This is a genomic window from Marininema halotolerans (genome assembly GCF_900116235.1).
In the GTDB taxonomy this organism is placed as follows: Bacteria; Bacillota; Bacilli; order Thermoactinomycetales; family DSM-45169; genus Marininema; species Marininema halotolerans.
This window is the reverse complement of record NZ_FPAA01000001.1, coordinates 403700-461370: the sequence shown is the minus strand read 5'-3', so window position 1 is coordinate 461370 and position 57671 is coordinate 403700. Positions and strand designations below refer to the sequence as shown.

The 57671-nt window shown below is 45.1% G+C and carries 53 protein-coding genes and 2 pseudogenes (1 of these 55 cut by a window edge); 34 read left to right on the top strand and 21 right to left on the bottom strand.

Annotated elements, in window-relative coordinates:
* The 12 genes from CHX35_RS02285 to dnaB form a co-directional block, all read left to right on the top strand.
* Positions 1-819: the 3' portion of a YkvI family membrane protein gene (locus CHX35_RS02285; RefSeq protein ID WP_091833195.1), read on the top strand. The gene continues 234 nt to the left of window position 1, outside the view; 819 of the gene's 1053 nt are visible here — the last part of the coding sequence; its start codon lies beyond the left edge, outside the window; its stop codon occupies positions 817-819.
* A 132-nt stretch (positions 820-951) separates the two neighbouring features.
* Complete coding sequence (locus tag CHX35_RS02280; protein ID WP_091833192.1) at positions 952-1569, top strand: lysophospholipid acyltransferase family protein; 618 nt, start codon at positions 952-954, stop codon at positions 1567-1569.
* A gap of 51 nt (positions 1570-1620) precedes the next feature.
* Entirely contained in the window at positions 1621-1827 is a 207-nt protein-coding gene (locus CHX35_RS02275) for a DUF951 domain-containing protein (protein WP_091833474.1), read from the top strand.
* Between the two features lie 186 nt (positions 1828-2013).
* Positions 2014-3114, top strand: a complete 1101-nt coding sequence (gene ychF, locus CHX35_RS02270) for a redox-regulated ATPase YchF (RefSeq protein WP_091833190.1) — start codon at positions 2014-2016, stop codon at positions 3112-3114.
* A gap of 146 nt (positions 3115-3260) precedes the next feature.
* Positions 3261-3554, top strand: a complete 294-nt coding sequence (gene rpsF / locus CHX35_RS02265; protein WP_091833187.1) for a 30S ribosomal protein S6 — start codon at positions 3261-3263, stop codon at positions 3552-3554.
* Positions 3555-3648: 94 nt separating this feature from the next.
* On the top strand, positions 3649-4128 hold the full coding sequence (ssb, locus tag CHX35_RS02260; RefSeq protein WP_091833184.1) for a single-stranded DNA-binding protein: 480 nt from the start codon (positions 3649-3651) through the stop codon (positions 4126-4128).
* Positions 4129-4166: 38 nt separating this feature from the next.
* Positions 4167-4394 (top strand): 30S ribosomal protein S18, encoded by a 228-nt coding sequence (gene rpsR / locus CHX35_RS02255; protein WP_091833182.1) that lies wholly within the window; start codon positions 4167-4169, stop codon positions 4392-4394.
* A gap of 149 nt (positions 4395-4543) precedes the next feature.
* Positions 4544-4855, top strand: a complete 312-nt coding sequence (locus CHX35_RS02250; protein ID WP_091833179.1) for a MazG-like family protein — start codon at positions 4544-4546, stop codon at positions 4853-4855.
* A gap of 7 nt (positions 4856-4862) precedes the next feature.
* The gene (locus tag CHX35_RS02245; RefSeq protein WP_091833176.1) at positions 4863-5780 is read left to right on the top strand and encodes a DUF2232 domain-containing protein; all 918 of its coding nucleotides are present in this window, start codon (positions 4863-4865) and stop codon (positions 5778-5780) included.
* Between the two features lie 91 nt (positions 5781-5871).
* Positions 5872-7830 carry a DHH family phosphoesterase gene (locus tag CHX35_RS02240; protein WP_091833172.1) on the top strand — a complete coding sequence of 653 codons (1959 nt, stop codon included), beginning with the start codon at positions 5872-5874 and terminating at the stop codon, positions 7828-7830.
* Positions 7827-8276, top strand: a complete 450-nt coding sequence (gene rplI, locus CHX35_RS02235; RefSeq protein WP_091833169.1) for a 50S ribosomal protein L9 — start codon at positions 7827-7829, stop codon at positions 8274-8276. The genes CHX35_RS02240 and rplI overlap by 4 nt, the downstream gene beginning before the upstream one ends.
* A 70-nt stretch (positions 8277-8346) precedes the next feature.
* On the top strand, positions 8347-9699 hold the full coding sequence (gene dnaB, locus CHX35_RS02230; RefSeq protein WP_091833166.1) for a replicative DNA helicase: 1353 nt from the start codon (positions 8347-8349) through the stop codon (positions 9697-9699).
* A gap of 240 nt (positions 9700-9939) precedes the next feature.
* On the opposite strand, the gene CHX35_RS02225 is transcribed toward dnaB, so the two are convergent.
* A complete protein-coding gene (locus CHX35_RS02225) occupies positions 9940-11631 on the bottom strand; it encodes a SulP family inorganic anion transporter (RefSeq protein WP_091833163.1) in 1692 nt (563 codons plus the stop codon).
* A gap of 556 nt (positions 11632-12187) precedes the next feature.
* Here CHX35_RS02225 and CHX35_RS02220 point away from each other — a divergent pair.
* On the top strand, positions 12188-13474 hold the full coding sequence (locus CHX35_RS02220; RefSeq protein WP_091833160.1) for an adenylosuccinate synthase: 1287 nt from the start codon (positions 12188-12190) through the stop codon (positions 13472-13474).
* A 213-nt stretch (positions 13475-13687) separates the two neighbouring features.
* Here the strand turns inward: CHX35_RS02220 and CHX35_RS02215 are convergent, their stop codons facing one another.
* The 5 genes from CHX35_RS02215 to CHX35_RS02195 all read right to left on the bottom strand — a co-directional run bounded on the left by CHX35_RS02215 (position 13688) and on the right by CHX35_RS02195 (position 19415).
* Positions 13688-15277 (bottom strand): FG-GAP-like repeat-containing protein, encoded by a 1590-nt coding sequence (locus CHX35_RS02215; RefSeq protein ID WP_091833157.1) that lies wholly within the window; start codon positions 15275-15277, stop codon positions 13688-13690.
* A gap of 216 nt (positions 15278-15493) precedes the next feature.
* Positions 15494-15973: a 23S rRNA (pseudouridine(1915)-N(3))-methyltransferase RlmH gene (gene rlmH / locus CHX35_RS02210; RefSeq protein WP_091833154.1), complete on the bottom strand. Its 480-nt coding sequence runs from the start codon at positions 15971-15973 to the stop codon at positions 15494-15496.
* A gap of 51 nt (positions 15974-16024) precedes the next feature.
* Positions 16025-16234 carry a CxxH/CxxC protein gene (locus CHX35_RS02205; protein WP_176391831.1) on the bottom strand — a complete coding sequence of 70 codons (210 nt, stop codon included), beginning with the start codon at positions 16232-16234 and terminating at the stop codon, positions 16025-16027.
* A 110-nt stretch (positions 16235-16344) separates the two neighbouring features.
* On the bottom strand, positions 16345-18084 hold the full coding sequence (locus CHX35_RS02200) for a sulfatase-like hydrolase/transferase (protein ID WP_091833148.1): 1740 nt from the start codon (positions 18082-18084) through the stop codon (positions 16345-16347).
* Positions 18085-18251: 167 nt separating this feature from the next.
* Complete coding sequence (locus CHX35_RS02195; protein ID WP_091833145.1) at positions 18252-19415, bottom strand: S1C family serine protease; 1164 nt, start codon at positions 19413-19415, stop codon at positions 18252-18254.
* Positions 19416-19617: 202 nt separating this feature from the next.
* Here CHX35_RS02195 and CHX35_RS02190 point away from each other — a divergent pair, with 202 nt between their 5' ends.
* Entirely contained in the window at positions 19618-19809 is a 192-nt protein-coding gene (locus CHX35_RS02190) for a hypothetical protein (protein ID WP_091833142.1), read from the top strand.
* Positions 19810-20010: 201 nt separating this feature from the next.
* On the opposite strand, the gene CHX35_RS02185 is transcribed toward CHX35_RS02190, so the two are convergent.
* The 7 genes and pseudogenes from CHX35_RS02185 to CHX35_RS02160 form a co-directional block, all read right to left on the bottom strand.
* A complete protein-coding gene (locus CHX35_RS02185; RefSeq protein ID WP_091833140.1) occupies positions 20011-20811 on the bottom strand; it encodes an MBL fold metallo-hydrolase in 801 nt (266 codons plus the stop codon).
* 23 nt (positions 20812-20834) lie between these two features.
* On the bottom strand, positions 20835-21581 hold the full coding sequence (yycI, locus tag CHX35_RS02180; protein ID WP_091833137.1) for a two-component system regulatory protein YycI: 747 nt from the start codon (positions 21579-21581) through the stop codon (positions 20835-20837).
* A gap of 6 nt (positions 21582-21587) precedes the next feature.
* The gene (gene yycH, locus CHX35_RS02175; protein ID WP_176391830.1) at positions 21588-22931 is read right to left on the bottom strand and encodes a two-component system activity regulator YycH; all 1344 of its coding nucleotides are present in this window, start codon (positions 22929-22931) and stop codon (positions 21588-21590) included.
* Positions 22928-23275: pseudogene (locus tag CHX35_RS18130) on the bottom strand (sensor histidine kinase); the annotation flags it as partial. The pseudogene CHX35_RS18130 and the gene yycH, both read right to left, overlap by 4 nt.
* 162 nt (positions 23276-23437) lie before the next feature.
* Positions 23438-24460 (bottom strand): annotated as a pseudogene (locus tag CHX35_RS18125) (histidine kinase dimerization/phospho-acceptor domain-containing protein); the annotation flags it as partial.
* A gap of 293 nt (positions 24461-24753) precedes the next feature.
* Entirely contained in the window at positions 24754-25467 is a 714-nt protein-coding gene (gene yycF / locus CHX35_RS02165) for a response regulator YycF (RefSeq protein WP_091833128.1), read from the bottom strand.
* A 25-nt stretch (positions 25468-25492) separates the two neighbouring features.
* Positions 25493-26368 carry a gluzincin family metallopeptidase gene (locus CHX35_RS02160; protein ID WP_091833125.1) on the bottom strand — a complete coding sequence of 292 codons (876 nt, stop codon included), beginning with the start codon at positions 26366-26368 and terminating at the stop codon, positions 25493-25495.
* Between the two features lie 202 nt (positions 26369-26570).
* On the opposite strand from CHX35_RS02160, the gene CHX35_RS02155 reads away from it, so the two are divergent.
* Positions 26571-27317 carry a YheC/YheD family protein gene (locus CHX35_RS02155; RefSeq protein ID WP_176391829.1) on the top strand — a complete coding sequence of 249 codons (747 nt, stop codon included), beginning with the start codon at positions 26571-26573 and terminating at the stop codon, positions 27315-27317.
* Positions 27318-27537: 220 nt separating this feature from the next.
* Entirely contained in the window at positions 27538-28143 is a 606-nt protein-coding gene (locus tag CHX35_RS02150) for a hypothetical protein (protein WP_091833119.1), read from the top strand.
* Positions 28144-28237: 94 nt separating this feature from the next.
* Here CHX35_RS02150 and murQ read toward each other — a convergent pair whose 3' ends face one another.
* Positions 28238-29140: an N-acetylmuramic acid 6-phosphate etherase gene (gene murQ, locus CHX35_RS02145; RefSeq protein ID WP_091833116.1), complete on the bottom strand. Its 903-nt coding sequence runs from the start codon at positions 29138-29140 to the stop codon at positions 28238-28240.
* A gap of 50 nt (positions 29141-29190) precedes the next feature.
* Positions 29191-30633 (bottom strand): PTS transporter subunit EIIC, encoded by a 1443-nt coding sequence (locus CHX35_RS02140; protein WP_091833114.1) that lies wholly within the window; start codon positions 30631-30633, stop codon positions 29191-29193.
* A gap of 391 nt (positions 30634-31024) precedes the next feature.
* On the opposite strand from CHX35_RS02140, the gene CHX35_RS02135 reads away from it, so the two are divergent.
* The 3 genes from CHX35_RS02135 (at position 31025) to CHX35_RS02125 (ending at position 33800) form a co-directional block, all read left to right on the top strand.
* The gene (locus CHX35_RS02135; protein WP_091833111.1) at positions 31025-32794 is read left to right on the top strand and encodes an ATP-binding protein; all 1770 of its coding nucleotides are present in this window, start codon (positions 31025-31027) and stop codon (positions 32792-32794) included.
* A 70-nt stretch (positions 32795-32864) separates the two neighbouring features.
* Positions 32865-33377, top strand: a complete 513-nt coding sequence (locus CHX35_RS02130) for a YwhD family protein (RefSeq protein ID WP_091833108.1) — start codon at positions 32865-32867, stop codon at positions 33375-33377.
* A gap of 189 nt (positions 33378-33566) precedes the next feature.
* Complete coding sequence (locus CHX35_RS02125; protein ID WP_091833105.1) at positions 33567-33800, top strand: hypothetical protein; 234 nt, start codon at positions 33567-33569, stop codon at positions 33798-33800.
* A 27-nt stretch (positions 33801-33827) separates the two neighbouring features.
* Here the strand turns inward: CHX35_RS02125 and CHX35_RS02120 are convergent, their stop codons facing one another.
* On the bottom strand, positions 33828-35876 hold the full coding sequence (locus CHX35_RS02120) for a transglycosylase domain-containing protein (RefSeq protein WP_091833102.1): 2049 nt from the start codon (positions 35874-35876) through the stop codon (positions 33828-33830).
* A 286-nt stretch (positions 35877-36162) separates the two neighbouring features.
* Between CHX35_RS02120 and speE the strand changes: the two genes are divergently transcribed.
* The 5 genes from speE (at position 36163) to CHX35_RS02095 (ending at position 40293) form a co-directional block, all read left to right on the top strand.
* Positions 36163-36999 carry a polyamine aminopropyltransferase gene (gene speE / locus CHX35_RS02115; protein ID WP_091833472.1) on the top strand — a complete coding sequence of 279 codons (837 nt, stop codon included), beginning with the start codon at positions 36163-36165 and terminating at the stop codon, positions 36997-36999.
* A gap of 2 nt (positions 37000-37001) precedes the next feature.
* Positions 37002-37874: an agmatinase gene (speB, locus tag CHX35_RS02110; protein ID WP_091833098.1), complete on the top strand. Its 873-nt coding sequence runs from the start codon at positions 37002-37004 to the stop codon at positions 37872-37874.
* 53 nt (positions 37875-37927) lie between these two features.
* Positions 37928-38353: a YwiB family protein gene (locus CHX35_RS02105; protein WP_176391828.1), complete on the top strand. Its 426-nt coding sequence runs from the start codon at positions 37928-37930 to the stop codon at positions 38351-38353.
* Between the two features lie 4 nt (positions 38354-38357).
* Positions 38358-40028, top strand: a complete 1671-nt coding sequence (gene argS / locus CHX35_RS02100) for an arginine--tRNA ligase (RefSeq protein WP_091833092.1) — start codon at positions 38358-38360, stop codon at positions 40026-40028.
* 67 nt (positions 40029-40095) lie between these two features.
* Positions 40096-40293 carry a XapX domain-containing protein gene (locus CHX35_RS02095; RefSeq protein ID WP_091833469.1) on the top strand — a complete coding sequence of 66 codons (198 nt, stop codon included), beginning with the start codon at positions 40096-40098 and terminating at the stop codon, positions 40291-40293.
* Between the two features lie 80 nt (positions 40294-40373).
* Here the strand turns inward: CHX35_RS02095 and CHX35_RS02090 are convergent, their stop codons facing one another.
* Complete coding sequence (locus CHX35_RS02090; protein WP_091833089.1) at positions 40374-41186, bottom strand: ABC transporter permease; 813 nt, start codon at positions 41184-41186, stop codon at positions 40374-40376.
* On the bottom strand, positions 41183-42178 hold the full coding sequence (locus CHX35_RS02085; protein ID WP_091833086.1) for an ATP-binding cassette domain-containing protein: 996 nt from the start codon (positions 42176-42178) through the stop codon (positions 41183-41185). The genes CHX35_RS02090 and CHX35_RS02085 overlap by 4 nt, the downstream gene beginning before the upstream one ends.
* Before the next feature lie 338 nt (positions 42179-42516).
* Between CHX35_RS02085 and CHX35_RS02080 the strand changes: the two genes are divergently transcribed.
* The 4 genes from CHX35_RS02080 to CHX35_RS02065 all read left to right on the top strand — a co-directional run bounded on the left by CHX35_RS02080 (position 42517) and on the right by CHX35_RS02065 (position 46714).
* Positions 42517-43236 carry a hypothetical protein gene (locus CHX35_RS02080; protein WP_091833083.1) on the top strand — a complete coding sequence of 240 codons (720 nt, stop codon included), beginning with the start codon at positions 42517-42519 and terminating at the stop codon, positions 43234-43236.
* A 174-nt stretch (positions 43237-43410) separates the two neighbouring features.
* Positions 43411-44382, top strand: a complete 972-nt coding sequence (locus tag CHX35_RS02075; RefSeq protein ID WP_091833080.1) for an AAA family ATPase — start codon at positions 43411-43413, stop codon at positions 44380-44382.
* Positions 44379-45497 carry a DUF58 domain-containing protein gene (locus CHX35_RS02070; RefSeq protein ID WP_091833077.1) on the top strand — a complete coding sequence of 373 codons (1119 nt, stop codon included), beginning with the start codon at positions 44379-44381 and terminating at the stop codon, positions 45495-45497. Before CHX35_RS02075 ends, CHX35_RS02070 begins: the two co-directional genes overlap by 4 nt.
* Positions 45494-46714 (top strand): DUF4129 domain-containing protein, encoded by a 1221-nt coding sequence (locus tag CHX35_RS02065; protein WP_091833075.1) that lies wholly within the window; start codon positions 45494-45496, stop codon positions 46712-46714. Before CHX35_RS02070 ends, CHX35_RS02065 begins: the two co-directional genes overlap by 4 nt.
* Before the next feature lie 326 nt (positions 46715-47040).
* On the opposite strand, the gene CHX35_RS02060 is transcribed toward CHX35_RS02065, so the two are convergent.
* A complete protein-coding gene (locus tag CHX35_RS02060; RefSeq protein WP_091833071.1) occupies positions 47041-48717 on the bottom strand; it encodes a hypothetical protein in 1677 nt (558 codons plus the stop codon).
* 253 nt (positions 48718-48970) lie between these two features.
* On the opposite strand from CHX35_RS02060, the gene CHX35_RS02055 reads away from it, so the two are divergent.
* Positions 48971-50278 (top strand): M14 family metallopeptidase, encoded by a 1308-nt coding sequence (locus CHX35_RS02055; RefSeq protein ID WP_091833067.1) that lies wholly within the window; start codon positions 48971-48973, stop codon positions 50276-50278.
* A gap of 109 nt (positions 50279-50387) precedes the next feature.
* Here the strand turns inward: CHX35_RS02055 and CHX35_RS02050 are convergent, their stop codons facing one another.
* Both CHX35_RS02050 and CHX35_RS02045 read right to left on the bottom strand, forming a co-directional pair.
* Positions 50388-51236 (bottom strand): hypothetical protein, encoded by an 849-nt coding sequence (locus CHX35_RS02050; RefSeq protein ID WP_091833064.1) that lies wholly within the window; start codon positions 51234-51236, stop codon positions 50388-50390.
* A gap of 76 nt (positions 51237-51312) precedes the next feature.
* Entirely contained in the window at positions 51313-51843 is a 531-nt protein-coding gene (locus CHX35_RS02045) for a hypothetical protein (RefSeq protein WP_091833060.1), read from the bottom strand.
* 461 nt (positions 51844-52304) lie between these two features.
* Here CHX35_RS02045 and CHX35_RS02040 point away from each other — a divergent pair, with 461 nt between their 5' ends.
* From CHX35_RS02040 to CHX35_RS02020, 5 genes are all read left to right on the top strand, one after another.
* A complete protein-coding gene (locus CHX35_RS02040) occupies positions 52305-53570 on the top strand; it encodes an MFS transporter (protein ID WP_091833057.1) in 1266 nt (421 codons plus the stop codon).
* Between the two features lie 268 nt (positions 53571-53838).
* Positions 53839-54507: a YknW family membrane protein gene (gene yknW, locus CHX35_RS02035; protein ID WP_245838584.1), complete on the top strand. Its 669-nt coding sequence runs from the start codon at positions 53839-53841 to the stop codon at positions 54505-54507.
* A 19-nt stretch (positions 54508-54526) separates the two neighbouring features.
* Entirely contained in the window at positions 54527-55642 is a 1116-nt protein-coding gene (locus tag CHX35_RS02030; RefSeq protein WP_091833051.1) for an efflux RND transporter periplasmic adaptor subunit, read from the top strand.
* The gene (locus CHX35_RS02025; RefSeq protein WP_091833048.1) at positions 55639-56325 is read left to right on the top strand and encodes an ABC transporter ATP-binding protein; all 687 of its coding nucleotides are present in this window, start codon (positions 55639-55641) and stop codon (positions 56323-56325) included. The genes CHX35_RS02030 and CHX35_RS02025 overlap by 4 nt, the downstream gene beginning before the upstream one ends.
* On the top strand, positions 56325-57521 hold the full coding sequence (locus tag CHX35_RS02020; RefSeq protein ID WP_091833045.1) for an ABC transporter permease: 1197 nt from the start codon (positions 56325-56327) through the stop codon (positions 57519-57521). Before CHX35_RS02025 ends, CHX35_RS02020 begins: the two co-directional genes overlap by 1 nt.
* Positions 57522-57671 lie beyond the last annotated feature (150 nt).

The window sequence follows — 57671 nt, the reverse complement described above, 5'->3', positions numbered from 1 at the left end:
TTCCCCGAGCGCATTGCTCTATTCTTCGATGTACTCGTACTTGTCTTTCTTCTCTCGAGTACATTGGTAATGGTGGCGGGGAGTGGTGCTACTTTTCAGCAATGGAACGGTTCCTTCAATATCGGGGTACTGGTGATGGTTGTGGCAGTGCTTGTAATTTTATTTTTTGATGTGCGGGGATTAATGTCGATGAATTTAGTGTTAATTCCAGTGATGACAACGGTCTTGATCTTTGTATGTTTTCATTTTCTCCATATTAGTGGTTGGAGTGCATCATGGTCGGAAACACCGCCTACCTCCCTTCCAGTATGGCCCTCCGCGATAACCTATGCCGCATTTAACATGTTATCATTACTGGCTGTTTTATCGACGATCGGTAAAGAGGTTCGTCATCAAGGAGAGATATGGCTTGCCGGGGCAATTAGTTGTGGAGCGTTAGGAATGATTGCTTATTTGTACAATTATTCACTACTCAAAGTGAAGGACCTAATTTCCCAATATGAGATTCCGTTATTTGCCTTGGTCAGGGACTATTCTCCAGTGTGGGTATTTGCGATTTCCTTTGTTTTATGGCTCGCGATTTACACGACAGCGGTGAGCAATATTCACGGGCTTGCTTCTCGGTTATCCGATTGGGTTCGGTTGCCTCACTGGCTTGTAGGTGGAACGGTGTTGTTGTTGTTACTTCCTTTGACTCAATTAGGATTTGCCACTTTGGTAACCTATCTGTATCCGTTGTATGGTGTATTGAATTTGTTTATCCTGACGATGATTATGCTTTATCCCTTCTCAAGTCGAAGTAAGAAAAAAAGCTTATAAAGAACCACCCATCCGTGCCATATGGCACGGATGATTCATGGAAAAATTGGATAGAAAACGCTTTTTATCCCCTTTTCCAGTGAATTCATTTTATAATAGGAGAAAAGAGAGTGATGATGGAGGTGAGATGTTATGTGGTACACCATTGCGAAAAACCTAGTCGCTTTTGTCCTTCGTTTTTATCATCGCGTGGAGGTAACAGGCGCTTCTAATATTCCGAAGACTGGACCGCTTATTCTTGTCGGCAATCATGTCAGTTATATTGATCCTTTTTATATCGGGGGGTCCTTTCCTCGTAAAGTACATTATATGGCCAAAAAGGAATCCTTCAGCCATCCAGTACTGAATACCATTCTTACCAAGTTAGAATCCTTTCCAGTTCAAAGAGGGAAAACGGATCTACGTGCCATTCGTACTGCCTTTGCCTTTTTAAAGGAAGGAGAGGTCGTAGGGATGTTTCCTGAGGGAAGTCGTAGGGATGATCATCCGATGGAAGAGATTAAACAGGGTGCCGCTTATATCGCTTTAAAAAGCAAAGCACAACTATTGCCTGTCTATATTGAAGGAACTTCCCAGGCCCTTCCTCGCCATGCGAAATGGATTCGTCCTGCTCGAGTAACGATTCGATATGGTTCACCAATATCCGTCGACCCTTCAGGTGGACGTAGAGAACAAGAACGGTTGAGTAACGAATTGCTGCATGCATTGCATCAACTCGCGCAAGAAAAGAGGAACCAACGAGTGAGTTGAAATCCAATGGCGGTCTTTCTATAATGAAGGGAAGCGAGGCAGGTGAATTCCATGGATCGAAAAGCATTTCATTTGGGGGATGTTGTTGAAATGAAAAAGGGGCATCCCTGTGGAACCAATGCCTGGAAAGTGATTCGAATGGGAATGGATATTCGGATGAAGTGCACAGGTTGCGGTCATAGTGTTTTGTTGCCACGGTCTCGGTTTGAAAAACGGCTACGAAAAATTTTGATCCATGCGGATCCGCCTGATGAGTAAGATCATCTAATGATATGGATGCTGAAGATGGAAGAGTTCAAGGCACCGTCGTCAAGCGGTGCTTTCATTATGATGGAGGGTTTTGTTTTAACTGAAGCAAAATGATTAGTAATTAGATTCCCAATCACATAGAGAAGTTGCAACTTATTTTACGGGAGTAAGAAATACCCCAAGGAGATGACAACAATGGCACTTACGACAGGTATCGTCGGCCTGCCCAACGTTGGCAAGTCGACCCTTTTTAATGCAATTACGCGTGCGGGAGCAGAATCCGCAAACTACCCCTTTTGTACCATTGATCCCAATGTAGGTGTGGTAGATGTACGTGATGAACGCATGGATCAGTTAGCAGCGATGGTGAATCCGCAACGGGTGGTTCCCACTTCCTTTCAATTTACGGATATTGCCGGACTCGTAAAGGGAGCTAGTAAAGGGGAAGGACTTGGTAATCAGTTTCTCTCTCATATTCGTGAAGTGGATGCGATCATTCATGTGGTACGTTGCTTTGACGATGAGAACATTGTTCATGTATCCGGAGAAGTGAATCCACTAGAGGATATGGAAACCATTAATTTGGAGTTGGTTCTTTCGGATCTAGAGACGGTCGAACGTCGATTGGATCGAATTGCACGTCAAAAGAGAAGCGGGGATAAAGATGCAGCAGCAGAGCATGGAATCCTCGAGAAATTACATGGGGCATTAACTGAAGGGCACCCGGCCCGTTCGGTTGATTTGGATGAGGATGAGCGTAAGCGCGTCAGTTCCCTCAATCTTTTGACCTTGAAACGGATGCTTTACGCAGCAAATGTGTCAGAGGATGATGTAGCGGATGCCGATGCCAATCCTCATGTGATCGCCTTAAAGAAACAAGCCCAAGTTGAAGGAGCGGAAGTAGTCACCATCAGCGCTCAATTAGAAGCAGAGATTGTTGAATTGGAAGGGGAAGAACGTGAACTCTTTTTAGAAGAGTTGGGCCTTCAATCCTCAGGGCTGGATCGCCTAGTAGCAGCGGCTTATCGACTGCTGGGGTTGGCTACTTACTTTACAGCCGGGGAAAAGGAAGTGCGTGCCTGGACCATTCGGCAGGGGATGCGAGCGCCTCAAGCCGCTGGAGTCATTCATTCCGATTTTGAACGTGGATTTATCCGGGCAGAGGTTGTGGGATATAACGATTTGATGGAAGCAGGTTCCATGGCAGGTGCTCGGGAGAAAGGATTTCTCCGCTCAGAAGGAAAAGAGTATGTGGTCAATGATGGTGATGTCATCCTTTTCCGTTTTAATGTGTGACGATCAGTCGTCAAATCTTGTCAAATGGGGTTCACTCTGATAGAATAAAATATCGTGAATAGGGTACTTACATTTAGGCCGATATCGCCTAGCTATTCACTCCTTGCCCATTATGGGCCGCTTAGTCCAAAAGGAGGTGGAAAAACATGCACAACTATGAGCTAATGTACATTGTTCGTCCGGAATTGGACGAAGAAAAGCTGAACGCTAACCGTGACAAGGTACAAGGGATCATCACCCAGAACGAAGGGGAGATCGTTGAGCTAAAGCACTTCGGCAAACGCCGTCTCGCTTATGAGATCAATGACTACCGTGAAGGGATCTACACCGTCATCACGTTCAACGGAACGGAAGCGACTGTGAACGAACTCGATCGGTTACTCAAACTGAATGATGACGTTACCCGTCACATGGTTATTAATATTGATGATAAAAAATAAGGGCATGAAAAAAGAGAGTATCGGCCCAAAGGGACAGACAGTTCCCGTTGAACTGTCAAACTGACGGGCTGTAGCCCGAAAGGAGAGGTGCCCTATGTTGAATCGGGTCGTACTAATCGGTCGTCTGACGAAGGATCCCGAACTCCGGTATACCCAAAGTGGAGTGGCAGTTGCCAGCTTCCGCTTAGCGGTGGAGCGCCCTTTCACTAACCAACAAGGTGAAAAGGAAGCCGATTTCATTGATATCGTTGCCTGGCGTCAATTGGGTGAAACCGTGGCGAATTATATGAAAAAGGGTCGGCTTGTTGCCGTCGAAGGTAGACTACAAATTCGTAGTTATGAAAACCAGGAAGGCCGCCGAATTCGGATCTCGGAAGTCGTCGCAGATAATGTACGCTTCTTAGAATCGAGGGCCCAGGCCGCTGCATCGGATGCAGGTTCCTATAATCAAGACTATGGAAACAGTGGTGGAAATGGTGGAGGGAACTTTGGAGGGGGCCGTAGTCCTTCCAATGACCCCTTTGCTGATGACGGAAAACCGATCGATATCTCCGATGACGACTTGCCCTTCTGATATGGATTGGAGCATTCAAGTTGAGAGGAGGAAATCACATGGCACGCCGTCGTGGAAATAAGCGTCGTAAAGTATGTTTCTTTACGGTTAATAAAATCGAGTACATCGATTATAAAGATATCGACTTGCTTCGCAAGTTTGTGAGCGAACGTGGCAAAATCCTGCCTCGCCGTGTAACGGGTACTTCCTCAAAGTACCAACGGCAATTGACCCGGGCAATTAAACGGGCTCGGCAGATGGCTCTCTTGCCTTACGCTACCGATTGATGAAAAGAGAGAAGGGGTGTGGAAACGCCCTTTCTTTTTTTATATTATTTAATGGTAATACAAGTGTGGGAAGGGAAGGCTGAAAAGGAGGAATCTGTCTTTCTTTTGTCGAACAAGCTCCCATAGCCTGACAAAGGAGTGCGGAGCCAATGAGTCGGCCAGAGCGAAATGTCCACATTGCTAAAAGTGTGAAAGTGATCGAATGGCTAAAGACCGAACTGTTGGATCAAATTGCTAACCTATATAAAGGGCTTCATCAAGCCAATCAGTCTTTGATATCGGATAGTCTCGCAAGTTTAGTGATTGTCGTCTATGTTTTGGCTCGCCGAGTAGGGGTGCCCTATCGTGAACTCGATCAAAATGTGGCACGGAAGTTACGTGAACATACAAGAGAAGGGCATCAGCTAGAAGAATGGTACGGCGATCTCTCCCAATTGGAAGAATACATCAACAAGAGGTGACTGGAGTTTGTCCCGATTTGCAGACCTTCGGTTTGGATTGCTAACGTTTGGGTTATTTATTTTATTGATCGTTAGTTTCATGTTGCCGCCAATTTCCTTTGTAACGATTTGGTTTTTACCCCTTCCATTTTTCCTTCATGGTGCTCGTTTTGGGGGACGGTCGCTTGCATTTCCAGTGGCCCTATCTGGATTGTTCATTTTGCTTCTTTTTCCCCATATCTTGCTTTTTTCCTTGTTTGCCTTTGGCGTAGCGACGGGAGCGGCCATGGGATTACTATACCGGCGGGACCGTGTCGCAGGCACAGATGTTGTACTCGGTGGGGTCGTCACTGCTTGGATCAGTATGATTATACTGGTTATTTTAGCAGCATCCTTTACCCACTTGTTTTCCGAGTTAGCGACAAACTGGGATAAACAGTGGCATCTCATGGAACAACAAATGAAGTCGATGGGAACCGGGGAATCACTACCTGATCCAGCAGATCTTAGAAAAGTGCTTCCTGGCATGATGCTTCTTTTGCTTATTCCTTTTCCGATTTTTACCTTTTTGTTGGGACGACGTTTCCTCAGTCGTTCAGGTTTGCCAAGGAAAGAACTACTGCCCTTCCGTTCTTGGCGACTCCCACGCTCTTTCGTCTATTTTTATTTTGTAACACTCATCGGAATCCTCCTTCAATCCAGTTTTGATTGGGGTTCCTTCAACTTATTATTCAGCAATGCGGTTGCTCTTTTATATGTTTTGTTTATCTTCCAAGGGTGGTCATTGATAGCCTACCTTCTTTATGCACGAGGGAAAAGTGGAAGATGGATGATCATTGTGATAGCAATTTCGCTCATTCTTACCCCTGCTACAGTATTGATCCACTTGTTGGGGATCCTTGATTCTGGAACGCAGCTCCGTCACCGAATCAAGGAGAAGCGTTAGGGTCGATTTGCTATCAATTCCAGTGGAGCTAGGGTAAAATAGGCACATAAGCTCGGACTCTAAAGCTGATCCGGGGCGAGGGGTTGTCAACATGCCAAAGTTCATTACTAAGCGCTGGCACGGCTTCCATATGGTTTTTGCAATGGGTTTCATTTTAGTACTCGTAGCTCTTCTCTCGATCTATCGATGGGAATTTAGCTTATTTGGCTTGGCGGTTTTTTTCGTTTCAGGCGCCTTGTTGTTTCAAGCTGAGAGAGCCTTTCGTAAAGAGTTTATCGACTACGTGCAAACTCTTTCGCAACGGATTAAGGGAGCTAGCCAGGCGGCTGTTGATCATATGCCAGTAGGGATCCTCTTATATAATCGCAAAGGGGAAATCGATTGGCATAATCCATATATTCGGGAGATGACTAACCGGGAAGGCTTAGTAGGCCTACCTGTCAACGAAGTGTTTCCTCGTCTCAATAGTGGAGAAACCGAACCGAAGAAGTTTCACTTTGAGGATAGCACCTTTGAAGTGATTCATTATCCAGATGAGCGATTGTACTTCCTGCGGGATGTGACCCGATTAGAACGGTTAAAAGAACTTCATGAAAATGAACGGAATGTTATTGGGTTTCTTCATATGGATAACTTTGATGAAGCAGGCACGGGACTGGATGAACAGGAACGAACACTGTTGATGACCAACGTGACGGCGGCGATTACGCGTTGGGCTCAGGAACACGATATTAGCATGCGCCGGTTTGATTCCGAGAAATTCTTTATGGTGTTGCAACGCAAGTCCCTTGATCAGTTAACGAAAAACCGTTTTGATATATTGGATGTCGTGCGAGAATTAACACGACAAAATAAAATTCCAATCACCCTCTCCATCGGTCTTGCAGCGACAGGGACATCGATGGTGGATCAAACCCGCGCAGCGGAAGCGGCACTGGATATCGCCCTTGCTCGAGGAGGCGACCAGGCGGCTGTTCAAGACGGCGAACGGGTTGTTTTCTTCGGTGGAAAGACCAATGCAGTGGAGAAACGCACTCGTGTACGTGCACGGGTAATCTCCTATGCGTTATCCAATCTGATCCGGGATAGTGAACGGGTCTTGATCATGGGTCATGATCGCCCGGATATGGATGCTTTAGGTGCGGCTATCGGGGTATTAAAATCGGTTCATTACGCAGAGCGTGAGGGTTACATTGTGATGGCAGAATCCAACCCTTCTATCGATGGACTGATGGATGCTGTTGAAGAAGATGAACAGTTACGGGAATCCCTGGTGAATCCAGAACGCGCGTTACAGTTAGTAAATTCAGGGACCTTGCTAATCTTGGTCGACACCCATAAACCTTCCATTACAATCGAGCCTAAATTGGTAGATAAAGCAGATCGCGTGGTGGTCATTGATCATCATCGACGTGGTGAAGAATTCGTGAAAGATCCTGTTTTAGTTTACCTGGAACCTTATGCCTCTTCGACAAGTGAATTGGTGACAGAGCTTCTCCAATATCAGGACGAACGTTTAGAGATGGATACATTAGAGGCGACAGCGTTGCTCGCAGGCATTGTTGTCGATACAAAAAGCTTTGCCTTCCGCTCTGGATCGCGTACCTTCGAAGCGGCTTCCTTTCTACGACGTCATGGTGCTGACTTAGCCATGGTTCAGACTTTACTAAAGGAAGACTTGGATCGTTTTGTGAAGCGGGCTGAGATTGTCAAAAATACGGAAGTGGTATACGATAAAATTGCGATTGCTGTGGGAGAAGAGAAGGAAGTATATGATCAGTTGGTCATCGCCCAGGCAGCGGATACGTTGCTCACGATGAAAGGGGTTAGTGCTTCCTTTGTTATCGGCATGCGTAATGATGGGAAAACAGCCATCAGTGCCCGTTCTCTCGGAGACATCAATGTGCAATTGATCATGGAAGAATTGGGCGGTGGGGGTCATTTAACGAATGCCGCATGCCAATTTGAAGAATTTACACCAACCGAGGCAAGGGTGAGCTTGCTCTCGGTGTTAAGAGAGACCTTCGAGGAAGGGGATGACACCGGATGAAGGTGATTTTCCAACAAGATGTCAAAGGGCAAGGTAAAAAAGGGGAAGTGAAGAATGTATCCGAGGGGTACGCTCGAAACTTTTTATTCCCTCGTAATCTCGCGGTTGAGGCCTCGGCAGGAAATATGAATTCCCTCAAGGAACAAGAACGCCGCGATGAAGAACGGAAAATTGAAGAGATTAACCAAGCGAAAAAGCTTGCTGAGAAATTAGCAGAGACCGAGATTATCTTGCATTCAAAATCAGGTGAGGGTGGACGTCTATTTGGTTCGATCACTTCCAAGCAGATCAGCCAACACTTGAAAAAAGAATGTGGGATTGCTTTAGATAAGAAGAAGATTCAGTTGGACGAACCGATTCGTACCCTTGGGGTGACGAAGATTCCAGTGAAACTTCATCCGAAGGTAACGAGTACCCTATCGGTACAAGTGCTGGAAGAGAAGTGATGAATGAATTGATTTAGTGCTCCACCTGGAGTGGAGCACTTTTTTGTTGTCGTAGGAGGGGAGAGAGAAAATGAGCGAACTTTATGCAGATCGGATGCCTCCGCATAATCAAGAAGCGGAGCAGGCGGTGTTGGGCGCTGTCTTGATTGAGCCTTCAGTGTTGGTCACCGTGACAGAACGAATACAACCTGAGGATTTCTACCGTCAGGCCCACCAGCGCTTGCTCCAAGTGATTATGGATTTAGCAGAACAAGGGGAACCTGTGGATCTCGTAACGCTCACTTCCGAGTTATCAGACCGGAAGCTCCTGGACGAAGTCGGAGGCGTATCTTATCTGACTGAATTGGTTCAAACTGTTCCTACGGCAGCGAATGTGGATTACTATGCTCGGATTGTGGAAGAAAAGGCCGTTCTGCGTAGGCTCATTCGGACAGCAACGGAAATTGCTACGTCGGGTTATTCCGGTGAAGAAGAAATCGCGACAGTAATTGACTCAGCGGAGAAGAAGATTCTGGAGATCTCCCAACGAAGGATGCGCCGGGATGGATTTCTGCCGATCCGCGATGTATTGATGGAGACCTATGAACGGATTGAAAGCCTCCACTATAATCAAGGGCAGTTGACGGGGATTCCCTCAGGGTATGCCGATCTCGATCGGATGACCTCGGGTTTTCAACAGTCGGACCTTATCATTCTCGCGGCACGACCTGCGATGGGAAAAACCGCCTTCGCTCTCAATGTGGCACAAAATGTAGCGGTGCGTGCTGGAAAGCCCGTAGCCATCTTTAACCTTGAGATGTCAGCTCCCCAGTTGGTTCAACGGATGCTAGCAGCGGAGGGCAATATCGATGCCCAAGCTTTCCGTACTGGACAGATGGGGGAAGAAGATTGGGAGAAGCTTACGATGGCGATTAGTAGCCTGGCTGACGCACCGATCTTTATTGACGATACCCCTGGAATCAACATCTTCGATATCCGAGCGAAACTGCGCCGGTTACAGGCAGAACATGGGTTAGGAATGGTGATGATCGATTACCTCCAGTTGATCGAAGGGCGAGGGAAGGATAGTCGTCAGCAGGAGATCTCGGAGATCTCCCGCTCGTTAAAGCTGTTGGCACGGGAACTAAATTGTCCAGTCATCGCCCTTTCCCAGCTTTCACGTGCAGTAGAACAACGGCAGGATAAGCGTCCAATGCTTTCTGATCTGAGGGAATCCGGTTCGATTGAGCAGGATGCGGATATTGTCTCCTTCCTCTATCGGGATGACTACTATAACGAGGAATCAGAGAAAAAGAATATCACCGAAGTGATTTTGGCAAAACACCGAAACGGTCCCGTAGGGAAAGTGGAACTTCTCTTTCTGAAAAACTACAATAAATTCCTCAGCCTTGATTTACGACATGGTCAGGCGATGGGTGGATAATGACAATAAACCCGTCTGTTTTATCAATAACGATGATAAAACAGACGGGTTTATTTTTTGTCGAATCAAGCCAGAACTCAATCGTGATCTGCTTTTTCGGAAGTAAGTAGGCGGTGTGTCAGTAGGAAAAGAGGACTTTGACATTGACTTAGACGGAAGTCGAGCGTTTGAGGGACAAGAATCATTCTTCGAGATTGCTTCCTAAAGAAATGTTGCCCCTGCTCGTCGCTTAAATCGTAATTACTGTAGAGAATTTTTTATTTTTATAAGAGAAGATCGATATTTATCAGGAATATCATTCGTTTTATAGTTATTCAAGGATGAGAAAAGTAAATGGTCGCTGGATTCATCTTTTTCCCGTAACAAATCAATTGCCTCTTCAAAGGATGTTACAAAATAAAAGGGTGAAGGATCACTTGGTTTTATTTTTTTTATTAAATCGCTGACGGGGCCATCGGGAAGTATGATCATTAGTGGGACCTTATGCTTGTTTAATTTCGCTAAGGTTTCCTCAAGGGTATAAAGTCCAGATTGATCCATATAATTAACTTTACTCATATCGAAAATAACGGCCTGCAGTTTTTTTCCTTCCATAATCTTTACCCTTGCAATCATTTCTTCAAATCGGCTAGAGAAACCAAAGAAAAATGGTCCGACAAAACGTTTAACTAGAATATTTCCTCCCTTTCCCCATGGAATGGAGAATTGATTGGCCTGTGTATAGTTAGCAATAAGGTCACCCATCCTCTTGACGAATAAAATAGAGGCCAATACCATGCCGATTGCAACCGCTTGTAAAAGGTCAACAAAGACTGTAAGAACAAGTACCGTCAAAGTGACCATTACATCTGAACGAGGGATATGTCGGAAATCTTTAAATCCGCGGTAATCAATGATGTTAATACCTACTGTAATAAGAATCCCGGCCAGGACAGGCATTGGTATGAGACTGGCATAAGAACCAAGCGCCAATAAAATAATAAGCAACGTTAAAGAGTGAATGATACCGGATAAACGAGAGGTGCCACCCGCTTGGATATTGACTACGGTCCGCATGGTCGCCCCAGCCCCTGGGATCCCGCCTATTAACGCACTAACACTGTTTCCTATTCCTTGTCCAACCAGCTCTCGATTACTCTGATGCCTTTCCCCTGTCAATTTATCTGCAACTAAGGATGTTAACAGTGAATCCAGAGATCCTAATGCGGCAAGAGTTAACGAAGGTAAAAGAATGAGGTTGAATAACTCTGGTGAAAAAGAGGGGGGGTGCATGTCAGGTAACCCTTGAGGTATTTCTCCGATCAGAGGAACTTTCATCTCAAAGATTACACTAATTAATGTGCCTGTCAGCAAAGCAACTAAGGTAGATGGAATTTGCTTCGTTACTTTTGGAAATAAGTAGATGACTGCAATCGTGATGCTTGCTAGGCTAAGAGCTTGTATATTCAACTTGGATAGAGCTTGTGGGAATTGTAAAATCACCTCTAAGGCTTTGGACGAAGTAGGAAGACCTATTAATGGGTACAACTGCAGCAAAATGATAATCACGCCAATTCCACTCATAAAGCCAGATATCACTGAATATGGAATGAATTTAACATATTTGCCAACCCCCATAATACCAAATAACAATTGGAATAGCCCTGCTAGTAAAAAAATTGAAACAATAGTGCCCGTGTTATCTGAAAAAGAAGCAATTATTGTAGCGCTGACAACCGTCATTGGACCTGTGGGTCCACTAATTTGGGTTCGGGTACCACCTAACATCGAACCAAAAAAACCAAGTGCAATGGCTCCATATAAACCAGCTTGTGCCCCTAAGCCAGAAGAGACACCAAAAGCTAAAGCTAAAGGTAGCGCTACAATAGCAGCGGTAATACCTGCTAAAATATCCCTCTGTAAGGATGTCCGATCTAGTGGCAAGTTTTTCATGTCATCACCCCGAAATTTAGATGATATTATTAAAAAATTAATTTGTCAAACTCATGATATTATCAAGTATAGTCCAGGCGTGTTGATAAATCTGGACATAGTAACAGAGAGGAGACGTGTCCGAAGCGGATAGTGTTTTATTCTCTTCGTCAATGGCAAGGCTCTTGTGCACCGAGGCGATTTCTTGATAGCCAACTATGGATACAATACATATGGGGATAGCCGTTTTAGTTAATAAAAAAGACAGAAGGAACCCGTTGCGACAGGCTCCTCCTTTGGTCAAACAAGTATGTCATTAGTTACGATAATATCAAGAAGATGGAATCTAGTCAATGTTCCCACTACCAGGAATAAAAGTGTTGGTACACGTTTGGCACTATAGATGTGACCATATGAGATTTAGGGTGTTGGTATGACCAGAAATGATAGATAAAACACGAACATAAAATATTAATAGGATATAATTGTTCGTGTTTATCGTTGACATCCCTTCTTTTCCTCGATAGACTGTAAAAGGATAAAATTTCGTGACACCTCTTAAAAGGAGGAATGTAGTATGTCGACAGTCGTCGTCGTCGGAACCCAGTGGGGCGATGAGGGTAAAGGAAAAATTACGGATTACTTAGCTGAAAAAGCAGAGATGGTTTCCCGCTACCAAGGGGGGAATAACGCAGGGCATACCATTGAGTTTGGTGGGAAGCGATATAAATTGCACCTGATTCCTTCGGGGATTTTTTATCCTGAAAAGGTGTGTGTTCTAGGAAATGGGATGGTGCTTCATCCCCAAGCCATGGTGGAGGAACTGGAGTACCTTCGTACCCATGGATTTTCCACACAAAATCTTCGCATTTCAGATCGTGCCCATGTCATTATGCCGTATCATATCCGCTTAGATAAGGCGGAGGAGAATCGTAAAGGCGCATCCAAGATTGGAACCACAGGGAAAGGAATCGGCCCTGCATATATGGATAAAGCGGCTCGGACGGGCATCCGCGTTTCGGATCTATTGGACCGGGACCTTTTCGCAAAAAAACTAAAGAAGAACATTGAAGAGAAGAATCGGGTCTTGGAAAAATTATATGATGCTGAGGGTTTCACCTTTGAGGAGATCTATGAGCCCTATGTCGCTGTGGCGGATCAGTTGCGCCCCTATGTCACGGATACTTCGGTTGTGCTCAATGATGCAATCGATCAGGGGCATCGGGTTCTTTTCGAAGGAGCTCAGGGGGTCATGCTGGATATTGATCAGGGAACCTACCCCTTTGTTACTTCCTCCAACCCAGTAGCTGGTGGGGTCTGTATTGGCTCAGGAGTTGGTCCAACAAAGATTCATCAAGTGATTGGGGTAGCAAAGGCGTATACGACACGTGTAGGTGATGGTCCTTTCCCAACGGAATTGCACGATGAAGTGGGTGAGAAAATCCGGGAAATTGGTCGTGAGTATGGGACAACGACAGGTCGCCCTCGTCGTGTTGGTTGGTTTGACAGTGTGGTCGTTCGTCATGCCCGTCGAGTGAGTGGAATCACAGGACTCTCCCTCAACTCGATTGATGTGTTAACGGGACTGGAGACGGTGAAAATCTGTACGGCTTATCGTTATCGCGGACGCGTGATGGAAAACTATCCGGCAAACCTGGATGTATTGGCGGAGTGTGAACCGGTGTTTGAGGAATTACCGGGTTGGCAAGAAGATATTACCGGGGTTCGAAATCTCTCTGATCTCCCGTTAGCGGCGCAACACTATATCGAACGAATTACCCACCTCACAGGGATTCCCCTTACGATATTCTCGGTGGGGCCTGGCCGGGAGCAAACGATTCAAGTTCGTCCAGCATACGCTTAACACAAAGGGTTGGTAAAGGAAAGGGTCTACTCCCATCCTTACCAACCCTTTTCGTTTGGATCATCTGTAGAAATATCTGCTAAGGAATTGTAGTCTACTGAATGGATAAAACAGACGGTTCGTTGCTTCAAAACAGGCGAATCTTCTTATTTAACATCATATATCCGTATAGTTATTTGGGCATACTGCCCATTTATAGCATCACAGAGGGTATTACTCCTCTTCCATCTGGTTGACATCCACCTGGAAGGAACCCGTGGCCGTATTGCCGGATGAATCCGTCGCGGTGCAAATGACGGTGGTGATTCCTAGTGGAAAGAAGGAACCAGAAGGAGGACGACAGATAACTGTCGGGTTGGGGCAGTTATCTGTAACGGTTGGTGCCGGATAAGTAACAATGGTCCCAGCGGGGTTTACGGTTTCCACATCAATATCCTTTAGACCGGAAATAACAGGGGCCTCGGTATCCTTGACCGTGACGGTAAAGGTACAAGATTCAACATTGTTTTGTAACCCTACGGCTATGGCAGTGACGGATGTGGTTCCCACTGGAAAAAAAGAGCCACTAGGGGGAAAGTAGGAAATGCTCAATCCTGGACACTGGGTGACAACAGAGAAATCTACCGTTGCACCGCATTTGCCTGTGTCATTATCGACGAGCAAATCAGGGCAGGAAGTGAAAGCCACACAGTTATTAAAGTTGATGGTAACCGTTCCCTCGTCCTTGTTGGGAACCGCAACATCCTGGCGACCATCATTATTAAAATCGGCGCTAATGATCTCAAGCGAGCCGGTATCGTCCAGGGCGATATCGGATTGGGTAAAGGTTCCGTCACCATTACCCAGAAGAAATAAATTGGGTGTTCCTTCAACAGAGAGTGCAAGGTCGATGATTCCATCGCAGTTGACATCCGTGGTCGTGACAAATTGCACATTACTAATGGGGATGATACTGGAATTAGAAAACGTTCCATTTCCCCCACCTAAAAAAATGACAACGTTTCCGCTATTAATATTCGTCACTGCCAAATCCATATTGCCATCCAGGTTAAAGTCTCCAGATGCTAAAGAGAGGGGAGTAAAGCCGAGGGTGCTGAATAAAGAGAGCTGGGTAAAGGATCCATTGGTATATTTAAAAATGGAGATCGCTCCATCCGTTACCACGGAGTCGGTTTCCGATGCAAGCACCACTTCAGGGAGACCATCGCCATCGATGTCCGCTGCGATAATCGGTACGGGATTGTTTACCGGAACGGAATAGGGTGAACCCGTTGCTGCTACAAAGGTTCCATTTCCTTGCCCCAAAAAGACCGAAAAGTTATTGGAGACACTATGGGTGATTGCAAGATCAAGGTTCCCATCTCCATTAAAATCCGCAGCTACAATTCGAGGCCCCAAACGTGATGGGGAAGTTAACCCGATTCCCCCTGTACTAAAGGTATTGAGAAGCGTAAATCCTTGCCCGGCTTGATTAAGATAGATGGAGATCTCATCATTACCCGTGATTGCGTCAACAGTAGCAAGAGCAAGGTCGATGTAGGTATCGTGATTAAAATCCCCACTGGTAATCCCTTGGGCAATCTTATTGGTGGGAACCGTTAGTTGCGTGGGTGGAACCGTAAAGCCATTTTCATCTCGGTAAAAGACGGAGATGGAGGAGGGTACGCCGTTGGGGACGGCACCCTGATTTGAAACCGCAAGGTCGATGAAGCCATTATGATTAAAATCCCCATTTGTGAGGAATTGCGAATTTGTCTCACCCGTATCTAAGATGAGCGTGCTTGTATAGGCAGGACAGACCATTTAATTTCTCCCTCCTAGTCAATCATTCTGGGTATTGTATGAGCGCCTATTTTTTGGGGTGTCTAATTAAATGAAATGAATACTAGTACAGGGTGAAGATGAGGTCATTCAACTTGGGTGGTTGGGCTTAAAAATTGGATAGGGGGTTCCATATAAAAGAGGAACTTATCCATGACGGGTAAGTTCCTCTTTATCATTACGTTTGAATAGGGGGCCTTACTTATGATAGGTCTCCCCCCGATTGATCTTAAAGGATCGATAGACCTGTTCCAACAATAACATGCGCATTAATTGATGGGGGAACGTCATTTTGGAAAAGGAGAGGGTATAATCGGCTCGTTGCAGTACGGATTTAGTTAAGCCGTAGGAACCCCCAATGATAAAGGCAACTTTACTTCGTCCGTAAGTGGCCAGTTGATCCAGATGATTGGCTAAGGTTTCGGAGGAGAAGGCAACGCCTTGTATAGCAAGTGCGATGGTGTAGGTATCGGATGAGAGTGCACGCAAAATACGCTCCCCCTCTTTGGTGACAATCTGATCGATTTCCGCAGGAGAGAGAGGCTCTTGCCCCTTCTCTTCAGCGATCTCTGTTACCTCGACTTTTGCATAGGGGGTGATCCGTTGTATGTAATCCTCTACACCCATACGTAAATATTTTTCTTTCATTTTGCCGACGGCGATGATTTGAATTCTCATCTGATCCCTCCAACGATGCGTGTTCTTACAACCCGCTCTCGTTTTTTGCCATTATTCGTGATTGGTTTGAGCAGAAAGACGGTAGGAGGGCGTGCTACCACACCAGTGGCAGGTTGCTGTTCCTAGTTCCTCGGGTTCACAAGGAAAGAGGTCAGGAGCGGTTTCTGCTTCATCGACGAGTTGATCGAGTACAACTTCAATATGCTCATTGCAAGCATACCAAGTAATTGAATGGGGTTCAGTTTGATGGGTACCTGCCATGATAAGTCCTCCATTTTCGTCATTCTTTTTAGTGTAGCATGAAGCGGTAAGGGATGCATCCATTCATCCCTCAGTGGATTTGGGTTTAGGATGCTCTTTATTACGGGTCCTTAATGAGTATGGGGAGTCAAATGCTTTTGTTTGCGTTGAGACAGTAAAAGATGATTCAATGTCTGCCGAATCCTTTGCATGGTAGGGTTTGTTGATAAAGCGAGATTCGTCATTTCGAAGGGGTCGCGGGTGAGGTTATACATCTCCCATTGATCGGGTACGGGAACCCTTTTGATGGTGGTATAACATGAGACCTTATCCCAAGGGAAGGGGAAGACGGTTCGCCTATCTTCCTCATCGGGCTGACTCCAAAACTGGGGGTTATCATAATAACGAGAATACTTCCAGCGCTCTGATTGCCCGTTCAGGCCTGTATCGAGGTGGGTGATAATCGTCTCAATATGATTCGGTTGTACCACCGATGAATAAGGGATGCCTAAAATATCCCTTTGATTCGGTCCCCTTGTCACATCATCATCGGTCATGAAATAGATCGGTTCATTTTGAGCGGATTCCCCGTGCTTGTCGATGATAGTGGAAGATAAATCACGTCCCACAAACGATCGAACCTCAATGTGAGATCGCTTTAGCTGTTCAGCAATCGGCTTCGGATCAATCCCTGCCAATCCCAGTAGTGTGGGTAAGACATCCACATGGCTAGTAAGCTGATCTGTGGAAAAATACCCATTGAACAGAGTCGGGGAGTGAATGATGAGGGGAATATGAATGGATTCCTCATAGGCTTGATAAAACTTTTGAAAGATGCCTCCGTGAGAACCAAGTTGATCACCGTGATCTGAGGTGAAAATGACAATCGTATTGTCATAAAAGATGGAGTTTTTTAGTGTTTGAAAAACGTGATACATTTCTTGATCCACTTCTTGTTGGTAGGAATAATAAAGGCGACGATAATGAACTAAATCAAGGATTGGCTGAATAGCCAGGGGATAAAGCTTTTGATAGCTGTGTTGGGCCATGGGCTTCGTCGATAGGGATTCGTATGCACTGGGAGCGGGGGGGATGAAGGGAACGGCAGGGTGCACATCAAAGTTAAATCGTTGACTCGCCTGACTATATAGACCAAACAGCGAAATATCATGGGGATTTAAAAAGGAGGCGACCAGAAGCCAGGGTTGCTGCTCTTGAGGCTGGTTAGCTGCTTTGTATTGTGACTCGAGAGAACGAATCTGTTCAACCAACTCATACCGGTAGGCAATATCGCGGCCACTAACACCCTGGGCAGCAGAGGAAGCCGAATTATGTGGGGTATCCCCCACCGGTTCAGGACCTACCCAGTCGGAAAATCCAAAACTCTGTAAACGATTGGCAGCTAAGTAGATTTGTTCATCTTTGACGATCGGCACACCATCATTTGATTGATAACTGAGAAAGGATTGGCGTGAGGTGCCCGGTACCATGATATCTGCTTGGGAGATATGCCACTTTCCTTTATAAAGAGTTTGATAACCAGCATGACGGAAGTAATCTCCCATTGTAGGAACCGTATTGGCGTCCAACCAATACATATCGGAATCAAACCGATCTTTTGCAACACCTGGTGTCTGGGTGACATTGTGGAGGGAGGGGTATTGTCCTGTGTACAAGGAAGTTCTACTCGGGCAACATGCCGTGCTTGCTGTGTAGTGGTTCTTAAACTCAAATCCCTTTTGTTTAAGAAGTTGTTGGGTTTTTAAATAGGTTGTCCGCCATGTCCGAATCTCCTCGTTTTCATATACAGGGGGAAACCGCTCCTGATCCACCGTAAAAATAAGAATGTTGGGTCGTTGATGTGGTTTCATAAGATCACCTCCATAACAACCAATGGTTTCTTGGCCCAATACAACCAATCGCATAGGAAACCGATCTTTTTAAGGCTATTCGGTTGCAGAGGTGTCCATGAAGGTTGGTTCAATAAAACAAAGCACTCGCAAATGTCGCGAGTGCTTTGTTTTATAAAAGCGCCAGTTTAAGAGGCTGCTTGTAGTTTGACTTTTGTCGTTTGTTTCTTACCATCACGATAATAGGTAATGGTCATGGTGTCACCTACATTTTTATCTTTCCATAGGTAGGAGCGAAGGGCAGAGCCGTTTTTGATGGGTTTGCCGTCCAGTTCCGTAATGACATCCAGTCGTTTAAGTTTTGCCTGATCTGCACTACTGCCCCCTGTCACTTTAATGACGACGACGCCATTTTGAACCGAGTCAGGTAAATTGAGCTGATGACGGTCATTGGCGGTGATGGTATCCAGATCGCGTAATTGAATACCTAAGAACGGACGTTTTACTTCTCCATATTGAATCAAGTCATTAATCGTGGGCTTTGCATCATTGACAGGAATCGCAAAACCTAACCCTTCGACGCCCTGTTCAGCAATTTTTAGGCTGTTAATGCCAATCACCTGACCTGCTGAATTGATGAGGGCTCCACCCGAATTGCCGGGATTAATCGCGGCATCGGTTTGAATCGCATCCATTACCATCGTTTCTGAGACTTGAATTTGTCGATGGGGGGAGCTGATAACGCCTGCCGTGACCGATTGGGAAAATTCTAATCCAAGGGGATTCCCGATCGCAATCGCTGGTTCACCCGCCTTAAGGTTATCGGAGTTGCCGAATTTAGCGACACTCTTTACATACTTGGAAGGCATCTCTAACACCGCTAGGTCTGTTGGTTCATCTTCACCAATCACCTTCGCATTTACTTCTTTCCCTTGATCTTTGCCAGGGATGACAACGCTAACTTGATCAGCGCCAGCGACTACATGGTGATTGGTTACAACAAGGGCTTTGTCCCCTTCTTTTTTGAAGATGACGCCGGACCCAGTCCCTTGTTCAACGGGTTTTTGATCGAAGGAATTTCCCGATTTTTGCAGATTAACCACGCCGACAACTGCTGAACGTACTTTTTGTACAGCACTTGTGATATTGGTATGGACACTGATGGAATTCTCAGGGCCAGTTTCCTCCGAGAGAACGGGTCCTTGGGCAGAGGGCTGAGGAAGAATTCCGGATCGACTCAAAGCGGGTGACAAAGCAAGTACCAGTAAACCACCAATGATCGCTGAAATTAGAGCGACAAAGAATAGGCGAAGAGGACTACTTGAACCCTTTTGATTATTGTAATACCCCACGGTCAATTTCCTCCTTCATAGAACGAGAAATCGGACGAATTTCTCTTACATTATTTGATGGGTGTAGGATTATTATACTGAATCCCTATGGTGCTCTAAAAGGAGGGATTGCAAATGTTCAAAGAAATGTTTTTAATTTTCTGGCTCTAGGGTTTGCTAGCTCCCCTTTTCGCTCAAACTAGAGAGAAAGGGGGCAGGCATCGTGAGTTCAGAAAAAAAGGAAGATTTGACAGATCCATGGACATTGGTAAATTGGGGAGCACAGCTCGCCGATTTAAAAGAATCGGATAATCGGACTCGATTATGGATTGGGGCCATCCTGCAAGTATTGATTGATAAAGAAATGGTAACGATCCAGGAAATCGAAAAACGGATGGCCGAGTTAGAAGGATGAACCTCCTTAAAAAAGAACCCTGCGATCAGCGCAGGGCAGCGGATTCAACAGAGATGTAATGGTACCCGAAGAGATTGGCTGGGTAACCTCAATATGGCTCGCTGTTTAAGGAGGACACTTTTTATTATAACGGCTTTTCTAGCATGAATCATGAGAATCAGATTAGAATTGCCTGTGATTGGTCTTAGGAAAGGGGATGGATTAGATTCGTTTGTGAATGGTTCGTAGAGGAGTCGGTCGGTTGGGCCAGGTTTCGCGGAGGTGAATGTCCTTCCCAACATGTAACCCTTCCTCCTCCAGAATGTTGCGAACGGTAAGGTGTGCCAGCTCGGTTAAGTTGTTATCCTGACTTAAATGAGCGAGATGGATATCCTCTCCTTCTCCTTTGAGGATATCAAGGAGAGCCTCTGCAGCATCTTCGTTGGATAAATGGCCCACATCACTTAAAATGCGTCGCTTAATATTCCAAGGGTAAGATCCCATGCGAAGCATTTCAACATCGTGATTGGACTCAAAAATGAGGACGTTTGCACCACGTACCTTGTCTACAATTCGTTGATTAATATAGCCGGTATCGGTTACCAGCCCTAAAGAGACATCTTCGTTATGAAAGCAAAATCCCATCGGTTGTGCAGCGTCATGGGAAATCGGAAATGATTGCACAGTGATATCCTTTAATTGCAGGGTGGATAACACAGGGAAAATGCGTTGTTGATCAGGATGAATGGCGCCAACACTCGTCGGCAAACTTGTCCAGGTTGCTTCATTCATATAAATAGGCAGTTGATAGCGACGTGCAAAAACTCCAAGTCCCTTTACATGATCAATATGTTCATGAGTGACTAAGAGTGCATCGAGTTGAGTAGGGTCCGCACCGATTTCTTTTAATTTGGCTTCCAGCTGCTTACCCGATAGGCCCGCATCGATGAGAAGACGGATATGATCCGTCTCGATATAAAGAGAGTTTCCTGTACTGCCACTCGCCAAAATACTGTACTTCATGTAAATGATCTCCTCTGACTCAACTATTCATGAATCTTCTCATTGGGGGATGATTCGATGGCTCCATTAAAGGCATTGACATAAAAAGTATGCTTATTGGTTTGAATGCGCCACATGGGTTGTAGTACACGCACTTGATTATCATAGGATTGACTATGGTATCCCAACTGAATATCCACGACGGTCTCTTTTTTTTGAATTTGACCTTTTTCTATTAAGTTGATCAAGGTAGTGGTTGCAGAAACACCTGCTCGTTTGGCACTGTCTTGCGAACCAATGGTTAAACGAGATTGATGAAGAGAGACAAGATGGTTCTCATCTTTCCAGTTCGCTTCTAATTTACCATCAAAAATGAGACGTTTGCCATAGCGTTGATAATACACTTGATGCTTACTATTGGATTCATTGGGCTGAAAAGCATAACGATCAAGGTTGTCAACGTAACGTTCTAAGATTTTCTCCCGATCACCGCTGACCTTGATCGGTGGATCAAAGGTTTGTACCCATCTCCCCTCAGCATCGTGAACCCAGGGTTCTTTAAAAGAGACTACACTTCCTTGCAAAATGTTTACCTGAGGCGGATCCTCTGGTATTTTACCGAGGATCGTAATATCCGCCTCTGTAGCGATCTCGGTCAGCTCTTCCCGAGTATTCGTCGCTTGACCATCCCTGGATTGCTCTGTTCGTGCATGAAGGAGCTGACTGGCAAGGAAGATGTTTAAGGCAAGAAAAGCTACGATGAGTATGCTTTTCGCTTTACTCCACTCCATGGGGAATCACCTTCCTGTACCTCGTTTTTCTACGTAGCTTCTCGTCCCATCCCTTAATTGAATAATCCATGTGGGGATATATGTGACCGTATCTTTATTCACAGCAGCCCGATACCCCGGATGAATGCTGGCTACCTTTTTTTCTAACGTGATCCCTTTTCGGTCCAATTCGGCGAGGAGATCTTTTTTGTTAAGCAGAGTATCCACCTTGGTCATTTTTTTATTGGGTTGTAAGGTGGGATAGATCAGAGAACGATCATAGCTAGTGACGCCTTTCCCAATGGCAGAAAGCCGCATTAAAGCAGGAGTGATCTCTTCCTTTCCGTCCCAATAGACAGGAAGTCCATTAGAGTAAAGCCGAAACCGGTAGTACGGAGTTGATTGATTGGAATCGTTCTCCACCTCGTCAAGTAAGAAATTCCCAGTCCAACCCCCATGGCGTCGCATAAATTGGTAAATCAGATCCAATTGATCGGTGATACTCCCTTTTGTGATCGTAGTGGTATCGGGACGATTGTAGATCATTAGTTCCTTTGCTGTATTGTGTTGAAGGGTGCGTGTCGTATCGGTATACATCGTAGCATGGTCCAGGGTAAGTTTTTTTTCAATTAAATTTGAATCAGGAAATAGCGATAGTTTTAAGTCATTGATCGCGATTTTTTTAATTGGAAATTGCATTTGATCCATTGGTAACGGATCATTTGGGAGATAGAAGGGCAGAGGAACCTCCCGATTTTTTTTGGGTAAGGTAGCAGACAGGGAAGGGGAGTCGAATGTATTCGCTATTTTTAAGCAATCATCAAAGGAGTCCAGCCGTGTTTTGTATTGAATCGTTTCTCCGGTTTTATCGGAGATGAAGCGGGCCGCAAGGTTCCCGGATGAATTCTCGAATATCCATACGCGACTGACGGATGATAGATCCGGTTTGATAAAATCATTGGAAAAAAAGGATTGCGTTATATCAGGTGGGAGATTACGTGAAAAACGCAACTCGATCCCTTGCTTTTTCTTCATCAAGGACTCCCAATCTTTTTCGGAGGGCGTTACCTTTTGCGGTCGAGTGAATTCAGCAAGGGCCAACTTGGATAAGAAAGTCCGAAACGGCCCCTTTTCTAGGCTCTCAGAGAGTAGCTGATGCTTTCCATCTTGATGAATATAAATTTGACCGGGTGCCGTAATTTCATGGATTCCCTTTTTTTCAAAGGGTTGCTTTACGATCTTATGTGGATACGAATAATCGGGAGTTAGCACTTCTTCATAAGAGGGAGAGATATAAAGAAGAATTCCTGATTGCACCAAACTGGTTATCATGAGTACCGTCAGAAGGACGGATTTGATGTGTTCTTTCATCGAATGACCTCCGGTTCGCAGGGGGGCAAGGTAAAGCGAACGGTAGTGCCCCATCCGTAACGGCTATCCATCGTGATCGTGCCGCCGTGGGCTTCGACTATCTCTTTGGCGATGGCCAAACCGAGCCCAGTCCCTCCCATATTACGGGAGCGGGCTTTATCGACACGATAAAAGCGCTCAAAGATCATCTCAAGGTCTTTCTGGGGAATGCCGATCCCACGATCAGAGACCGCGACAACAACAAAACCATCCGAACGACGGCGGGCAGAGACGGTGATACTTCTTCCTTCTGGCGTGTATTTAACCGCATTGGAAATCAAATTGTCTAGCACTTGATCCAATTGATCTCGATCTCCATAGATCTTTGGTAATAAGTCATGTGAGCGGAAAGTGATATCAATATTTTTTTGTTCTGCAGGAATGGTAAAACGCTCTACCGCATCAGAGAGAATCGTTTCAACCATGAGTGGTTGGCGGTTAAACCGAACCTTTTTGGCGTCCAAACGTGATAATTGTAAGAGATCGTGAATGAGCCGGGTCATGCGTTCGGATTCTTGACGGGTCACCCGCAAAAAGCGTTTAGCTAATTCAGGATCCTCCATAGCGCCACCTTCATCTAAAGCCTCTAAATAGCTCTTGATCGTGGTAAGCGGTGTTCGTAATTCGTGGGAGACATTAGCGACAAAATCCTTTCGTTGTCGATCCAGTTTATTTTCTTCAGTGACATCTTGTAGCACTGCAAGCAGACCGACTGTCTCTTCAGAGCGGCGAATCGGTGTGAAGGTGATTTTCACCACAGTAGGGTCATCCTCATCCTCCCGATTCAATTCTAGATAGGTTTGCCTCTCCTCGACGAGAGGGAACGAAAGTGGCTCGGAGAGGGGAAGGGCTTGGGTAAGAGGGTCTCCTTTGGCAATCGGCCGTCCGAGGATATTGACGGCTCGGCGGTTCACCACGATGACACATCCACGATCATCGGTGGCGATGACCCCATCACTCATATTGGTCAAGACAGATTCTAACTTTCCTTTTTCCTCTTCATTTTGAGAGAGGGCTTCACGCAGGTGTTGTGCCAGGTGATTAAAGGCAGCGGCGAGTTGTCCAATTTCGTCGTTGCTTTTTACTGCCACTTGGCGATCAAAATCACCTTGTGCCATTTCTGAAGCTTGTTCCGTAATCTCTTTCACTGGGTTGGTAATTGTGCGAGCAAGGATGATGCCAAGAATAACGGTTCCCACTAAGGAGAAGAGAGAAATTTGTAGAAGTTTGTTGTTAATTGTTCGGATGGTTACGTAGGTACTGGTCATGGGTGCTTCGATATATATCGCACCAATTACCTGCTCATTCTCAGTGATGGCTTTGGTATATAGAATCAGCCGTTGATTGTTAGGGCCCCGGCGAAATTGTGTCACATTGGGTTTTACGCCCCGTAAAACAGAGCTGACACGGGGATTTTTTTGACCGATTTTTGATTTGTTTTCGGTTGTGGCGCTCAAAACGATCCCATCCTGGTCGGTGAGTTGGACCATTTGACCGGATCCTTTATCAAGGATATAAAGATTTTGTAATAATTGATCCAATCGCTTCCGCCTTTTATCAGAGTTGGGTTGGGGTTTAGCAAGTTCTTTTGCCATCCCTCCCGGCGAAATCAATAGATCTGCTTGACGTTGTAGACGATCCTCCAAGTCCCCAACATAAAAATCCTCTAACTCTTTAAAAAAATAAACGCCAATTAATTGAATGGCAATCAAGAGGAGAGAGAGGTATATCAACACCATTTTCCATTGAACACTATTAAATAGACGCAACCCCTTCAGAAATTTCATCGGTCTCCTTGGGGATCCCGCATGGTGTAGCCGATACCGCGCCGAGTGATAATATAAGTGGGCTGGCTAGGATCATCCTCAATTTTCTCTCGCAGTCGACGAATGGTGACATCAACTGTACGTACATCGCCAAAATAATCATATCCCCAGACGGATTGAAGCAGGTGTTCACGGGTAAGTACCTGATTCACATTTTTAGCCATATATAAAAGTAATTCAAATTCTCGGTGGGTTAATTCAATGGGGTTTTTCCCTTTAGAAACGAGGTAACTTCCTTGATCGATGGTCAGGGAGCCTACTTGAAGGAGCTGGGAAGACGATGCAGGCGAAGTCTTCTCCCCTTGGTCTCGAGTACGGCGCAAATTTGCCTTTACACGAGCAAGAAGTTCACGGTTGCTAAAGGGTTTGGTTACATAGTCATCCGCACCAATCTCAAGACCAAGTACTTTATCTACTTCCGAGTCCTTTGCGGTCACCATAATAATAGGCAGTTGATGGTGTTGTCTTACTTGACGACAAACTTCAATGCCATCTGCACCCGGTAACATTAAATCGAGAAGAACCAAGTCTGGCGGCTCGGCTAAAATGCGTTCAATGGCCTCTTGACCATCATAAATGCACGTTACTTCGTGTCCTTCCTTTGATAAGTTAAATTGCAGGATATCCGCGATGGGTCGTTCGTCTTCGACAACATAAATTTTTGCACACATAGGCTCTTCCACCCCGCAATAAAAGTTATAAATCAAATTGATGAAGCCATTTGCGGTAAGATTGTTTCGGCGATTCACCGTAGGTTTTTTGCCATGCTGTAGCAAAGGGGGTTCCCTTCGCGAGTCGATCTTGTAGTTGTTGATTATGCGGTTCTCCATATTTATGGATCATCCAACGGAGAAACAAGAAGGATTGTCGATAGGCAAGTGCTTGATTAGGAAGCTCATCAAATTGGTTATTGAGTTGATCGTAGGTATAGAGCGATTCCGTGGGAAGAGGTTCCGTAGGAGAGATCAGTTCAAAACCTAATTGGGTGTACTCTACCCATTGCGCAAAGGCCTCAGTATACCAGAGGGGATAGTTCCCTGCAGTTGTCCAATCCAAGTAATAATGGGTGATCTCGTGGGTGAGTGGTCCCTCTTCATGAAAGAGTTTTCCCCATTCTTTCGGTTGATCGATGGCAGAAGGGAAGTTGTTATTCCATGCTGCTGGGTTGAGTAGATAGACGGCTCCCGAAGTGTAAATCCCATTAGCTTTATGACTTTTAGTTGTTGCGAAATGATCGGCCATCGATGAACGATCTGGAAAAAGAAAAATCGGTAACGTGCGGTGTGGTTTAAAATCGTATCGCTTGGAAAAAAAACGGAGGACATGCTCTGCTTCCTTAGCGATAAGTTTTGCCTCGTTTTTTTGAGAAGAGGTGTAATAGATGATCGTATTTTCGCTTTTAATGGTGTTGGCGTGACGAAATCGCCAGGATTCGAACAGTAAATTTCCCTGATACAACATGGGTTGGGCCAGTGTCATGCCACGATGAGTAAGGCCGATGAAAAGTGCTAGCGCAAGGACCCATAACAAAAATAAAGACCTTCGGTTAAGGGAGGTTCTTTTCTTGTTCATTTTCGCACATTCCTTTGTATGGAACAACAATGCTCTATATTCATTTCCATTTTAACACATTGATAGGCAAAAACGGAGAAGATGAATGGGGTACAAAATGGAATATCGTTGTAGCACTGTCCCTAAGGTGGAATAGACTGGGGAAGTACACAAAATGGATCATGAATCCAGTATGGGTAAAGGTTATAAGGAGGAGTTATCCTTGCGGAACTATCGGCAAATTGCAAGTAAAGCGCTAAAAACTAAAGTGATGCAATCCCATGACCCCCTTGCTGTCTATATACCAGAGACTACCTGGTTAAATAAGGTGGAACTCAAAAAAATGCTGGATCGATATCCAATGGTATTTATTAAGCCTGATAAGGGGAATGGTGGACACGGAATTATACGAATTCGCCGCTATCAAGATTGGTGTGAAGTTCGCTGGCGTAAAGAGCGGCAGCTGATGAGAATGGAAGAACTTCCAAAGCGGTTAGTGCGATACCTCTCACCTTCCCGTCCATACATCATTCAACAGGGAATTGAGATGGCGAAAGTGGATGGACGGCCCTTTGATATTCGTTTAATGCTACAAAAACCGGATACGCGGTGGCTTCTTAGTGGGATGGTGGCTAAAGTGGCAGCGCGGGGCGAATTTATAACGAATCATTGTAAAGGGGGTCTTCCCATCACAGCAAAGGAGGCAATGGTCCGTTCCTTTGGTGAGGGAAATCCTTTGAACGAACTTCTATACAAACATTTATTATCACTTTCCAGTATGACTGCAGAAGTATTGGATGAACGGTTCCCAGGGATAAAGGAATTGGGTATTGATGTCGGTCCTGACCAAGAAGGCCATCCGTGGATTTTTGAAGTAAATACCCGTCCGGATTTGTTTGTGTTTCAACATTTAAAGCACCATGGAGCGCAATATCGTCGAATTCTAGCACGTCGAAAACGATTGGTATAGCAAAAAAGTAGAAAACGGGAGAACTTGTCTCAATTCGACAAAATCTTCTGTTGACGATAAGTAGTCAGCATTGATACTATATTTGGCAAAAGAAGGATTTGCATATGCATAATGAGAAAAAAATGCGGTGCTGACTTCTTTATTTTTCTCTTGTAGCTTAAGGGGGATTGGGCTACAAGGGGTTTGGACAAGTACCGACGAATCGAAAGGGGTTTTGAAAATGACGATCACAGTTGGTGTTTATTTGGGAAAAAAAGATCGGTTCCTGCGTAATTGGTATGATATCCTACCCCGGGGCCAGTTTCCTCTTCTGGTTAAATACTGTATTCAATCCTACTTAAAAGGGGTGTACTTTCCCTTAGATACGATTTGTGATCGTGGGACGTTCCGTGAACGGATGGGAGTGCTTCAGGAATTATCTCCAACACAACGAAATGTTACCTTTACTAAAGAAGATGGTCCGATATTTGATTGGGTAGACAGTGTCGATAATGGCTATCGTAGTGAAGAGATTAAAAGCATATTGAAAGAGACGATTATACATACCTTATTGGAAGAGCCAGAACGAGCGCCTCTTGCTCACCAAACCTATCGGCGTCGATATGGTCATTGGCAAGAGCGTGAGGGGGCAGCGGCGTTAGAGGGGCGTGAAGGTGCTCCTGAACGGAGTACTGCTTATATGAATTCAGATGGGCGTCAAGGTCCGATCCGTATTGAGGAATTGTATGGCGTCAAGGATCCCATGTCACATAAATCCGTCAATGATGTTTCGAATGTGGAGCAGGGTGAGGAACATCCTCCGTATTCACGTTGGGTGAATCGCTAATCAATTAGTACGGCTGGGAGGAAGACAAAAGACAACGGATATCCCGTTGTCTTTTTCTAAATATTTTGTGGGATTGATAGGGATAATGATCGTGCTACGATTGATGAAGGGCATCTCGTACGCGACCGTTGCTACGAATGAGTCGTTGTCGAGCCGTCTCTACATCGATGTTGGCTAAAAGCAGAACAATTGCCGTTTTCACTTCACCACCTGCTCGCTCAAGTGTGCTGGCTGCTTTTGATAGGGATACACCCGTGGCAAGAGAAACAATCTGACGAGACCGGTTTTGTAATTTCTTATTGGTAGGTTTTAAGTCAACCATCAGATTGCTATAGGTCTTTCCGAGGCGAATCATTAAGGTTGTACTTAGCATATTTAATACCATTTTTTGCGCAGTTCCTGCTTTGAGCCGGGTGGAACCTGTCAGGATCTCAGGTCCTGTGTTTGGCTCAATGGCGTAGGTAGCTAGTTGCCCCATGGGAGAGTCAGGGTTGCATGTGATCGAAGCGGTTTTTGCTCCGATGTGGGAAGCGTAGGCGAGTGCTCCCAAGACATAAGGAGTACGTCCACTGGCAGATAATCCGATAAGGAAGTCCGTGGCGGTAAAGTCGCGCGCTTGTAGATCCCTGACCCCTTGATCCTTCCTATCTTCAGCCCCCTCAATCGCATACTGCAGGGCCTTGACTCCACCTGCTATGATTCCTTGAACGGTGCTAGGGTCACTTGAGAATGTCGGAGGGCATTCCGAAGCGTCTAATACACCGAGCCGGCCACTGGTTCCGGCACCCATATAAAAGATGCGTCCCCCCTGTAAGATGGATTCCACCATCGCATCAACTGTATCAGCAATCGATGGGAGTACGTTCTTTACAGCATGGGGTACGAATTGGTCTTCTTGGTTCATCACGGTTAGGATTTCCGACGTTGTCATCTGATCTAACCGATGGGTAGTTTGAAGGCGTTCTTCTGTGATCCAGCGTTGATCATTATTGTCCATGTAACGCCCTCCATAGTAAGAAATCATGCCGCCCTTTCAAAAAGGCGGACTTACGACGAAGTAGGTGAATGGAGGGAATGGGTCTTTGGTGCCTCCTTTGCTGGCGAAGCGCTTTTTCCAGTGTAGGTGTGATCCATTTCACGAGTAAAGCCAAAGAGCCAAGTGAAGAGGAAGCCGGCTCCATAAGCGGCGACGAGCCCGACCATAAAGTGAAGAAGGTGTCCCTTTGCCAAGAGAAGAGCACCTGGGAGGCCGGAGACTCCGATGGCGACTGTGGCTGTCCCCAGTGCCCCTTGAATCGCCCCGCCCACAGCAGCACCTAGACAAGCCGTTATAAATGGACGTCCCAAGGGCAGGGTGACTCCATAGATGAGTGGTTCACCAATGCCTAGAATACCTACAGGCACCCCACCTTTAATGACGGTTTTTAAGGTTGTATTTTTCGTTTTGAGATAGATGGCCAAGGCAGCACCTACCTGGCCCGCCCCAGCCATACCAAGTATCGGCCAGAGAGGATCCAATCCGGTCTTGTTCAGTAGTTCCATATGAATGGGGATTAACCCTTGATGAAGTCCTGTCATGACCAGGGGTAAGAACGTACCTGCAAGTACGGCACCAGATAGAGTTGCGCCTAACATCCCGCCTGTTTCTAATAAGGCTTTGAGACCATCAGTAATTCCATCGGCAATCCATCCGCCGAGAGGCTGAAGCAGTGTATAAGTCGCAAAACCTGTGATCAATAAAGCAAGCGTCGGTGTAATGATGATATCGATTGTGTTGGGAATGAAACGGCGGATATAACGTTCAGTGATTGAAATAAACCAGGCTGCCAAGAGCACGCCAATTAACCCTCCACGTCCAGGAACGAGGGCTTCACCATATAACGAGACGTTTCCGATATCGGGGAAAATAATCAATCCACCAGCAACGCCACCGAGTGCAGGGGTTCCTCCAAATTCACGGGCGGTGTTGATCCCTACAAAGATGGCAAGATAGGTGAATACGACCTTGCTCATGGCAGATAACAACAAGATGATTGGACTTTCTGAAGTGATTCCGAGTAGATTGGCAAGCAACTGGGTGTGAAGAATGACATTGGTCAGACCTAATAACATCCCACTGGCAACGATCGCCGGAATTAATGGAACGAAAATATTGGCCAACCGCTGTAAAAACCGCCTCATCAGAGTCGAGTTTTGATGGGGAGTATCTGCCTTTTCATCCGGTACTTCCTCTGGGGTCATGCCTGTCTCTCCAGCCATATGGTGAGCAATTCTTGCCACTTTTCCCGGACCTAAAATAATTTGGTAGTGGTCGGCTGAATGGACGACCCCTAACACGTCAGAGAGTTCTTTCAACCCGTGAAGTTGAACCTTTGTAGGATCTTTGATTGTTACACGGAGTCGAGTCATGCAATGGGATAGGGAGACCAGGTTTTCCTGCCCGCCTAATAAATTAAGGATGGAGCGGCTTAATTCCTTTTCCTTTTCCAATCCATATTCCCCCTCTATGAATCAAGTTTTCATATTGGTATTGATACAAGGTACGAATGCAAATTTGTAAACATACCACATCGTCTAGTAGTAATTAAATGGGATTGAAGGCATTTTATCACATTGTATAGTAAAGACATAAATTCCGATGGACAAAATTTGAATCGGTTTTTGACAGCTTTTGTCGAAACAAAGATTTGGAGGAGGAAATTTGATGTCTCAGATGGAATCCTTACGTTAATTTTATAGAGATGATTCGGAGAAAAATGAATGTCTATCCATTCATTCTTTTCAAGTATTTCATAATACCAATCAGGTCATCTTTAAATAAATCGGGACTGCCGCCAACGGGGAATGTGTTCGACGGAGGGTGAAATGGGGGGTTAAACCGTTGACCGACTGGCTGATCGCCTTGGGAAAGTACGGTGAAGGGTTCTTAGGGGTTATAGAAGGAAGCTGGGAAGCAACAGGGATTCTATTTGCTCTGCTCTTAGTAATGGTGTTGATGCGACATCAGTGGGCATCTGCACTTCCGTATGGTCTCTATTCATTGCTGGTTCTTGGAGTACTCATGGTATTGGATGCGTTGACAGGTGATTTTCGTTTTATGTGGGTGTATCTTATTGTGTTTGGCTTTTTGCATGATCGGATGCCTATTCAAAGAACCTGGGTATTTGCCTTGTTGTTCTTTGTCGGTCATACAGGTATGAAATATGGATTCGATGTTTTACCCCATGTGGAATCCATTGGTACAGAAGTTGCTTTGTTTGTCTTTTTTGGGTGGGTAAGTGGATTAATGTATCGGAGTCATGCTCGAGCAGAGGAGATCCAACAGGAGAATCGGCACTTATTAGACAAGGTGGACAAGGCACACTCACGGTTGCATGAATACATCGATGAGCTAGAAGAAACTTCGCGCCGGGATTACCTTACAGGTTTATATAACTTTGGAGGCTTTCAGGAGCAGGTAACCAAAAGTTTGTCACGGTGTATGGCAACCGGTCATTGTTATCATGTGGTCTGTGTGGATCTCGTTGATTTTCAACAGGTAAATATGAGAGAAGGAATTGATGCGGGTGATCAATTGTTGGTACAGATTGCTCGTCAATTGAAAAAAAACCTCCCACCTTTAGCGCAAGTGGCACGGTATGATGGCGATCAATTTGTTGTTGGGTTGACGGGTGATGAATCAGCGTTGCGATTTTGCTTGGAAACGGTGGAGAATGTCATCGCAGGTTTAAGGGCAGAACGTTCCTTAGTCAATGTTTGCATTGGCACGGCGACCTATCCAGCGGAGGCCCAAAGTGCTTCAGAGCTGATTCGTTTGGCTGAACATCGCCTTTCGATCGAACAAAAGCGGATTCGCCATCAAGAAGAGGAACGTCGAAGGCATCTTGAAAAGCTATCCGCTGTAGGACAATTAGCCGCTGGACTTGCTCATGAAATTCGTAATCCACTTACCTCAATTCGGGGGTTTATTCAAATATCAGCGACAGAATCTCCTGAGGTGAAGAGGTGGGAGTCGATTATGTTACCAGAAATCGATCGCATCAATGATTTGTTAAAACAGTTCCTCCATTTAAGTGAGACACGTCCGGCTCGCCATACCTTGTTTAATTTGGATCGTTTAATTGATGATGTTCTCCAATTGCTCCATCCGAAGGCAATTTTAATGGGGCATGAGTTAACGCCCCAACCGCCTTCCTCACCGGTCATTATTGAAGCAGATGCAGAGCAATTGAAACAAGTCCTGATCAACTTGGTGCAAAATGGACTCGAAGCATTGGCGGATAAAGGTGTCGTTTGTGTTCGCTGGAAAGAGATGCGTGATCGGATCAGCATTCGTGTGCAGGATTCTGGGAGCGGAATTCCTCCGGAGTATATGTCGCGGATCTTTGATCCTTTCTTTACGACGAAGGGAGATGGGACAGGGATGGGCCTTTCCATCTGTCATCGCATTATTTCGGAACATGGGGGTCAGATTCATGTGACGAGTCAACCGGGAAGAGGGACGACCTTTAATATCCACCTTCCCATCCGGCAAGTAATGAAGAACGAAGATGAACAAGGGGAATCAGCAGGTGTTCCTCTAAAATCGACACCAACCAACCGCAGCGAGGTGGTTGATCGCCTGAATATGTTGAATGCTTCTCCTTCCTAAGTCACCTTTTTGCACCAGGTTCTGCTTCTAGGATACAATGATTCTAGGAGAAAGAAGGGGGCGAAGGGTTATGAGCAAGAAAAATTCGGGTTTTAATATTATTCGTGAGGATTCCACCACCCATGGTGGATATCACACGGGGACACTTAATATATCCAACTTATCCTCTATATTAATTGATGGGGATGAGGCGCGTATTGACCTTGGGCTAATTCATGCCAAAAGCAAGGTGGAACGTGGCATCAAGTTTAGTTCAGATCCTCAGGATGTTCCTGAGGAAGGGAACCCTATTCAATATTGGGTTGTTTGGGTCGCTGTGGACCGAAAAGAAGAGGGCCCTTACTATGCGGGTGTGACGACTTGCTCAATGATTGTTAATCGCGAAGCACGGCGTGGTTGGAAAAACCTCGCTGAACATGTGAATCGTATGGATGATGCGTTAAAGCGTCGGATTAAAGTAGCTGGGTTGCAAGAAAATGAGAAGGCGGCACTCCGCCAACTATTAATTGAAAATAATGCGGAGTGGTGGGAGAATGCTACTGATGAATTAAAGGTCGCGTTGGGATCGGAAGCTAAAAAGTGAACGGTCTGTGAACAAATTCCTACCCAACTTGTTCCTTTATTCTTCCGGGTGTACACTAAAGTCCAGGTTTCGGAATCGTATAGCTAGGACACTAAAAAAAGCGGGCGAACCCCCGCTTTTTTTTGGTTTCTTTTTTGGATGGGGAGCCCCCTTTTTTCGCAACCTATGAGAAAAGGGAGGCGATCCTGTATGACTAATCAATTTACGAGTGATGACCATTTCGCCCGCCATGGGGGTGTACACTTTTCCCCAAATGCCTCGGCTGAAGAAATTAATCAGTTTGTAAATGAAATGCCAGTCGATCAACGGGATAGTTTCTATGAAGTAATTAAGAGCTTATCTGATCAAGGGTTAATCACGTTACACAATGATGGCATTTTGGCAGATGGGGAAGGTCAGGTCGGGGGAAGTAATGATTGTTAGGTTGAAAGAGAAAAATGGTGGAACGGACTATCCGTTCCACCATTTTTTGATGCGTTCCCAGAGGGAATGGATCTTTTCACGAGAAGAACCCGAGGGGGTATGCGCTGAGCAAAGCTGAGTGGGCTCGCTTCCCTGAAGAAACCATACCTTCTCACGTTGCGGACAAGCTGAACTTGCTAAACTCCCAGTCATGGGGTCGACGATTGCAGAAGTAACGCCTTTTGGAGGTGAAAAATGGGTTACTGGTGTATGGGCAAGGGCCTCTTTCATGTAACTTCCCCAAAGGGAGTGGGTTATGCGGGAAGTGCCAGCAGGAATGCGTTTCCCTCGGTCATAACCCAGCCAAAGGGTGGTTTCTAGCTCAGGAGTATACCCTGAAAGCCAGGAATCCCATTCGGTACTGCCGGTTTTACCAAAGACGGGTCGAGCAATCATCCTTTGAACACTGTGTGCGGTTCCCCCTGGTTCAAAGACCTTTTTTAATAATTGAGTCATGACGAAGGATTCGGCTTTGGGAATGATGGGGGTGGCACGGTGGATGTGACGCCCGATGGTACGACCCTCTGCATCAATAATATGATCAATCCCATAAGGAGCGTTTTGAACCCCACTATTGGCTAAGGTTGCATAAACCTTGGCCATTTCCATGGGTTGTACAGGGCTGGTTCCCAGCGCGAGAGATGGGACGGCTTGCAAGGGACTTTGAATTCCCATTCGGCGACCCAGGGAGGTTGTTTGCTGGGCATCCGTTTCTAAGAGGGTATGGACGGCGTAGATGTTGTCTGAAGCTGCGATGGCTTCTAACATGGTAATGGGCCGATGGAAATAATGATTGTGATAATTGGTCGGTGCGTACGTTTCTCCATTAAATTGAAACGCCGTCGGCTGGCTGTTGAATCGGGTAAGGGGAGTATAACCTTGTTCCAAGGCTGCCAGGTATAAGAGAGGTTTAAAGGTGGATCCGGGTTGACGGTGGGCAAAGACACGATTGAATTGTGACTGATGATAATCGCTGCCCCCAACCATGGCTAAAATGGCTCCTGTTTTTGGATCCATGCTCACCAGGGCGCCTTCCATTCCTCTTGGTATATAACGAGCAAACGCTTTTTCTGCAGCATGTTGGCGGCGAGAATCTAGCGTCGTAAATATTTTCAATCCACCACTTCGCACTTGCGATTCACTAAGGCCATATTCTTTTATCGCAGAATGAATCACATAATCGCGAAACCAAGGCGCACGTGCAGGAGTGGGTTGAGGTGGCGGGCCATAGGTAAGGGAGGCCTGTTTTGCTTGGGTGGCTTGTTGGCGAGTGATGGCTCCTGTTGATACCATGCGATCCAATATCAATTCTTGCCGTTTTTTTGCACGTACTGGGTTACTAAGGGGAGAATAATAGCCTGGACCACGGGGAATCCCTGCTAACATGGCACTTTCCGCCAGTGTAAGGGATTGTGCCGGTTTATGGAAATATAGGTGGGAGGCCCGTTCAACGCCATAGGCCCCGTGACCATAGTAAATTTTGTTTAAATACATTTCCAAAATCGAAGGCTTTGTAAAGTGAAGTTCCAACTGGGTCGTAAGAATGGCTTCCTTCCATTTACGACTCCACGTCCGGTCATGGGTAAGATAGAGGTTACGGGCGAGTTGTTGCGTAATGGTGCTGGCCCCTTGAGCGACTCTTCCTTCTTTTAGATTCACAAGCGTTGCTCGAAAAATCCCACGAAGTGAGAAACCGCGATGCTCAAAGAAATGTTGGTCCTCTGCAGCAAGTGTCGCATTAACTAGTGACCGAGGAAGTTTACCAAGATGGACAAGATCCCGATGCTCCCCTGCATCCAACTGATCCAGTACGTCTCCCTCTCGATCAACGAGTTGGGTGGTGATACCAATAGGTGGGGGAGGAAGTGGACGCGATTTCAAATAGAGAAGGGTGACTAGGATGATCGCAGCTGAAGTAATAAGAGCGATACCAAGGAGCCGTAGTAGTTTACGTCCGAGGTTCCACCAGTGGGCTAAGGGAATCTCTTCCCATCCTGCGGGATCGGGTGGTAGTGTGCGGTTGATTTGATCTCCCATCGGTTCGGCCCCCTCTTTACTAAAGGATAGCGTGCGGGGTTCAAATTCCCCCTCACTTGGTAATCCTTGTTAGTATGAGAACGGATTTCTGATGTTATGCGGAAGAAGTTAAGGAATGATTCCAATTGACCAAGATCGAGAGAGAAAACCTTTGTTGATAAGGTTGCAAATTTCGTTAAGGAACATGATTGTCTGCTTGGTTGGATTGCTTTATTCTATAGGAAGGTTCTTATTGGGAGCGTGGCATCACGTTGGACCCACATGAAAAGGAGATAGGATCATGGACATGGAATTATGGTATACCGAAAAACAAACGCCAGATCACGGCATAACGAGTAAAATCTCACGTACGCTGCATCATGAACAAACGGATTTTCAAAGCATGGATGTAATCGAGACCAAAACCTTTGGTCGGATGTTGATCTTAGATGGAATGGTCATGACAACGGATAAGGATGAATTTGTTTATCATGAGATGCTAACCCATGTGGGAATGTCTACACATCCAAACCCAAAGAAAGTGCTAGTTGTCGGCGGTGGAGATGGTGGGGTTATCCGTGAAGTTTTAAAGCACCCTTCGGTGGAAAAAGCCGTTTTGTGTGAGATTGATGGGCGTGTAATCGAGGTATCACGCGAATATTTTCCTGCCATTGCCGGAGCGCTCTCTGATGAACGGGTCGATATCCAAGTCGCCGATGGCATTCAACATATTGAAGCTCATAAAGGAGAGTACGATGTGATTTTGGTGGATTCCACGGAGCCTGTTGGTCCCGCGGTGGGTCTATTCCAAAAACCCTTCTATCAAGGAATATATGAAGCATTGAAACCCGATGGCATCATGGTTGCCCAAACGGAGTCCCCATGGTTTAACCGAGAGTTGATCGCTCAAGTCTATCAAGATATTTCTGGGATCTTCCCAGTCGCTCGTCTCTATACAGCGAGCATTCCAACCTATCCAAGTGGTCTATGGAGCTTTACGTTGGGTTCCAAAGGAAAAGACCCTCTCGATGTTGAAATGTCCCAGCTCCCTGAGTTGGATACGAAGTACTTTCAACCCGACCTCTTCCATGCACTCTTTAAATTACCTCGCTTTGTTGAGGGGTTAACACAAGGGGAGAAGTGAGCATGCGTTTTGATGAAGCCTATTCAGGCAACGTGTTTATCGGGGCAAGCACCGATTTAGAGAAGGCGAGCACGGTGATATATGGTATGCCAATGGATTGGACGGTCAGTTTTCGTCCGGGGTCGCGGTTTGGACCTAAACGTGTGCGAGAGGTTTCCCTCGTGCTAGAAGAATACAGCCCGTATCTTCGCAGAGAATTGACGGATGGGACCTATTATGATGCAGGAGACATTCCCCTCGCTTTTGGAAATCCGGAGAAAAGTATTGCACAGATCGGTGAATTTGTTGCAAGGGTACTTGAGCAGAAGAAAATACCCTTGGGGATCGGTGGCGAGCACTTAGTAACTTGGCCAGTTGTGCGCGAAGTGTACAAGCAATACCCTGATCTAGCCATTATTCATTTGGATGCCCATGCGGATTTGCGTACGGACTATGAAGGCGAAGAGTACTCCCATGCAACCCCTCTTCGCAAAATTGCGGAGCTCATCGGTGAAGAGAATGTGTACCAGTTTGGGATTCGCTCGGGAACAAAAGAGGAGTTTGAATATGCCGAGCAGGGAGGCATTCATTTTCACCCTTTTGAGGTCCTTTCTCCATTACAAAAAGCCCTTCCACAATTGGCAGGGCGACGGGTCTATGTAACCGTGGATATTGATGTACTTGATCCGGCTTATGCCCCAGGGACAGGTACCCAAGAGCCTGGTGGAATTAGTTCACGTGAATTGATAGCATCGATTCATGCGATTGCAGGCTCGGATGTGCAAGTGGTCGGTGCTGATTTAGTCGAAGTGGCTCCAGCCTATGATCAAAGTGATCAAACAGCGATTGTGGCGGCGAAGGTGATCCGTGAAATGTTGATCGGATTTTTTCGATAATGAAGAGTGCACGGGGTAAATGATCGATTAAAGAAAGGAGTCGACGTGGAAAGGTGAAACCTGTACAATTAGCGATTCATTCCACAGTCCATTCCTCTGAAGAAGGGGACGGAGAAGTCATTGAGCAACAATTAGAAGGGTCCTTTGAAGAAAGAGACCGCTATTGGGTACTGAAATATAAAGAAGGATCCAAAGAGTCTTCTGATCAAGTACAAACGACAGTAAAAGCCGGTAGTGATGAGGCAATTGTTATTCGGCAAGGGGTAGTCAATTACCGTCAAACGTATCGTTTGGATCAAAAAACCTATAGTCGCATTGAAATTCCGGGTGGCGTTTCTGAAACGGAAGTAGAAACCCTTGAATATGATCGAGAAAAGGAAGACGATGGGGGAAACATTCGCTTATCCTTCCGTTTAGCGATGGGTGGCGAAGCGATGGGCTCATATCTACTTCATATTCAATGGAAGGAGGAGGCTTAATAAAATGAATATCTTGGAACAGATGAAAGAGAACTTAAAACAAGAGATTCGCCAGGCTGTGATCCGAGCAGGGTTGGCTGAGGAGAGTCAGTTACCTGATGTGGTACTCGAAGTTCCTCGTGAAAAGGCACATGGGGATTTAGCAACCAATATGGCTATGCAATTAACCCGAATCGCACGTAAAAACCCTCGTCAAATTGCTGAGGCGATTGTTGAGGGAATTGATCGACGAAAAGCTCACATTCGGGAAGTAGAGATTGCAGGTCCTGGTTTTATCAATTTCTTTGTGGACCGTTCTGTGTTGACAGAAGTGGTTACCGATGTGATAAAGCAAGCAAATGACTATGGAATATCCAGTGCTGGGCAAGGGCAAAAAGTGCTCGTGGAGTTTGTGAGTGCCAATCCTACGGGGAGTCTTCACCTTGGTCATGCCCGGGGAGCTGCCTTTGGGGATGTTCTCTGTCGAGTGATGGAGCGGGCCGGATTTGCTGTTACCCGTGAATATTACATCAATGATGCAGGTAACCAGATCCATAATATGACCCTCTCCCTGGAAGCGCGCTATCGGGAAGCCCTACAATTAGAGTCGGAGTTCCCTGAGGATGGTTACCGGGGGCGCGATATTATCGAGATGGCGGAGCAATTGGTTAAAGATGAAGGGGACCGCTTCATCCAGTTGGATGCGGAAGAACGGTATCAGATCTTTCGCAAGTATGGCCTTGAACGGTTGCTAGAGAAAATCAAAGAAGATCTTGCGAAGTTTCGGGTGCACTTTGATAGTTGGTTCTCTGAGACAGCGCTCCATCAATCCAAGGCGGTAGAGGAATCCCTCAACGAATTAGAGCGTCTAGGAAAAACCTATGAAAAAGATGGCGCCATATGGTTGAAATCGACGGACTATGGTGATGATAAGGATCGGGTGTTAGTCAAACAAGATGGTTCTTATACCTATATTACACCGGACATTGCTTATCATCGCGACAAGTATAATCGGGGATATGATCGGATCATCGATATCTTTGGTGCGGATCATCACGGCTATATTCCACGGATGAAAGCAGCGATGAGCGCCCTCGACTTTGACCCGGATAAACTGACCTTCCTAGTTACTCAGATGGTCAAGTTATACCAGGGTGGCGAATTGGTTAAAATGTCGAAACGGACGGGTAAAGCGATTACTCTGGTGGAATTGATGGAAGAGGTGGGGGTAGATGCTACCCGTTACATCTTCGCCTCCCGCAGTTCCGACTCGCATCTTGATTTTGATATGGATCTGGCAGTTACCCAATCCAATGAAAATCCTGTGTTTTATGTTCAATATGCCCATGCTCGAATCAACAGTGTTTTCCGCCAGGCAAAAGAGCGCGGATTGACTGTGCAATTTGATGAAGAAAGCCTCTCAGCTTTAATACTGGAACAAGAATATGATCTTTTGCAGAAGTTGGCTGAGTTTTCTAGTGAAGTGGGTACCGCTGCCGAGCAGATGGCTCCCCATCGCATCGTGCGCTATCTATTTGAACTTGCCGGTCAATTTCATAGCTATTACAATGCCCATCGAGTGATTCAAGAGGACGAAAAGGTAACGCGTGCCCGTCTTTCGTTATACCTTGCAACCGCTCAAGTATTGAAAAATGGGTTAAACCTCATCAGTGTGAACGCACCGGAAACAATGTAGTGTAGACATGAAGGAATGAAGGAGGAATACGAAGGGGAATCAGCGAGTTCTGTCCCCTTGAGAAATGATGAAAATTTATTTACTTTCGTTATTATCAGGTGGGATCGTCGGTGTACTCTTCGCGCTCCTTCGGCTCCCCATCCCTGCGCCACCAGCATTATCAGGGGTGTTAGGGATAATCGGTATTTACCTTGGATATCAATTGATCAGCTGGTTTGAGGGTGGAAAAGGCTTGATTCAATGGATTCAAGGATGGTTCACATAGACAAAAACCCGGATGAGGATTACCTCATTCGGGTTTTTTGCTGGATCATCGATTCGATTTGAGTGGGAATGGGGCAAGATTTATGTTCGGCGCATATAGGCGCGTACAGTGAGAGGGGCAAAGATCAGCACGATTACTGCCGACCCGATGAGAGAAATCATAAGATCCCAACCAATCACACCGGAGTTTGCTAATTCCCGAACCGCTGTCACAAGATGGGAGATGGGATTGATGTTGACAAACCATTGAAGCCAATCGGGCATGGTTTTGACGGGTACATACGCATTTGAGAGGAAAGTTAGTGGGAACAAAACCAACATGGAGATACCTTGAACACTGGATGCAGTACGCGCGATGACACCGAAAAAAGCAAAGATCCAACTAATAGCCCAAGAACAAAGGATTACGAGGAGACCTGCGATTGCCACATAGCCAATGCCCCCATCCGGTCGGTAACCCATGAGATATCCCATTGTGAAAGTGAGTACCGTTGCAATGGTGTATCGAATTGTGTCTGCTAGTAGTGCCCCAGCTAATGGGGAAATACGGGCGATAGGAAGCGATTTAAAGCGATCAAAAACTCCTTTATCCATATCTTCTCGTAACTGTACACCGGTTACGATGGATGTGGTAATGACGGTTTGCACGAGGATTCCGGGAATAATGACTGGCAAATAGTTATGCACATTTCCTGAGATCGCCCCACCAAAAATATAGGTGAACATGAGGGTGAAGATAATGGGTTGGAGGGTGACATCAAATAATTGTTCAGGAGTACGCCGGATCTTAAGAAGACCGCGATAGGCCATGGTTAAAGAGTGTCGAATCGTTTGTGTTACGCTTGTGTGGTTTTTTAGCTGATGGGTGGTCGGTGAAATGGTTGAACGACTCATGCGGACACCTCCTCTACATTCTTCGTTTTTTTAGATGATTCCTTTGATTGATCTTCACCGGTAATGGTTAAAAAGACTTCATCAAGTGTGGGTTTTTGCACACTCAACTCAGCGAGGTGGATGTTCGCCTCGCGAAGTGAAATTAATAGATCCGTCACGCGATCAGCATCTGTCATGGGTGCTGTAATTTTTCCATCGAGGGAAGACATCTTTGTTTGTACTTGAAGCACTTGTTCAATCCGCTGTCGGGCAACTGCCGTATCCTCTGGGTTTTTGATTTGCAAATGCAAGGTTGAATTCCCGATGGATGCCTTTAGTTCATCGGCTGTGCCTTCTGCAACCACTTGACCTTTATCAATCACAGCAATTCGATCCGCTAGTTCATCGGCTTCTTGTAAGTATTGCGTGGTTAAGAGAACAGTGGATCCCTGATCCACCAAGCGACGGATCGTCTCCCACATTTGATTCCGTGTGCGGGGATCAAGGCCAGTCGTTGGTTCATCTAAGAAGATCAGAGGGGGCTGTGCAATCAAGCTTGCTGCTAAATCCAATCGGCGTCGCATCCCCCCGGAAAAATGTTTTAATGGACGTCGTGCAGCTTCCGTTAATCCAAATTCCTCGAGCAAGTCCTTTGCCTTTTGCTTTGCTTCGGCACGTCCCAGTCCTAACAAGCGTGAAAAAATAATCAGATTTTCTGTCGCACTTAGTGATTCATCCACTGAGGCATACTGACCCGTCACGCCAATCAACTGCCTTACAATCTGCGGTTCCTTCACAACATCGTGTCCAAAAATTCGTGCCGATCCGGCATCGGGTTGTAGGAGGGTTGCTAGCATACGGATGGTAGTGGTTTTACCGGCACCATTTGGACCCAGTACACCATAGATGGATCCAGCGGGTACGGTAAGATCAACACCATTGACTGCGCGATTTTCACCAAAGGTTTTAACAAGTCCGTGAGCTTCTACTGCCCACTTATCATCGGTTTTCATAGGGTTCCTCCTCGAATCCTGTGTAAAAAAGTGGGATGCATAAGAGTAAGTAAACGCTCATTAAAGGGAGGTTCCCTTACTTATTTTCACTTCACTTTATTGTATGCCAATAGCGAACACTTCTTCCTTCCGCAGATTATTGTTAGTAGATAGGAACAATTTTCCTTAATTTGCGGGATGAACGAAATAGTAACATGGTAAATGAAGAAGTGGATTCAGTTTAGCATGAGGCTTAAGATCGCACATCCATCGAGAGGCGGAGTTTGGCTATAGCGAAGGGAGGAGCTTAGCTTGGATAATCGGTATAATTAGAATTAATTGAAGGAGAGTGAAAAGCGATGAGATATTTATTGATGGGTTTGATATTCATTATCCTCTGTGGATGTAGAGCAGAGGTTGATCAAGGCTTGCCCTATGAACTAGATGGAAGTGCAAGCTATGGTATGGACCAAGATAAAATTTATATTAATACTAATATTCTTAAGAATCGTCGCACTGTCAAAAATATAGATGGGATGTTTACCTTTCAGATAAATGGGCGCAGAATCGAAAAAAAAACGAAGAATCCCATAGTATATGATCAATTTGAGGGTAGTGAGATTGAACCAAAGCTCAAACGTCTACCTCCGGGGAAAAGTTATACGCTGTACATGACATTTCAAGGAGAGGCTAATGGAAAGAAGATTCGATTAAGGTCAAAGAAGATGATTCAAATACCTGGAATAAAAATAGATTATCAATGCAAGCCAGATAAAATCACGATTATTGCGAAATTAATTGGGATCGAACGCCAAAAGGGAAGTTGGGAATTAACAGTACATAATAAAAATGAAGACCCATATCCAGATGATCTAACCGATCCGACCATTGTTGATTTTTATCACAAAGAAGGCGTCGAGAGAACCGAACTAAGTGGAACACTAAAAAGACCGATCCGTGCTCCCTTCTATATCCAGGCATCCTTTTGGAAAGATGATGTTATGGTAGACTGGGTTTCGCCCTATGCCTATCGAAGGGTCGAGTTTGATAAAGACTGTAAGGAATTGTACCGATTTTAAATATTGGGTAAGTTTTATAATGGGAAAAATCATATGAAGAGCAAAGGTCGATTGCTATTAACTTGAGAAATATCTATACGGTGACACTTGCAAAACGAGCACTTTAGGTAAGAGTATAGTAAACTTAATAGATAATTATTTTAGTTTTATAAATTCAACAAGGGAGGATCATTAATGAATATTATTCAGGATTCAGCTAGAAAAATACAAGGCATTATGGAAAAGACGGTTATTGGACAAAAAGAAGTGATTGAAAAAATCTTAGCAGGACTTTTTGCTGGGGGACATATGTTGTTGGAGGATGTTCCGGGTGTCGGGAAGACCTTGTTAGCCAAATCGCTTGCAGTAGCAATTGGGGCGCCATTTTCCCGTATCCAGTGTACTCCGGATTTATTACCGAGTGATGTAACGGGCACCAATATCTTTGATCAACGGACGGGGGAATTTTCCTTTCGTCAAGGCCCTCTTTTTAACCCGTTAGTTTTGGTGGATGAAATCAATCGTGCGATTCCTCGTACCCAATCGGCTCTTTTGGAGGCGATGGCGGAGGGACAAGTCAGTATGGATGGAGAGACGCGAAAGCTTGCGACTCCATTTTTTATTATCGCCACACAAAACCCTGTAGAAACCCATGGTACCTTCCCATTGCCTGAAGCTCAACTGGATCGGTTTTTAATGAAGGTACAGTTGGGATACCCTGCTTTTGAAGAAGAACGCCAAATTTTTCGCCTTTCTCGTAAGGAAGTCGATCATGAAGCTTCCTTATCCGAGGTCGTTAACCTCGCTGATGTGATATCGGCTCAACAAGCGACAAAGAAGATACGCATCACCGCCGATGTAGAACGTTATTTGTTGGATCTTGTGCGAGCAACGCGGGAGCATGAAGAGATTCGTCTAGGGGTATCTCCTCGTGGTACAATTGCGCTTGGGTCGGCGGCACAGGCATTGGCAGGGATTCGCGGTCGCGATTATGTCATTCCGGATGATATTAAAACCTTAGCACCTTCAGTTCTTTCCCACCGTTTGGAGCTTACTTCATCCATTCGCTTAATTGAAAAGAGCAAGGAGGATTTGATTCAAGAAATTGTGGAACAACTGCCTGTACCTGTGGAGAATGACATTGCGGTGGAGACGACGAAGCGATGACCATTCTCTTATGGTTAGGAGGGATGATTGGTGTTTTTTATGGGTATGTGAAGCTTTGGGGTCGAGTGAGTAACAATGCTGTACAAGTAGAGTTACATATTCCACAGCAAAGGCTCTTAGAAGGGGACTTGTTAGAGATTCAGATCCGTTTAGTCAATCATTCTTGGCTTCCCATGCCCTATGTGGAGGTCAATCAACCTTTTCCACAGGGAATTGTAATGATAAGTGGTGAAGATCTTCTCGATCATCTTCGAATCTTGACCTACTTACTCCCCAAACAACAACTCATCCGAAAAATTACCTTGCAATGTTGCGAGAGGGGTCTTCATCGACTGGAAGGAACCGAGCTAAAAACGAGTGATGGTTTTGGTTTTAGCGAACAGCGCAATTTGGTTCACTCTAAAGGAAAAATTCTTGTACGTCCCCAACGGATTGTGCATCCAGGATGGAAGGTGATCTACCAAGAATTGATGGGGGAGAAGTCCATTCGTCGGTGGTATCAAGAAGATCCTTCACGGCTTGCAGGGGTGCGTCCCTATCACGTGGGAGATCCGTTGAAAAGAATTCATTGGTCTGCAACGGCGCGTACCGGTGAGATGATGGTGAAGCAATTTGAAACGACTTCTCAGAATCAGCTTTATCTTCTTTTAAATCAACAGTTTTTTAAATACCATCGTAGCGGTGCGATGAGTCGCCTTGTCGACTTTCAGTGCCGGCTTGCAGCGAGTGTGTTCGATTATGCTGAAGAAGATGGGCTTCATTATGGGTTGTATACCAATGGCAATTGGCAGGGGGTTCGGCCATTAAGGATCGCTCCTGGTAATAAGCCAGAACATTGGAACCGCGTCGAGGAAGCATTAGGGAGATTGCGGAATGGTGCCAACCTTCCCTTTGCAACCCTAATGGAGGAAGTGCGCCCACGAACACAACCCGGACTTGTGCAGGTGATTACGGCCTACTGGGATGACGATATCGCCAAGGCGTTAACCCGATGGAAAGAGGATGGTCATACCATCAACATTCTGTTTGTTATGGAAGAGGAGAGTGGCAAATTGCCTGTCACGGATAGGTTTAACATCACCCCCATCACGATCCCGAAGGAGGCATCCCCATGAATCGGCTACCCGATCGGATACAATTTCCATATCTGTTCAGTCAAGGGATAGTCGTTGTCCTAATATTTACGGAACTGATGGATGAGTCGATGCTTATCCTGTGTGGTGGGAGTTGGCTGTTCCTCTTTAGGAGTTGGTTGCAAAGGAAGGAGAGACATAGCTCTGCTGGGTGGGAATGGATCTTTGCCCTGGGAGGACTCCTCGCGGTATGGATGATGTTTGTATGGCGAGGTGAGGTTGAAGCGATCTCATTTTCAACCATTCTTTATGGTCTAGGTGGGGCCTGGCTATGGCGGCGTTTTGATGTGTTTTTGTCCCATCATATGGATACGGTTCACATCTATAGCTGGACAGAAACCTGGCAGGATATTTTATGGTTCATTCTTGCTGTCCCATTAGGCTTCATTTATCAGGTCGATGTGAAAGTAGGGATGGTGTATGTTCTTTTCGTAGGAGCGACGATCGCCCGACTGTATGCATTTTGGGAGATGACGCGTAGAAAGGGACAAGGAAAGGAAGCGAAGGGCGGGATATTTTCCTCGGTTCTTTGGCTTTGGGGGGCCATGATCGTCTTTATTCTCACGTTACTAAAATCCTTAGTGGCAACTTCGGTATGGATGAAATTCACATGGATGATGCGTTTCTCATTTATATGGATCTTTTATCATATCGGCGAGGTATTCGAACCGCTTTTTCAATCGGAGTATAAATTACCAAAAGGGAAGATGAAAGAACCTCCATCTTTTGCTGAAGACCTACCCTACACCTTTGACGAAAACATGATGGTGATAGTGTCCATCCTCCTGTTAATTCTTCTCGTCGTCTACTGGATCAAAAAACGCCCCCCACAAGAAAGGGCTGATAGTCAGCCAAAGCCTTCTTCTGCTGAAGAACTTCGGCAGTTTATTGGATGGGAGAGAAAAGCCTCCATCCAGAAGCGCAATGTGAAGGATTCTCCTACATGGATCAGGCGTCGATATCGAGAATACTTACTTCATTTGCGAAAGCAGGGAGAAAGGCGGTTCATTGGAGAGACCGCGAAGGAATTTGCCCATCGCATGGAAGGGGATTACCCTGGAAGTACCGAGTTGACAAACGTATATATGCAAGAGCGTTATGGAGAAAAAGAGATCGAGAGCCAACGGAATTATGTCACCCGTTTATTGCAGGCCATTATAAAAATGAAAAAGGGTTTTATGAAAAAGACCTGGAAGTAAGTATAAGAAAGAGAAATTATGATTTTTATGATATCAAGAAAGGGGAAATGTATAGTGGATGGTTTTTTTTATGTTTTGATTGCTTTTTTGTTTGTTTTGATTGGATACTATTTTTATTATCAGAAGAAATAGGTTGATTGATTTGACCGATATCCGTTGAAATAAACGCTTAATATGCCCTCATCCCCATCCTAAGTTGTTAGGGTCGGGTGAGGGCATATGTAGTTCATCTCAGAGTTTTTCATTATCATTGAGGAGTATACGGCAGATTGATTTGAAAAGTTTCTTCTGTTTTTGATTGAAACAAGAGAAAAGAATATGAGGCTTTACAACGGAAACTCTGTATTCTCCTCGTCCCCTGAAGGAGGGAGAGGGAGGTCACAGGGTTTTCCCCAGCTTTGCGAGACAAGTAGACGAATATATTCGGCATGGGTGAGTGGATCAGGGGTTTCTCCCATCTTTTCACCCTTGGGGGTGATGAAGGTAGAAAGAGTTTCTTCATTCCCCCCGACCTGTTCTAATGCAGTAAGGTAAAGCGAGGGGTCTCGGTCGCACAAGAGTTCATAATGTCCGCGTTCTCCGGTTAAACGGACGGATAAGTGGGGCAGTTTTCCCTCTGATTCGGTATCCGTCGCCCAGAAAGGACCATAAGGAGTTGGTTGGCGGTGATTCTGGTCAAAAGCCTGTGCGGCTTTTAATAGAGATGGGTGAGTGGCAGGGAGGATCCCTAAGCGTGCCCAACTCATCCATGCCATCTCTCCTTCTTTTGGTAGGCTGCATTGTTCTTCCCAGGATGTCAAGGTTGAAGACCATTGTCGGATCATCTCTACTTCCCCTGCGGTTTTCCCTAGATCGATGGCACATCGCAGTGCAGCAAGATGTAAAGGAAACGAGCTTTTCTGAGGTGCATGAGGTCCGCCATGATGAATGAGGAAAGAGACTGCGGGCACAACAGTCGATTGAAATGAGCGGATCGCTTCCAGTTGCCATATCAAAAGAAGCGCATAGGCGGTTTGATGAGGACAAGAAGGAGTGGGTGACAAAGAAGGATCAAGCGAAAAGGTGCGTGGGAATCCCCCATCCGTTCCTTGTTTTTTCAACAGGAAACGGAGGATGACTTTAGCGCTTTTGTGATCCCCAGCACTCCAAAACGCAGTTGCCATACGATAAGAGGATTCCGCAGTATACTGGATGGGTCGTGAGAGAGAGGGAGCGATGGCTCCAGGATGAGCTTTGTCTTCTAAACTTTTAAGAAGCATGATGCTGGAATAATAAAGAGGCGATGCCCAGCCATCGATATCATTGAGACGCTTACAATATTGTTGCCATTCAGTGCGATATTGGGAAAGGATATCGGTCCATGACTGGCGGAGGGTTTCTTGGACGTGTTGGGCGGCTTCCTCTTCCGTGGCACCAAAGCCCATAACGAGGCGAAACCCACCATCCTCAGGGATCTGTATACGGCTTGTCGATGAGGTTGTAGACACCTTATGGTTCTCATCGTGTATGAAGGCAGAGGAAGTGGCAAGAATGGCGACCCCATTCTTCTGATTATTAACCATCCAGTCCCCTTCGCCATGGGGTTGTTGGACGATAGTGGGCGGTGATTGTTCGGGGGCGGCATCCCAATGAACTTCCATCTGATAATCAGTCGGTACGCCTTGTAACGCTTCCAGGCGAACATGCAGTAAGAAGCAGGCGCGTTTGGGGTCGGTAAAGGCTAACTTACTTAGACGAAAACTCCCCATTGGATCACTATTCACTTGGCGAAAGATGGGAACATCTGGGTCAGGACGTTCTATTATACGGATCAGATGATCACTTTCATAGAGACGCTGCCCTTTATTATCGACAAGGACGAGTTCGAGCCGTCCTTGAGGAGTCGATAAATCTGGATAATAAATGTCTTCCACCCTGCCGTTTAAAAGGGTAAACCATACCGGGGAATTGGGGTTGAAGGCTGTACCTAGCCCTTCCCGTACGAGCTCCATGTTGGATGTCATGGGATCCTCCTCCTCTATTCTCTAGGTGAGCATCCGCCAGGATTCAGTGGATACCCTAAGCGATTCCCTATGAATGGGGAGTATTCCTTCTCTTTTTACATGAACAATCAGGCAAGCTGTTTAGTCTGAAATAAATAATTTTTCGGACAATATTGAAAATAATTAAAAATTTTTATATTATGGAAACGTAGTCCAATTACCCCAAGGTTGGCCAGCCGGTGAAGTCAGGCCGGTAGAAAGGAGAGGGATCGTAATGAGGAAAGTTTCTCGGTGGTGGGTAGGATCTCTTGTGCTTTTGGTGGTGGTGGCTGTCGCGGTTGGGGGATTATGGGGTATGAATGGATTTTCTGCCTCGGCTGCTAAGGAAGAAGTGAAGGTACCGTATCGTCTCGATGGGGTAAGTACTAAGGAACAGCGGACGCGGATTGTACGTGCGGGTTTTTCGATTGATGAGGTGGGCAAAAATTATGTCGTCACCACACTAGATGCGAGTGATGCTAAAAAATTAAAATCAATGGGCTTTAACCCTAAAAAGCAAATCACTAGCATGGACTTTCCAAATAAAGATGCAAACTACCATAACTATAACGAGATGAAAGCAGAGATTGATCAAGTAGCCAGTGCACACCCGGATATTGTAAGCAAGTTCAGTATTGGTAAATCCTATGAAGGGAAGGATATCTGGGCAGTAAAAATTAGTGATCAGGTAAATAAAGATGAGAATGAGCCTGAGGTACTCTATGTAGGTGGACACCATGCCCGGGAGCATTTAACCATTGAGATGACTTTAAATCTGATGAAATGGCTGACGGATGACTACGGATCAGACAGTCGTGTTACCAATCTCGTAAATAACCGGGAAATCTACATTGTGTTTAATTTGAATCCAGACGGTAGTGAGTACGATATTAAAAGTGGATCCTATCGATCCTGGCGGAAAAACCGTCAACCTAACAGTGGCTCCTTCTTTGTAGGAACGGATCTTAATCGGAACTGGGGCTATAAATGGGGCTGCTGTGGTGGTTCAAGTGGCAGTACTTACAGTGAAACCTATCGTGGTAAATCCGCCTTCTCTGCCCCTGAAACCGCTGCATTAAAGAAGTTTATTGATAGCCGGGTCGTAGGTGGAAAACAACAGATTAGTACGGCAATTTCGTTTCATACCTATAGTGAGCTAATCCTATGGCCATACGGTTATACCTACAGTGATACCCCTTCGGACATGAGTGTGGATGATCACAATGTATTTGAAACCATGGGGAAAGCGATGGCGAAAACAAACGGATATACTCCCCAGCAGTCCAGTGAACTGTATATTGCTGATGGAGATATGACGGACTGGGCCTACGGACAGCATAAGATTTTTGCCTTCACCTTTGAGATGTATCCCACATCCTCCCGTCAAGGAGGCTTTTATCCTCCGGATGATGTGATAACAGAGGAAACGGAACGGAATAAGGATGCGGTATACTACCTTGCTGAGAAGGCCGAATGTCCCTATGATACGATCGGTAAAAAAGCGCAGTATTGCACCGATACAAGCAAGAAGGGCAAGAAGTAAATAAGAGAATATCGCTTTTAAAGGTGGAAATGAAACACCCAATAACCCCCCTGTCTTCTTGATAGGGGGGTGTTCAACATTTGTAAATGAATAGCAAGTCAATATATGTTTATTGTAGCATATTCTTTTTCTTTAAAATATCTTTCAATTCGTTAAAGGGAATAGGAGTAGAAATGATTGATGTTACCAGAGGCAACACGTATGTTTTACCGTGATAATCATAATACAGTTTAGGCTGTACCTGTACATTCTTCTGTGAGATGGTAGTCATATTAATATCTTTTTTTAGAGTGATCTTTTTATTCGGAAGTATCTTTTGGCTGATATCGGGTTTATTAAAGCGAAAATGCTTATCATCAATTACAACTTTTTTTAAATAGATGGGTGATGAACCTTTATTTAAAAGGTCGTATTCATGAGTTAGGTGAGCTAACTGACCAGGATCACGATGGTCTAATTTTATCAGAGTTCCAGCAGTTCCTGTTTCTACAGAGAGAGCTTTGTTTTGTAAGGACTTATTCTGTACATCTAAAATCCAATGTCCGATTTTCGTATGATAAACTTTGTTTTTAGTTTTAATGGATATAGATAAATTAGTTAATTTATGAAGACCTACTTTTTCTGGAATTAACGTAACATTGAGAATGTGATATTCAAAGTCATCAAAATGGTCACTCGGTTCCAAAGAGGCATGGGATTTTCCTAGATTAAAATTTTCCACTTTAATGGAGGATACCTCTAATTCATTACTAAAGTCATATACCGGAATTTGAATATGTATTTCGTCACCCGGAAAAGAAGCAAAATACCCTTCCCAATTAGTGTAAATTAAAAGTCCTTTGACTTTTGAAAAATCATAGGTATCCTTTTCTGACTTTGTCCACTTTTCTGCACACCCAGTACTTGTAAAAGAAAGAAGTAAAATTATAACTACGTTGAGTATTTTTCTATAGATCATTTACTTCACCTGCTATTTAATATTTCGGAGGGAAGATATAAATTAATTAAAATTAATATTTATAATTGTTATTTGTTTAATTCAAAATCTTAGGCTTATAAGATAGGTGGTGGTATTTTCGAGGATAACACTTTGCGTACTTATCCACAGGGATGGTTGAATGATCAGAGTGAATATATTTTCTTTGGGTTACTTTCCAACGAGAATAAACAGGTTTCCAATAGATACCTACTTTTTGTCCTGTTTTTGCATAAGTTGAAAAAGAGGCTGTTGTGGAATTTGTTTTTGTGACATCGTAACCAAGAGCGGCTGTTAATTTACTATAACTTACATTAACCGTACCAGTGACTTTGTTGGCTACACTTATTTTTTTTGATAATTTTACAGTCCCTGCTCCCCATGCGGTTACGCCTAAATGCCATTTCCCTCCTACACGACTAATCGATTTCTTTTTGTAGACTTTCCAATATTCATAGTAGGTTGACCCATCCTTTTGTTCGATATGTTTTGGTGTACTTGCTTGATCTGCGTAGGACACTTGATTAAAGCCTAGTAGTGATGCGGACAGCATAATAGTGAAGGCAATCAAAAACAATTTTCTTTTCAAATTAGCTACCTCCTAAATTCTTCCCTCCGATCTTTATTATACAAATAAACAACTTTTAATCAATACATTTTTTAATAAAAAGTACTATTTAAAAGAATGAAAAGGCCAATTTCCCCTATAATACGATCGGTAAAAAAGCACAGTATTGTACTGATACAAGCAAGAAGGGAAAGAAGTAAATAAGGATATATATCGATTTTAAAGGTGGAAATGAAACTCCCAATACACGGATTGAACGCCTTTTTACGCACAGAATAGCGACCTCTTAACGAGGCGCGTTCATCGCTATGTGGTTGGCTATTACGGAGGTATGGGAGCAGTTATATTTGTCATATGGGAGATGTATAAATAATATCGTGGTCGTTTCATTAAATTATAATCCAATAATACTAAATTTAATTGATATAGTATACTATAATAGTAATTAATAAGGTCATTCATATAGAGGTGGACGATATACGGTGAAAATTAATCTTAAAATTTTTCATAATCGGAATGTCCTTTTCTATTGGATGGCGGTATGGGCTTCTGCCTTGGGCGATGCCATTCTTATTCTCGCTATCTCGTGGTTTATTGTGGAAACCACGGATTCGGGTGTGATCTTAGGAACATTTATGATGTGCATGGGGATGGCCCGCATTATCTTCATGGTCATCGGAGGTGTTTATGTGGATCGCTTCCCGCCGTTAATGATCATGAAAATTTCTTTGCTGATAAGAGCGGGGATCCTATCCTATCTGATGTACGTGATGGTTTCCGAGATGGAATTCGCGATTGGGCTATATATAGGAGCAATTGTATTTGGAATGGTGGATGCATTCTTTCTACCAGCGGCTGCGGCGATTCGACAACGCCTTGTATCGAGTGAGCACTTCTCCCAATTAAATAGTCTGCTTCTCGTTGCAACACAAACATCTGTAATGGTTGGTCCGTTACTGGGTAGTTTCCTTATTCGTAAAGGAGATTATCTAATGACGGTGGGGGCCGTGATTGCTTTGTTTCTAATTGCAATGGTTATGCTACAGGCGGTTATTCTTCATCAATCCTTAGACATGAAGAAGGAGAACTTAAAGCGAAGTAACCATTCGAAAGGAGCATTTTTCAACGAATTAGTTGAGGGATTTAGATATATCGTGAACACCCCGATTATCCTAACAATGATGATTGTTGCAATGCTAGTCAATGCGGGGGTCAGTGTCCTAACGGTTGCCCTTCCTTTTTTAGCCCAGCATTTCGGAAGCGGGGCAGAAGGGCTTAGTATGATGAATGCCGCGATGGGGTTTGGGGGTGCGATTGGAGCGGTTGTATTTACATTGTGGACGATTAAAATGCCCACACCGCAAATGAATCTTACAGCTTCATTCATCGAAGGCTCGGCGTTGTTTTTTATTGCACTCACGCCAAATCTGTGGGGGGTTGGGTTGTTATTGGGGGTCATTGGATTTACTACAACGGCCATCAATGTGATTGCCCCCAGTGTAAATCAGTCCATTATTCCAAAACCACTTATGGGTCGAGTCGTTAGCGTCATGATGGTTGTCATGACGGGATTGACACCGTTTGCGCAATCATTCGCAGGCTACCTTACTGAGAAAATGTCTACTCATCATGGCTTGATGTATGGTGGGGCACTGGAGCTATTCGCATCAGGATTGGCTTTTTTTATTCCTGCAGTACGTAATTACAGTGCCCACTATGTGAAGAAACGAATTAATCAAAGGGGTTAATTATTGATGAAGGGTCTTATCGATGAGGCATGAGATGATTTGCAAAACGGCGCTATTTATCTTGGGAATTCGAAATTAAAAATAAAAAAACATCAAACGTGGGAATGTATCCAACAATATCGTTTGTAAATCTTATTGCCTATTCCTTGAGAAGAAGTAATAAAAGCAGTATACTAACGATATATTTCCTTATTTTACGAAAGGGGGGAATGTCCGGAATTTTTCTGATACATAAAAAAGATAAACATGAGGAGGACTTTCATTGGAAATGAACACCCAGCAAGAAGAAATGGTTACATCGACTAAGAAGCCATCCCTACTCGGTATCATTACAGAACCGACGACACAGTTTCAACGGATTGCCGAAGGGCCTGTTTTCTGGTCAGCCTTTCTAATTATTTTGCTTTTATCGAGTGTAGTGATGGGGATCACGTCTTATGTTGCGGTACCTCATATGGGTGTAGTGATTTTGGCAGTAGTTGGCGTGTTGATTGGTATACCGGCTGGGCTATTGCTTACTGCTCTCTTTCAATGGCTCTTTTTACTGTTACTCGGTGGAGAAGCTGGCTATAAAAAGGTCTTTGCACTCAATGTCTATTTATCTGTCATTGTACTGCTGGGGTCGATCGTACAAGGAGTTGGCATGTTACTCACCGGTGATGTAGATGCAAAGGATCTCGAAAATTTGACCTCTGTTACCAGTTTAGCAGCCATCATTCCTACGGATACTCATATGATGAAAGCGGTCTTAAGTAGCATTGAGGTTTTTTCTATATGGCATTTAATATTGACAGCCATGGGGTTAACCGTTGTAGGAAAAGTCAGCTCTGCCAAAGGATGGACGATTGCGATTGTGCTCTTTGTCATCGGGGTCGCTTTTGCTGCAGGAGCAGGTGCTCTGGGGGATATGGTTAAGGATTTTGCACCGCCTCAATAATTGATAGAAGGGTGAAAGAATGAACTATAAAAAAATATGGATAGGGACAGGGATTTGCTTGTTGGTGGGGGGCATGCTCACCTTTTCTTTGTTACGGACTTCCCATGGTGAGACCGCTGTCAAATTGGTCTCGATGGAGAAGAAGGAATTTAAGGAAACGATTCTTACCTCGGGTTTGCTTGCATCTGAAAAAGAACAGAACGTGTATATGCAACCAGGGGGAAGCGAAGTTGAGCGCTTATATGTAAAGCCGGGAGACAAGGTGAAGAAGGGAGATCGGTTAGTTAAATTTAAGAATATGAACCAAGTGGATGTGGAAGCGGTCAAATTGGAAGTGGAACGGGCACGATTGAGTCGTGTCCAGTTAAATGATCAGCTTCAAACGTTAAAGAAATCATCCCCTTCACCCACCGCGAATACGGGGAACGATCAGCATACGCAGTCAGGAAACATCGAAACACCTGCTACAGAAAAGGAATTGCGTAATCAGCTTCAACTTGCGAATTTAGAATATAAACAAGCCCAGGAAAAGTATAGGCAAGCCCAGGAGCAGTTAGCGGATCTAACGGTGACCAGTCAACATGGCGGGACTGTAATTCGGGTCAATTCCGGTGAACCTTCCCAGGAAGGGACGGGACCTATGATCACCGTTGCTGACCTTAAAAAGCTAAAGGTCAGCGCGGAGATCTCCGAGTATGATGCGTTGAAAATCAAGAAGGATCAACGTGCGATTGTCCGGGCGGATGCCCTCCCTGATAAGAAATGGTCAGCCCAGGTGACGGAAGTGGGAATGCTGCCGAAGGATGAGAAGATCGGAGAAGGATCCCAACAGATTATGTACCCGGTTTCCATCAGCTTGAATGAAAACGCTTCTCTTAAACTGGGTTCACGATTGATGGCAGAAATTATCCTTTCCTCAAAAAAAGTGAATTCCTTACCCGTCAAAGCCGTGATTAAAAAGGGAAAGGATCATGTCTTTATACTAAAGGGGGAAAAAGCGGTTAAGAAACGAGTCAAAACAGGCAAAACGGGAGAGGGTCGAATTGCGATCATTTCTGGCATTACCCCTTCCGATCGTGTGATTGCCAATCCTTCTCCTGATCTAAAAGATGGAGCGGAAGTGAGCGTCAAGTGATTCACATACAAGGGGTAACGAAGTCGTATGGTCAAGGGAATCTTAAAACGGATGTGCTAAAGGATATTCATTTGACGGTGAGTGAAGGGGAATATGTGGCCATTATGGGCCCTTCCGGTTCTGGGAAATCGACGTTAATGAATATTCTAGGTGCGCTGGATCGGCCTACTCAGGGAACCTATCAATTTCAAGGGAGAGATCTCTCCCAGATGGAAGCTATTGAATTGGCTCGGGTTCGCAACCAGTCCATCGGGTTTATTTTTCAACAGTTTCAATTGCTCTCTCGTTTAACTGCCCAGAAAAATGTAGAGCTTCCCTTAATCTATGCAGGTATTCGTGGTCTCAAGCGGAAAGAGATGGCAACGACGGCGTTGAATCGAGTAGGATTAGCGGATCGGAGAGATCATTTACCTTCGGAACTCTCAGGAGGGCAACAACAGCGAGTCGCGATTGCTCGTGCACTTGTGAATCAGCCGGATTTATTATTAGCGGATGAACCAACAGGTGCATTGGATCAAGCATCGGGGGATAACGTGCTGGACCTCTTTGATGGCCTTCATCAGGAGGGAAAGACCATTGTGATGATTACCCATGATTCAGAAGTGGCAGCTCGCGCGAATCGTCGCATTGACATCTTAGATGGGCGAATCAAAGAGACCTCTCAGGCAGGGGGGAGTGTCTGATGAGGGTTTGGGAAAATATCCGCATGGCCCTTGATGCGATCCTTGCTCATAAGATGCGTTCGATTCTGACGATGCTGGGTATCGTTATCGGGGTATCCTCGGTGATTGTCATTGTTGCGATTGGTCAGGGTGGGGAAGCGAAATTATCCGAAACCTTCACTGGGGCGGGTAACACCGTAACCATTACCCCTGCGATGAAGGTATACGAAAAATCAAATGGTGAACTGCCTCCCGATTTTTTCACGGAGCGGGATTTGCAACAACTCAAGTGGATTGCTGGAGTCGAGGATGTCATCACGACACAGATGGAATCTGGAGACCTTTATTATCGAACCAAAGATTTTAAAGGTGCGATGATTTATGGAATTAACACCAATGCCATCTTAAAAGCAGATGATCGAAAGGTAAAAACTGGGCGATCCTTTGAACCTGCAGATTATCGTGGAGGAAATGCGGTCGCCTTAATAACACCCAGTGTACAAAAGAAATTATTTAAAAATAAGAGTGGCATCGATAAGATTATCCGAGTGGGGAATCAGCCGATTCAGGTTGTTGGAATCTTAGAGGAGGCAGAGGGTCTCTTTGCGATGATTGGGGATAACAATATTTATCTCCCTGATAAGACCTGGACACGGATCTATGGACAAGCGGATATATCGGATATCAAACTAAAAATTGATAAGCAATACTCGGTGGAATCTGTAGGGAAGAAAGCGATTCAAACATTGAATGAGAATCACAGCACAAAGGGCGAATATGAAGTTCAAAACCTGGAGCAAATCGGAAAAGGCATTCGTAACGTTACCAACATCATGACGGCGGTTATTGGCAGCATTGCAGGGATCTCGCTATTGGTAGGAGGCATTGGTGTCATGAACATCATGCTGGTTTCGGTCACGGAGCGAACCAAGGAGATCGGGATCCGTCTCTCCCTCGGAGCGACTCGTTCCAATATCCTCGTCCAATTCCTTACGGAATCGGTGACTCTCTCCTTGATCGGAGGGCTGATCGGCTTGGCACTCGGCTCCTTGATTGCATGGTTGATTGGTATCTTGAGTCCATTACCTACCTTAGTATCGCTACCTGTAGCGATCGGTGCTGTGCTCTTTTCGATGATCTTTGGTGTTACCTTTGGTATTTTACCTGCGAACAAAGCATCCCGTATGGATCCGATTGAATGTCTGCGAAGGGATTGAATTGAGTTTCGACAACATCTCTGACGCGAGGGGAGAAACTTCGAACAAATTGAAGGAACTACAGTAACATTTCCCTACTCCTGGTGGTCAACCAGCTGTAATATTTGAATCCATAGCAGGGTTGATCCCGCTGGAGCATCTATTATTGGG

Excerpts from the sequence above, each read along its gene's own strand:
- CHX35_RS02280 (WP_091833192.1), top strand. The coding sequence starts at position 952 with ATGTGGTACACCATTGCGAAAAACCTAGTCGCTTTTGTCCTTCGTTTT.
- CHX35_RS02275 (WP_091833474.1), top strand. The coding sequence starts at position 1,621 with ATGGATCGAAAAGCATTTCATTTGGGGGATGTTGTTGAAATGAAAAAG.
- ychF (WP_091833190.1), top strand. The coding sequence starts at position 2,014 with ATGGCACTTACGACAGGTATCGTCGGCCTGCCCAACGTTGGCAAGTCG.
- rpsF (WP_091833187.1), top strand. The coding sequence starts at position 3,261 with ATGCACAACTATGAGCTAATGTACATTGTTCGTCCGGAATTGGACGAA.
- ssb (WP_091833184.1), top strand. The coding sequence starts at position 3,649 with ATGTTGAATCGGGTCGTACTAATCGGTCGTCTGACGAAGGATCCCGAA.
- rpsR (WP_091833182.1), top strand. The coding sequence starts at position 4,167 with ATGGCACGCCGTCGTGGAAATAAGCGTCGTAAAGTATGTTTCTTTACG.
- CHX35_RS02250 (WP_091833179.1), top strand. The coding sequence starts at position 4,544 with ATGAGTCGGCCAGAGCGAAATGTCCACATTGCTAAAAGTGTGAAAGTG.
- CHX35_RS02240 (WP_091833172.1), top strand. The coding sequence starts at position 5,872 with ATGCCAAAGTTCATTACTAAGCGCTGGCACGGCTTCCATATGGTTTTT.
- rplI (WP_091833169.1), top strand. The coding sequence starts at position 7,827 with ATGAAGGTGATTTTCCAACAAGATGTCAAAGGGCAAGGTAAAAAAGGG.
- dnaB (WP_091833166.1), top strand. The coding sequence starts at position 8,347 with ATGAGCGAACTTTATGCAGATCGGATGCCTCCGCATAATCAAGAAGCG.
- CHX35_RS02225 (WP_091833163.1), bottom strand. The coding sequence starts at position 11,631 with ATGAAAAACTTGCCACTAGATCGGACATCCTTACAGAGGGATATTTTA.
- CHX35_RS02220 (WP_091833160.1), top strand. The coding sequence starts at position 12,188 with ATGTCGACAGTCGTCGTCGTCGGAACCCAGTGGGGCGATGAGGGTAAA.
- CHX35_RS02215 (WP_091833157.1), bottom strand. The coding sequence starts at position 15,277 with ATGGTCTGTCCTGCCTATACAAGCACGCTCATCTTAGATACGGGTGAG.
- rlmH (WP_091833154.1), bottom strand. The coding sequence starts at position 15,973 with ATGAGAATTCAAATCATCGCCGTCGGCAAAATGAAAGAAAAATATTTA.
- CHX35_RS02205 (WP_176391831.1), bottom strand. The coding sequence starts at position 16,234 with ATGGCAGGTACCCATCAAACTGAACCCCATTCAATTACTTGGTATGCT.
- CHX35_RS02200 (WP_091833148.1), bottom strand. The coding sequence starts at position 18,084 with ATGAAACCACATCAACGACCCAACATTCTTATTTTTACGGTGGATCAG.
- CHX35_RS02185 (WP_091833140.1), bottom strand. The coding sequence starts at position 20,811 with ATGAAGTACAGTATTTTGGCGAGTGGCAGTACAGGAAACTCTCTTTAT.
- yycI (WP_091833137.1), bottom strand. The coding sequence starts at position 21,581 with ATGGAGTGGAGTAAAGCGAAAAGCATACTCATCGTAGCTTTTCTTGCC.
- yycH (WP_176391830.1), bottom strand. The coding sequence starts at position 22,931 with ATGAAAGAACACATCAAATCCGTCCTTCTGACGGTACTCATGATAACC.
- yycF (WP_091833128.1), bottom strand. The coding sequence starts at position 25,467 with ATGTGTGCAAAAATTTATGTTGTCGAAGACGAACGACCCATCGCGGAT.
- CHX35_RS02160 (WP_091833125.1), bottom strand. The coding sequence starts at position 26,368 with ATGAACAAGAAAAGAACCTCCCTTAACCGAAGGTCTTTATTTTTGTTA.
- CHX35_RS02150 (WP_091833119.1), top strand. The coding sequence starts at position 27,538 with ATGACGATCACAGTTGGTGTTTATTTGGGAAAAAAAGATCGGTTCCTG.
- murQ (WP_091833116.1), bottom strand. The coding sequence starts at position 29,140 with ATGGACAATAATGATCAACGCTGGATCACAGAAGAACGCCTTCAAACT.
- CHX35_RS02130 (WP_091833108.1), top strand. The coding sequence starts at position 32,865 with ATGAGCAAGAAAAATTCGGGTTTTAATATTATTCGTGAGGATTCCACC.
- CHX35_RS02125 (WP_091833105.1), top strand. The coding sequence starts at position 33,567 with ATGACTAATCAATTTACGAGTGATGACCATTTCGCCCGCCATGGGGGT.
- CHX35_RS02120 (WP_091833102.1), bottom strand. The coding sequence starts at position 35,876 with ATGGGAGATCAAATCAACCGCACACTACCACCCGATCCCGCAGGATGG.
- speE (WP_091833472.1), top strand. The coding sequence starts at position 36,163 with ATGGAATTATGGTATACCGAAAAACAAACGCCAGATCACGGCATAACG.
- speB (WP_091833098.1), top strand. The coding sequence starts at position 37,002 with ATGCGTTTTGATGAAGCCTATTCAGGCAACGTGTTTATCGGGGCAAGC.
- argS (WP_091833092.1), top strand. The coding sequence starts at position 38,358 with ATGAATATCTTGGAACAGATGAAAGAGAACTTAAAACAAGAGATTCGC.
- CHX35_RS02095 (WP_091833469.1), top strand. The coding sequence starts at position 40,096 with ATGAAAATTTATTTACTTTCGTTATTATCAGGTGGGATCGTCGGTGTA.
- CHX35_RS02090 (WP_091833089.1), bottom strand. The coding sequence starts at position 41,186 with ATGAGTCGTTCAACCATTTCACCGACCACCCATCAGCTAAAAAACCAC.
- CHX35_RS02085 (WP_091833086.1), bottom strand. The coding sequence starts at position 42,178 with ATGAAAACCGATGATAAGTGGGCAGTAGAAGCTCACGGACTTGTTAAA.
- CHX35_RS02080 (WP_091833083.1), top strand. The coding sequence starts at position 42,517 with ATGAGATATTTATTGATGGGTTTGATATTCATTATCCTCTGTGGATGT.
- CHX35_RS02075 (WP_091833080.1), top strand. The coding sequence starts at position 43,411 with ATGAATATTATTCAGGATTCAGCTAGAAAAATACAAGGCATTATGGAA.
- CHX35_RS02070 (WP_091833077.1), top strand. The coding sequence starts at position 44,379 with ATGACCATTCTCTTATGGTTAGGAGGGATGATTGGTGTTTTTTATGGG.
- CHX35_RS02065 (WP_091833075.1), top strand. The coding sequence starts at position 45,494 with ATGAATCGGCTACCCGATCGGATACAATTTCCATATCTGTTCAGTCAA.
- CHX35_RS02060 (WP_091833071.1), bottom strand. The coding sequence starts at position 48,717 with ATGACATCCAACATGGAGCTCGTACGGGAAGGGCTAGGTACAGCCTTC.
- CHX35_RS02055 (WP_091833067.1), top strand. The coding sequence starts at position 48,971 with ATGAGGAAAGTTTCTCGGTGGTGGGTAGGATCTCTTGTGCTTTTGGTG.
- CHX35_RS02050 (WP_091833064.1), bottom strand. The coding sequence starts at position 51,236 with ATGATCTATAGAAAAATACTCAACGTAGTTATAATTTTACTTCTTTCT.
- yknW (WP_245838584.1), top strand. The coding sequence starts at position 53,839 with ATGAACACCCAGCAAGAAGAAATGGTTACATCGACTAAGAAGCCATCC.
- CHX35_RS02030 (WP_091833051.1), top strand. The coding sequence starts at position 54,527 with ATGAACTATAAAAAAATATGGATAGGGACAGGGATTTGCTTGTTGGTG.
- CHX35_RS02020 (WP_091833045.1), top strand. The coding sequence starts at position 56,325 with ATGAGGGTTTGGGAAAATATCCGCATGGCCCTTGATGCGATCCTTGCT.